At 31.2% G+C, this 57,671-nt stretch carries 65 protein-coding genes and 1 riboswitch (1 of these 66 running past the window's edge); of the genes, 8 read left to right on the forward strand and 57 right to left on the reverse strand.

The genetic code is table 11. From position 1 onward, the window contains the following. Positions 1 to 124 precede the first annotated feature (124 nt). The 37 genes from ord to KQI38_RS16095 all read right to left on the reverse strand — a co-directional run bounded on the left by ord (position 125) and on the right by KQI38_RS16095 (position 34,635). A complete protein-coding gene (gene ord / locus KQI38_RS15915; protein ID WP_094900777.1) occupies positions 125 to 1,174 on the reverse strand; it encodes a 2,4-diaminopentanoate dehydrogenase in 1,050 nt (349 codons plus the stop codon). 228 nt (positions 1,175 to 1,402) lie between these two features. Beyond that, positions 1,403 to 2,815 (reverse strand): sigma-54 interaction domain-containing protein, encoded by a 1,413-nt coding sequence (locus tag KQI38_RS15920; protein WP_216561168.1) that lies wholly within the window; start codon positions 2,813 to 2,815, stop codon positions 1,403 to 1,405. A 15-nt stretch (positions 2,816 to 2,830) separates the two neighbouring features. After that, complete coding sequence (pgeF, locus tag KQI38_RS15925) at positions 2,831 to 3,568, reverse strand: peptidoglycan editing factor PgeF (RefSeq protein ID WP_216561170.1); 738 nt, start codon at positions 3,566 to 3,568, stop codon at positions 2,831 to 2,833. 2 nt (positions 3,569 to 3,570) lie between these two features. After that, on the reverse strand, positions 3,571 to 4,041 hold the full coding sequence (gene nrdR, locus KQI38_RS15930) for a transcriptional regulator NrdR (RefSeq protein ID WP_094900771.1): 471 nt from the start codon (positions 4,039 to 4,041) through the stop codon (positions 3,571 to 3,573). 57 nt (positions 4,042 to 4,098) lie between these two features. Then, positions 4,099 to 4,353, reverse strand: coding sequence for a YlmC/YmxH family sporulation protein (locus tag KQI38_RS15935; RefSeq protein WP_094900769.1), 255 nt, complete (start codon positions 4,351 to 4,353; stop codon positions 4,099 to 4,101). 266 nt (positions 4,354 to 4,619) lie between these two features. Continuing rightward, complete coding sequence (gene sigG / locus KQI38_RS15940; RefSeq protein ID WP_094900767.1) at positions 4,620 to 5,393, reverse strand: RNA polymerase sporulation sigma factor SigG; 774 nt, start codon at positions 5,391 to 5,393, stop codon at positions 4,620 to 4,622. Between the two features lie 97 nt (positions 5,394 to 5,490). Next, positions 5,491 to 6,201 (reverse strand): RNA polymerase sporulation sigma factor SigE, encoded by a 711-nt coding sequence (gene sigE / locus KQI38_RS15945; RefSeq protein ID WP_216561317.1) that lies wholly within the window; start codon positions 6,199 to 6,201, stop codon positions 5,491 to 5,493. Then, the gene (locus KQI38_RS15950) at positions 6,191 to 7,114 is read right to left on the reverse strand and encodes a sigma-E processing peptidase SpoIIGA (protein ID WP_216561172.1); all 924 of its coding nucleotides are present in this window, start codon (positions 7,112 to 7,114) and stop codon (positions 6,191 to 6,193) included. Before KQI38_RS15950 ends, sigE begins: the two co-directional genes overlap by 11 nt. 130 nt (positions 7,115 to 7,244) lie before the next feature. Continuing rightward, the gene (gene ftsZ / locus KQI38_RS15955; RefSeq protein ID WP_216561174.1) at positions 7,245 to 8,342 is read right to left on the reverse strand and encodes a cell division protein FtsZ; all 1,098 of its coding nucleotides are present in this window, start codon (positions 8,340 to 8,342) and stop codon (positions 7,245 to 7,247) included. Positions 8,343 to 8,403: 61 nt separating this feature from the next. Further along, a complete protein-coding gene (locus tag KQI38_RS15960) occupies positions 8,404 to 8,757 on the reverse strand; it encodes a small basic family protein (RefSeq protein WP_374041673.1) in 354 nt (117 codons plus the stop codon). Then, positions 8,750 to 9,475: a DUF881 domain-containing protein gene (locus KQI38_RS15965; RefSeq protein ID WP_216561178.1), complete on the reverse strand. Its 726-nt coding sequence runs from the start codon at positions 9,473 to 9,475 to the stop codon at positions 8,750 to 8,752. Before KQI38_RS15965 ends, KQI38_RS15960 begins: the two co-directional genes overlap by 8 nt. A gap of 11 nt (positions 9,476 to 9,486) precedes the next feature. Next, positions 9,487 to 10,218 (reverse strand): DUF881 domain-containing protein, encoded by a 732-nt coding sequence (locus KQI38_RS15970; protein WP_216561180.1) that lies wholly within the window; start codon positions 10,216 to 10,218, stop codon positions 9,487 to 9,489. Between the two features lies 1 nt (position 10,219). Further along, positions 10,220 to 10,981 (reverse strand): cell division protein FtsQ/DivIB, encoded by a 762-nt coding sequence (locus KQI38_RS15975; RefSeq protein WP_216561182.1) that lies wholly within the window; start codon positions 10,979 to 10,981, stop codon positions 10,220 to 10,222. Positions 10,982 to 11,030: 49 nt separating this feature from the next. Further along, complete coding sequence (murA, locus tag KQI38_RS15980; RefSeq protein ID WP_338114480.1) at positions 11,031 to 12,284, reverse strand: UDP-N-acetylglucosamine 1-carboxyvinyltransferase; 1,254 nt, start codon at positions 12,282 to 12,284, stop codon at positions 11,031 to 11,033. Between the two features lie 77 nt (positions 12,285 to 12,361). Then, positions 12,362 to 13,465: an undecaprenyldiphospho-muramoylpentapeptide beta-N-acetylglucosaminyltransferase gene (gene murG / locus KQI38_RS15985; RefSeq protein ID WP_216561186.1), complete on the reverse strand. Its 1,104-nt coding sequence runs from the start codon at positions 13,463 to 13,465 to the stop codon at positions 12,362 to 12,364. Between the two features lie 5 nt (positions 13,466 to 13,470). Next, positions 13,471 to 14,598 (reverse strand): putative lipid II flippase FtsW, encoded by a 1,128-nt coding sequence (gene ftsW, locus KQI38_RS15990; RefSeq protein WP_094900749.1) that lies wholly within the window; start codon positions 14,596 to 14,598, stop codon positions 13,471 to 13,473. Between the two features lies 1 nt (position 14,599). After that, positions 14,600 to 15,949 (reverse strand): UDP-N-acetylmuramoyl-L-alanine--D-glutamate ligase, encoded by a 1,350-nt coding sequence (gene murD, locus KQI38_RS15995; protein ID WP_216561188.1) that lies wholly within the window; start codon positions 15,947 to 15,949, stop codon positions 14,600 to 14,602. 18 nt (positions 15,950 to 15,967) lie between these two features. Beyond that, positions 15,968 to 16,933, reverse strand: coding sequence for a phospho-N-acetylmuramoyl-pentapeptide-transferase (mraY, locus tag KQI38_RS16000; protein WP_216561190.1), 966 nt, complete (start codon positions 16,931 to 16,933; stop codon positions 15,968 to 15,970). A gap of 33 nt (positions 16,934 to 16,966) precedes the next feature. Beyond that, on the reverse strand, positions 16,967 to 18,427 hold the full coding sequence (locus KQI38_RS16005; RefSeq protein WP_216561192.1) for a UDP-N-acetylmuramoyl-L-alanyl-D-glutamate--2,6-diaminopimelate ligase: 1,461 nt from the start codon (positions 18,425 to 18,427) through the stop codon (positions 16,967 to 16,969). A gap of 82 nt (positions 18,428 to 18,509) precedes the next feature. Continuing rightward, positions 18,510 to 20,669: a PASTA domain-containing penicillin-binding protein gene (locus tag KQI38_RS16010; RefSeq protein ID WP_216561194.1), complete on the reverse strand. Its 2,160-nt coding sequence runs from the start codon at positions 20,667 to 20,669 to the stop codon at positions 18,510 to 18,512. A gap of 12 nt (positions 20,670 to 20,681) precedes the next feature. Continuing rightward, positions 20,682 to 21,143, reverse strand: a complete 462-nt coding sequence (locus tag KQI38_RS16015) for a hypothetical protein (protein ID WP_216561196.1) — start codon at positions 21,141 to 21,143, stop codon at positions 20,682 to 20,684. A 1-nt stretch (position 21,144) separates the two neighbouring features. Continuing rightward, on the reverse strand, positions 21,145 to 22,104 hold the full coding sequence (gene rsmH, locus KQI38_RS16020) for a 16S rRNA (cytosine(1402)-N(4))-methyltransferase RsmH (RefSeq protein ID WP_216561198.1): 960 nt from the start codon (positions 22,102 to 22,104) through the stop codon (positions 21,145 to 21,147). Positions 22,105 to 22,118: 14 nt separating this feature from the next. After that, positions 22,119 to 22,550: a division/cell wall cluster transcriptional repressor MraZ gene (gene mraZ / locus KQI38_RS16025; protein WP_094900815.1), complete on the reverse strand. Its 432-nt coding sequence runs from the start codon at positions 22,548 to 22,550 to the stop codon at positions 22,119 to 22,121. Positions 22,551 to 22,749: 199 nt separating this feature from the next. Beyond that, positions 22,750 to 23,490: a prolipoprotein diacylglyceryl transferase gene (gene lgt / locus KQI38_RS16030; RefSeq protein ID WP_216561200.1), complete on the reverse strand. Its 741-nt coding sequence runs from the start codon at positions 23,488 to 23,490 to the stop codon at positions 22,750 to 22,752. Positions 23,491 to 23,553: 63 nt separating this feature from the next. After that, complete coding sequence (yfmH, locus tag KQI38_RS16035) at positions 23,554 to 24,843, reverse strand: EF-P 5-aminopentanol modification-associated protein YfmH (RefSeq protein WP_201259779.1); 1,290 nt, start codon at positions 24,841 to 24,843, stop codon at positions 23,554 to 23,556. A 49-nt stretch (positions 24,844 to 24,892) separates the two neighbouring features. Continuing rightward, positions 24,893 to 26,164, reverse strand: coding sequence for an EF-P 5-aminopentanol modification-associated protein YfmF (yfmF, locus tag KQI38_RS16040; protein ID WP_094900735.1), 1,272 nt, complete (start codon positions 26,162 to 26,164; stop codon positions 24,893 to 24,895). Positions 26,165 to 26,289: 125 nt separating this feature from the next. Then, positions 26,290 to 26,742 carry a YhcN/YlaJ family sporulation lipoprotein gene (locus KQI38_RS16045; protein WP_158220084.1) on the reverse strand — a complete coding sequence of 151 codons (453 nt, stop codon included), beginning with the start codon at positions 26,740 to 26,742 and terminating at the stop codon, positions 26,290 to 26,292. A 73-nt stretch (positions 26,743 to 26,815) separates the two neighbouring features. Next, positions 26,816 to 27,466 carry a deoxyribose-phosphate aldolase gene (gene deoC, locus KQI38_RS16050; RefSeq protein ID WP_094900731.1) on the reverse strand — a complete coding sequence of 217 codons (651 nt, stop codon included), beginning with the start codon at positions 27,464 to 27,466 and terminating at the stop codon, positions 26,816 to 26,818. Between the two features lie 16 nt (positions 27,467 to 27,482). Further along, a complete protein-coding gene (pduL, locus tag KQI38_RS16055) occupies positions 27,483 to 28,055 on the reverse strand; it encodes a phosphate propanoyltransferase (RefSeq protein WP_216561202.1) in 573 nt (190 codons plus the stop codon). Positions 28,056 to 28,125: 70 nt separating this feature from the next. Then, a complete protein-coding gene (gene aroA / locus KQI38_RS16060) occupies positions 28,126 to 29,367 on the reverse strand; it encodes a 3-phosphoshikimate 1-carboxyvinyltransferase (RefSeq protein WP_246565891.1) in 1,242 nt (413 codons plus the stop codon). Between the two features lie 72 nt (positions 29,368 to 29,439). Beyond that, positions 29,440 to 30,474 (reverse strand): 3-dehydroquinate synthase, encoded by a 1,035-nt coding sequence (aroB, locus tag KQI38_RS16065; RefSeq protein WP_216561204.1) that lies wholly within the window; start codon positions 30,472 to 30,474, stop codon positions 29,440 to 29,442. Between the two features lie 4 nt (positions 30,475 to 30,478). Then, the gene (gene aroC / locus KQI38_RS16070; protein WP_246565892.1) at positions 30,479 to 31,603 is read right to left on the reverse strand and encodes a chorismate synthase; all 1,125 of its coding nucleotides are present in this window, start codon (positions 31,601 to 31,603) and stop codon (positions 30,479 to 30,481) included. A gap of 181 nt (positions 31,604 to 31,784) precedes the next feature. After that, on the reverse strand, positions 31,785 to 32,378 hold the full coding sequence (locus tag KQI38_RS16075) for a flavodoxin family protein (protein WP_216561206.1): 594 nt from the start codon (positions 32,376 to 32,378) through the stop codon (positions 31,785 to 31,787). A 9-nt stretch (positions 32,379 to 32,387) separates the two neighbouring features. Then, a complete protein-coding gene (locus KQI38_RS16080; protein WP_216561208.1) occupies positions 32,388 to 32,924 on the reverse strand; it encodes a folate family ECF transporter S component in 537 nt (178 codons plus the stop codon). 67 nt (positions 32,925 to 32,991) lie between these two features. Continuing rightward, a riboswitch (THF riboswitch) is annotated at positions 32,992 to 33,085 on the reverse strand. Between the two features lie 17 nt (positions 33,086 to 33,102). Continuing rightward, positions 33,103 to 33,720, reverse strand: coding sequence for a hypothetical protein (locus KQI38_RS16085; RefSeq protein WP_216561210.1), 618 nt, complete (start codon positions 33,718 to 33,720; stop codon positions 33,103 to 33,105). Then, complete coding sequence (locus tag KQI38_RS16090) at positions 33,683 to 34,363, reverse strand: TIGR01906 family membrane protein (RefSeq protein ID WP_216561212.1); 681 nt, start codon at positions 34,361 to 34,363, stop codon at positions 33,683 to 33,685. The genes KQI38_RS16085 and KQI38_RS16090 overlap by 38 nt, the downstream gene beginning before the upstream one ends. 98 nt (positions 34,364 to 34,461) lie before the next feature. Further along, positions 34,462 to 34,635 carry a hypothetical protein gene (locus tag KQI38_RS16095; protein WP_094900714.1) on the reverse strand — a complete coding sequence of 58 codons (174 nt, stop codon included), beginning with the start codon at positions 34,633 to 34,635 and terminating at the stop codon, positions 34,462 to 34,464. A 312-nt stretch (positions 34,636 to 34,947) separates the two neighbouring features. Here KQI38_RS16095 and KQI38_RS16100 point away from each other — a divergent pair, with 312 nt between their 5' ends. From KQI38_RS16100 to KQI38_RS16120, 5 genes are read left to right on the forward strand one after another with little or no spacing between them, the layout of a single operon-like run. Continuing rightward, the gene (locus KQI38_RS16100; RefSeq protein WP_216561214.1) at positions 34,948 to 37,293 is read left to right on the forward strand and encodes a xanthine dehydrogenase family protein molybdopterin-binding subunit; all 2,346 of its coding nucleotides are present in this window, start codon (positions 34,948 to 34,950) and stop codon (positions 37,291 to 37,293) included. Next, the gene (locus KQI38_RS16105; RefSeq protein WP_216561216.1) at positions 37,280 to 38,116 is read left to right on the forward strand and encodes an FAD binding domain-containing protein; all 837 of its coding nucleotides are present in this window, start codon (positions 37,280 to 37,282) and stop codon (positions 38,114 to 38,116) included. Before KQI38_RS16100 ends, KQI38_RS16105 begins: the two co-directional genes overlap by 14 nt. Further along, complete coding sequence (locus KQI38_RS16110; RefSeq protein WP_216561218.1) at positions 38,117 to 38,587, forward strand: (2Fe-2S)-binding protein; 471 nt, start codon at positions 38,117 to 38,119, stop codon at positions 38,585 to 38,587. A gap of 17 nt (positions 38,588 to 38,604) precedes the next feature. Next, entirely contained in the window at positions 38,605 to 39,180 is a 576-nt protein-coding gene (locus KQI38_RS16115; RefSeq protein ID WP_216561219.1) for a nucleotidyltransferase family protein, read from the forward strand. Further along, positions 39,173 to 39,898 (forward strand): zinc dependent phospholipase C family protein, encoded by a 726-nt coding sequence (locus KQI38_RS16120; protein WP_235601282.1) that lies wholly within the window; start codon positions 39,173 to 39,175, stop codon positions 39,896 to 39,898. Before KQI38_RS16115 ends, KQI38_RS16120 begins: the two co-directional genes overlap by 8 nt. A 124-nt stretch (positions 39,899 to 40,022) precedes the next feature. On the opposite strand, the gene KQI38_RS16125 is transcribed toward KQI38_RS16120, so the two are convergent. The 5 genes from KQI38_RS16125 to nadE all read right to left on the reverse strand — a co-directional run bounded on the left by KQI38_RS16125 (position 40,023) and on the right by nadE (position 43,673). Then, positions 40,023 to 40,295, reverse strand: coding sequence for a hypothetical protein (locus KQI38_RS16125; RefSeq protein ID WP_216561221.1), 273 nt, complete (start codon positions 40,293 to 40,295; stop codon positions 40,023 to 40,025). 444 nt (positions 40,296 to 40,739) lie between these two features. Continuing rightward, positions 40,740 to 41,465, reverse strand: a complete 726-nt coding sequence (locus KQI38_RS16130; RefSeq protein WP_216561223.1) for an MBL fold metallo-hydrolase — start codon at positions 41,463 to 41,465, stop codon at positions 40,740 to 40,742. 320 nt (positions 41,466 to 41,785) lie between these two features. After that, entirely contained in the window at positions 41,786 to 41,920 is a 135-nt protein-coding gene (locus KQI38_RS22425) for a hypothetical protein (RefSeq protein ID WP_276515596.1), read from the reverse strand. A 149-nt stretch (positions 41,921 to 42,069) separates the two neighbouring features. Beyond that, complete coding sequence (locus tag KQI38_RS16135; protein ID WP_216561225.1) at positions 42,070 to 42,807, reverse strand: YebC/PmpR family DNA-binding transcriptional regulator; 738 nt, start codon at positions 42,805 to 42,807, stop codon at positions 42,070 to 42,072. A gap of 146 nt (positions 42,808 to 42,953) precedes the next feature. Next, positions 42,954 to 43,673: an NAD(+) synthase gene (nadE, locus tag KQI38_RS16140; RefSeq protein WP_216561227.1), complete on the reverse strand. Its 720-nt coding sequence runs from the start codon at positions 43,671 to 43,673 to the stop codon at positions 42,954 to 42,956. A gap of 99 nt (positions 43,674 to 43,772) precedes the next feature. Here nadE and KQI38_RS16145 point away from each other — a divergent pair, with 99 nt between their 5' ends. Both KQI38_RS16145 and KQI38_RS16150 read left to right on the forward strand, forming a co-directional pair. Beyond that, complete coding sequence (locus tag KQI38_RS16145; RefSeq protein ID WP_094904265.1) at positions 43,773 to 44,132, forward strand: sulfite exporter TauE/SafE family protein; 360 nt, start codon at positions 43,773 to 43,775, stop codon at positions 44,130 to 44,132. Continuing rightward, a complete protein-coding gene (locus tag KQI38_RS16150) occupies positions 44,129 to 44,479 on the forward strand; it encodes a sulfite exporter TauE/SafE family protein (RefSeq protein WP_094904264.1) in 351 nt (116 codons plus the stop codon). The genes KQI38_RS16145 and KQI38_RS16150 overlap by 4 nt, the downstream gene beginning before the upstream one ends. 15 nt (positions 44,480 to 44,494) lie before the next feature. On the opposite strand, the gene KQI38_RS16155 is transcribed toward KQI38_RS16150, so the two are convergent. The 4 genes from KQI38_RS16155 to hflX all read right to left on the reverse strand — a co-directional run bounded on the left by KQI38_RS16155 (position 44,495) and on the right by hflX (position 47,419). Beyond that, positions 44,495 to 44,896 (reverse strand): CoA-binding protein, encoded by a 402-nt coding sequence (locus KQI38_RS16155; protein ID WP_094904263.1) that lies wholly within the window; start codon positions 44,894 to 44,896, stop codon positions 44,495 to 44,497. Positions 44,897 to 44,949: 53 nt separating this feature from the next. Further along, on the reverse strand, positions 44,950 to 45,597 hold the full coding sequence (locus KQI38_RS16160; RefSeq protein WP_216561229.1) for a YigZ family protein: 648 nt from the start codon (positions 45,595 to 45,597) through the stop codon (positions 44,950 to 44,952). 48 nt (positions 45,598 to 45,645) lie between these two features. Beyond that, on the reverse strand, positions 45,646 to 46,089 hold the full coding sequence (locus tag KQI38_RS16165) for an NUDIX hydrolase (RefSeq protein ID WP_094904261.1): 444 nt from the start codon (positions 46,087 to 46,089) through the stop codon (positions 45,646 to 45,648). A gap of 67 nt (positions 46,090 to 46,156) precedes the next feature. Then, a complete protein-coding gene (gene hflX / locus KQI38_RS16170; RefSeq protein ID WP_216561323.1) occupies positions 46,157 to 47,419 on the reverse strand; it encodes a GTPase HflX in 1,263 nt (420 codons plus the stop codon). A 263-nt stretch (positions 47,420 to 47,682) separates the two neighbouring features. On the opposite strand from hflX, the gene KQI38_RS16175 reads away from it, so the two are divergent. Next, positions 47,683 to 50,592: a penicillin-binding protein 1A gene (locus tag KQI38_RS16175; RefSeq protein ID WP_216561231.1), complete on the forward strand. Its 2,910-nt coding sequence runs from the start codon at positions 47,683 to 47,685 to the stop codon at positions 50,590 to 50,592. 9 nt (positions 50,593 to 50,601) lie between these two features. On the opposite strand, the gene spoVAE is transcribed toward KQI38_RS16175, so the two are convergent. The 11 genes from spoVAE to KQI38_RS16230 all read right to left on the reverse strand — a co-directional run. Then, positions 50,602 to 50,958, reverse strand: coding sequence for a stage V sporulation protein AE (spoVAE, locus tag KQI38_RS16180; protein WP_094904259.1), 357 nt, complete (start codon positions 50,956 to 50,958; stop codon positions 50,602 to 50,604). Positions 50,959 to 50,968: 10 nt separating this feature from the next. Continuing rightward, positions 50,969 to 51,988, reverse strand: a complete 1,020-nt coding sequence (spoVAD, locus tag KQI38_RS16185) for a stage V sporulation protein AD (RefSeq protein WP_216561233.1) — start codon at positions 51,986 to 51,988, stop codon at positions 50,969 to 50,971. Between the two features lie 4 nt (positions 51,989 to 51,992). After that, positions 51,993 to 52,442, reverse strand: coding sequence for a stage V sporulation protein AC (gene spoVAC, locus KQI38_RS16190; protein WP_094904257.1), 450 nt, complete (start codon positions 52,440 to 52,442; stop codon positions 51,993 to 51,995). Between the two features lie 14 nt (positions 52,443 to 52,456). Further along, on the reverse strand, positions 52,457 to 52,870 hold the full coding sequence (locus tag KQI38_RS16195; protein ID WP_216561235.1) for a stage V sporulation protein AB: 414 nt from the start codon (positions 52,868 to 52,870) through the stop codon (positions 52,457 to 52,459). 12 nt (positions 52,871 to 52,882) lie between these two features. After that, entirely contained in the window at positions 52,883 to 53,506 is a 624-nt protein-coding gene (locus KQI38_RS16200) for a stage V sporulation protein AA (protein ID WP_094904255.1), read from the reverse strand. Continuing rightward, on the reverse strand, positions 53,499 to 53,663 hold the full coding sequence (locus tag KQI38_RS16205) for a hypothetical protein (RefSeq protein ID WP_158220191.1): 165 nt from the start codon (positions 53,661 to 53,663) through the stop codon (positions 53,499 to 53,501). Before KQI38_RS16205 ends, KQI38_RS16200 begins: the two co-directional genes overlap by 8 nt. Positions 53,664 to 54,121: 458 nt before the next feature. Next, complete coding sequence (sigF, locus tag KQI38_RS16210) at positions 54,122 to 54,880, reverse strand: RNA polymerase sporulation sigma factor SigF (RefSeq protein WP_094904254.1); 759 nt, start codon at positions 54,878 to 54,880, stop codon at positions 54,122 to 54,124. Positions 54,881 to 54,885: 5 nt separating this feature from the next. Then, entirely contained in the window at positions 54,886 to 55,323 is a 438-nt protein-coding gene (gene spoIIAB / locus KQI38_RS16215; protein WP_094904253.1) for an anti-sigma F factor, read from the reverse strand. 14 nt (positions 55,324 to 55,337) lie between these two features. After that, positions 55,338 to 55,673, reverse strand: coding sequence for an anti-sigma F factor antagonist (gene spoIIAA / locus KQI38_RS16220; RefSeq protein ID WP_094904252.1), 336 nt, complete (start codon positions 55,671 to 55,673; stop codon positions 55,338 to 55,340). 121 nt (positions 55,674 to 55,794) lie between these two features. Further along, the gene (locus tag KQI38_RS16225) at positions 55,795 to 56,640 is read right to left on the reverse strand and encodes a bifunctional 5,10-methylenetetrahydrofolate dehydrogenase/5,10-methenyltetrahydrofolate cyclohydrolase (RefSeq protein ID WP_216561237.1); all 846 of its coding nucleotides are present in this window, start codon (positions 56,638 to 56,640) and stop codon (positions 55,795 to 55,797) included. A 165-nt stretch (positions 56,641 to 56,805) separates the two neighbouring features. Further along, positions 56,806 to 57,671 carry the 3' portion of a Na+/H+ antiporter NhaC family protein gene (locus KQI38_RS16230; protein WP_374041684.1) on the reverse strand. Its footprint extends 631 nt past the window's final position, so only the last 866 of its 1,497 coding nucleotides appear in the window; its start codon lies off the right edge, out of view; its stop codon occupies positions 56,806 to 56,808.

Genomic DNA, 57,671 nt, shown 5'->3' on the forward strand with positions numbered 1-57,671 from the left:
ACATTACCTTAGATTACTCATTAACCTTGTAAAAAAGACAGGAGAAACACCCATACTCTTTTGGGGGAATATCTCCTTATCTTTTAATTGTTAATTGTTCTTCGTTAATTGTTAATTGTTTTAATTAGTCTTCTATTAATTCTCTCATATCTCCCATAATAGCTCTTGGAACTGGTAAATCTATCATAGTTTTTAAACCTGGTCTTGCGTTGATTACGTTTGGAATCATATTAACTGTCATAGCTATAGTTCCAATACCTCCAGGTACTTCAGGAGTAATTTGCATATTGATATTTGGTGTACCTTTTATTGTTATATAATCTCCTGTTGTTCCACCTTCTAATTGTGGTTCAACTTGTTGTGGATGAAGCATTTCAATTTTTAGCTCTCCATCAACATAGCCAAATCCTTTCATGTTACATCCAGCTACATCTCCAGGTTGTACTTCTGCATATGGAGCTTTTCTAAATACTGATGAAACAATAGGTGCTCTATCTAATTTAATTTCATCACTTAATTTCCATCCTAAAGCATCCGCTATCATAGTAATTGATTCTGGGAATCCTACGTGTCCAGCTAAATCATTTTCTGCTACCCTTTTGTTAAATGTGTCTACAGTAATACCTACTCCTTGGCCGTGCATTACTGCTGGACCAAATGGTGAAAGATTATTGATTCTCTCAGCCTTAATGCTTTCTACATCTATACATGCTCCAGTAAGTGTAATTACTAGTAAGTCCATAATAAGTCCTGGGTTAATACCAGTACCTAATACAGTCACTCCATTTTCTTTAGCTATCTTATCTAATTCTTTAGCTAATTCTGGTTCTTGTGCTTGTGGATATGCCATTTCTTCTGCAGTAGATACTACATTGATTTTTCTTTCAAGGCAATATTTCATTTTGTCAAAAGAATCTCTTGTAAATGAATCAGTAGCAATTACTACGATGTCTGCAACACCTTCTTTTATTACATCTTCATAAGAACCTGTAAGTAAGTCTTTTCTATTTCCTCTTTCAATATCTAAGAAGTCGTACATAGATTTTCCTATCTTGTCCCCTCTTACAACTGCTCCAACTATATCTACACCTTTCTTGTTTAAAAGCATTTCTGCTATACCTTTACCCATTGCTCCTAAACCCCATACGATTACTCTTACATTATCTTTTCTCATGAAATAAACCTCCTTAATTAATTTTATTTATTGTATATGCAATGTCTTTGCTACACTTACTATATATGCAATATCTTTGCCAACTTTTTAAAGAATTATTATACTTATAGAAAATTGTCTATTTAGAGCGATTTATCACAAAAATAAAAGTATTTTCAAACAATTTTAAATTTTAAAATATATAAAAAAATGCAATAATATTTGCATCTAGATGCAAATATTATTGCATTAACTCTTATATTTTTTTAATTTATGCTGTAATGTCTGTCTTTTTATTCCCAATTCTTCTGCGGTTTTAGATATATTATATTGATTATTATTTAAAGCATTAAATATAATATCCTTCTCCATCTCTTCTAATATGTTAGGTAAAGTTTTATTTTTCTCCTGAAAGACAATAGCATTTTTCAAAGGCTTATCTTGCATTATATAGATGGAAGAAATAAAATCTTCCTTTTTCAATATCCTTTCTTCATCATCTACTATATTCATAGCTCCTTCTATAACATTGCCTAATTCTCTAACATTTCCAGGCCAAGTATATTCCATGAAAGAATTTATTACCTCTTCAGATATCTTCTCTATTTTCTTTCCTAAAAGAGAATTATATTTATTGACAAAATGATTTGATAATACTAAAATATCTTTTTTTCGTTCCTTTAATGATGGTATCTGTATAAAAATAACATTTAATCTGTAATATAAATCTTTTCTAATGGTTTCTTTCTTTAAGGTCTCTAAAGGTTCTTCATTTGTAGTAGCTATTATTCGTACGTCAATAGGTATATCTTTTGTCCCTCCTACACGTCTTATATATCCTTCTTGCAATACCCTTAAAAGCTTTGCTTGCAAAGGCAATGACATAGAATTAATCTCGTCTAACATTAGAGTTCCACCATTAGCTTGTTCAAAAATTCCCTCTCTTTCAACTGCTCCTGTAAATCCTCCTTTGTCAGTTCCAAATAATATTCCTTCTAATAGTGCCTCGGGTATAGCAGCACAATTTTGTGCTATAAAAGGTTTATTAGCTCTTATACCTCCATAATGGATACTCTGGGCAAACAGTTCTTTACCAGTACCTGTATCTCCATATATAAGCACACTGGAACTTGAATTACTAGCCTTTCTTGCTATTTTCTTAGCTAATGACATAGACGGATCTTCGCCTATAATATCATCAAAATTATATCTTTTTATCTTAGCTCTAAGACTTTTCTTTGATGATTTAGTTGATGATAGTTCATTTTGTAATTCTATTAATTGATCAGATAAGTTTTTAATATGTGTTATGTTATTAGCTATTTCAAGAGCTCCTATTATCTTCTCATCCGAATAAAGAGGTATAGTTGAATTTATAGTAGTTATCCTTTGTCCCTTAAAGTTTAAATAGGATTGCGTACTATTTAAAATAGCTTCTCCTGTATGAAGTACCTTTATTAAAGTAGATGTCTCTTCATTTAGACTAGGAAAGATATCTAAAATATCCTTTTCAATTACTTGATTTGTATCTAGCCCTTCTAGCTGAGCCATAACTTTATTATAGATTACAGTCCGTCTCTCATTATCTATGACGTGAATCCCTATATCTGCATGATGCAAAATATTTTGCATTATGATTTTGTTTAAGTCTATTTTCTTCATTCTATCATCCTTAGTTTAATGATTTAAGGTTATAGCTGCAATCATTCTATTTTTTGTTCCTTTTTCTTTTCTATAGGAATATAAATTATCTATATTACAAGATGTACATAATTTACTTAAGAAAGTTTTCTTTTCACTTACTCCTAGATTTATGAGATTCATCTTATTTACTTTCCATAAATCTAAGTACATCTTATGATCCCTATATATAATCATATCTATATAATCAGGATATTGTTTCTTAAAGAGTTTTTCTACATCAAGTCCTATTTCATAACAACAAGATCCGATAGATGGACCTATTGCAGCTGAAATATCTTCTATATTACATCCAAAATGTTCAATCATATTTTCTATTACTACTTTGACTATATTATTTAAAGTTCCCTTCCAGCCAGCATGGGCCAAGGCTATTACTTCTTTAATATTGTCATAAAAATAAATAGGTACACAATCAGCATGGTAAGTACAAAGTGCTATACCCTTTTTATTGGTTATAAATCCATCCTTCTCTTGGGTACTTACTTCAATAATATTTTGATCTTTTATAATCAGTACATCCGTTCCATGAACTTGTTTTGCTCTATAGATATTTTCTTCATGTATATTTAATACTTCAGATAAATTATTAAATAATTTGTCCTGCTCCCAGCCTATCCTCGTCGAAAAAATATGATTCATCTTTTCATCAAAGTTAAATCCCTCTATTTGATAATATAAAATATTATCTTTATATTTCTTTATAATTTCCATATTTATCTCCTATTTTCATTTCCTTCATCTAATATTTTTTTTAATTCTTCCATAAATGAATTTAAATCTTTAAACTGTCTATAAACAGATGCAAATCTTACATATGACACTTCATCAACATCTTTTAATTTATTCATTACCATTTCTCCAATTTCCTCAGATTTTATTTCTTTCTGCAAAGAATTATACAAGTTTTTTTCTATATCATCTACAATCCCTTCAATAGTGCCTACAGAAACAGGCCTCTTTTCACAAGCCTTTATTATTCCATTTAATAATTTATTTCTATTGTAAGATTGTCTATTGCCATCTTTCTTTACTACTATAAGAGGTATTTCTTCAATTTTTTCATAAGTGGTGAACCTCTTACCACATTCTATGCACTCTCTTCTTCTGCGAATTGCTTGTCCTTCATCGGTAGGTCTAGAATCTATTACCTTTGATTCAAAGTATGAACAAAATGGACATTTCATATTTTCACCTCTTCTAATATTCTACAACTTTATTATAGTATAATGAATACAAAATGTCTAACTAGATATTTCGTTCTTATAATCTACTAAAATAGTATCTGTACCTATTCTTACTATATCATTCCAATCAATAACTATTTCTGAATTCTTACCAAATAGACCCAATACTTTACCTACTCCTGCCCCTAATATTATTATTGCATCAATACGTCCATTTTCTAGATTTAATTCAAAATCATCAACATATCCCATTCTTTGACCAGTGTTTATATTTATTATTTCTTTTTCTCTTATTTCTGATAATTTAAACATAGTTCCACCTCTTCCTTAATATTTAACCTTTTACTATGTATATATAATAATAAAGATAAAATATGACTATAATTTGCTGAGATAAGACAAATCATAAAAAGATTCTATCAAAATATTGATAGAATCTTTTTTGCATCGTATTTAAGGTAAAAAATAAGACCTTTCTTTAAGTTATAAAAGCGATTCTCTAACTCTAAGTTGATGAAATATCAAACCTTCTGCTATCAGGTCCTATTTTTATGATTTATATATAGTTTATTATGGTGCTAGACATATTTTCTCATTTGTCTTAAAGCATTTTTCTCAAGCCTTGATACTTGTGCTTGCGAAATACCAATTTCTTCAGCTACCTCCATTTGAGTTTTTCCTTCGTAAAACCTTAAATTCAATATTTGTTTTTCCCTATTATTTAATTTACCCATGGCTTCCCTAAGTGCTATTTCCCTCAACCATATTTCATCTTCGGCCTTCTCATCCTTTACTTGATCCATAACAAATATGGCATCACCGCTATCATGAAATATTGGTTCAAATAGAGAAACTGGTTCCTGTATTGCCTCAAGAGCAAATACTACATCTTCTTTTGGTAAATTTAACTCTTCCGCTATCTCATATATAGTCGGCTCTTTAGAATTTTTATTAATTAATTGTTCTCTTGCATTCAAAGCCTTATATGCGATATCACGAAGTGATCTAGAAACTCTAATTGAATTGTTATCTCTTAAGTATCTTCTTATCTCTCCTATAATCATAGGCACAGCATAGGTAGAGAATCGTACATTTTGGCTTAAATCAAAATTATCTATGGCTTTTATTAAACCAATACAGCCTACCTGGAATAAATCATCAACATGTTCTCCTCTTCTATTAAATCTTTGGATAATGCTAAGTACTAGTCTTAAATTTCCCTGAATAAATTCTTCCCTTGCTTTTAAATCTCCTGCTTTTATTTTAATAAATAATTTTTGCATTTGCTCATTAGTTAGTACTGGAAGTTTTGAAGTATTTACTCCACATATCTCTACTTTAGATATATGCATTTATTTTCATCCTTTCATGCTGTATTGCCCCTTTCGTATAAAATTATTGCCTCTAATATTATTTTTATTCATAAAATAATATTAGAGGCTAACCAATTTACATCAACTTTACCATTTCTTTCCTAAGTCTTTTAATTATCCTTTTTTCTAGTCGTGATATATATGATTGAGAAATCCCTAACAAGTCAGCTACTTCCTTTTGGGTTTTTTCTTTTCCATTATAAAGACCAAATCTCATCTCTATTATAGCTTTTTCTCTGTTAGATAACCTATCTATTGCTTGTTTGAGAAGAGTTTTATCTACTTCCATCTCTATATCCTTAAATATTACATCTCCATCTGTACCAAGAATATCAGATAGTAAAAGTTCATTACCATCCCAATCAATATTTAAAGGTTCATCTAGAGATATTTCAGATTTCATTTTGCTAGTTCGCCTTAAATACATTAAGATTTCATTTTCTATGCACTTAGATGCATATGTCGCTAGCTTTATATTTTTATCTGGATCAAAAGTATTTACAGCTTTAATTAATCCTATTGTACCTATTGAAATAAGATCTTCAATCGATATCTTTGTATTTTCAAATTTTCTTGCTATATATACTACTAATCTCAAGTTTCTTTCAATAAGAATTCCTTTAACACTTTCATCTGTTTTAAGTAATGATAAATAATATTCTTCCTCTTCAGGTTTTAGTGGAGGAGGTAATACCTCTCCACTACCTATATAATAAACTCCTTTAACTAGATTTAACTTACTTAATACCTTATATAAAAGCTTATGTAATTTCATCTTAATTTTCATTAACACATAAATCCCCCCTGTTTAATATCCTTAAATTTAACAAACCACTATATTGATTATCCGCAGAAAGCCTACCATTGAATATGCCTATTAATAAATCATCATGGGTTGCGATAAAATCGCCATTTGAAATCGTTATATAATCTGGTTTAAATCCTATTAAAATTCCATTTTTTGAGCCAACTGATTTAAATGGGATAATTCGAATTGTGATTTCTTCTTTCAAAGCTTCCATCATCTTCTCAACAACAGTGAAATCATCTTCCTTATTTTCTTCAAAAGTTTCTCTTATGAATTTAGGCAGTAAATTATTTATAACCTCATACTCCACAACGAAAACTGGTAATTTAGATAATGGCTCAATTAATGAATTACCTGTATCTGTTAATGCTGTAAAAGATGATTTTTCATTATTTAAATGAACTGTTACACTTAACAGCTCTTTTTCTTTAGATAATTTTTCTTGATAATAATGTACCATATTCTTAATCATGATTCCTCCTAATACTACTCCTAATATTATATATTTTATAGGAAATCTACCTCCCAGATAATCAGGCTTAAATAATACATTATAATAATTATTAGTAAAATAATAAAAACCAATACTTGCTCCTGCAAAAATAAAAGATATAACATAAAAGGCAGATAATTGCTTTATATATAAAACTAGAGATTTAGAGTTGTATGCAAGTTTTACTATTATAAAAGATATTACTATTTTCATATAAAAGTTTGCAAGAAAACTTAAAGACGGAAAAAATAAAGCAAAAGGATATAAAGCAGTTATAGTAGAAGTAATAAAAATTCTGCCTTTAGTCGTTTTGGTCCTAGTAATTATCTTTGTACTTTGTAATATAGCGTAATTTATTATGAAATTTTCGATAAATAGATACTCTGCTATTATATACAAAGGAATACCTCCTTTGATTTATTTTATTCTCTAATTAAGATTATAGGACATAAAATGTAAAATTTTTGTCACTTTATGAGCAAATAAAAAAAACGTATCTCGTCAATAAGATACGTTTTTCTTGCTTTTATTATAATTCTTTTTTATCTCTTCTCCTAAGAAAAATTGGAATATCTAATTCTTCATTATCAAGAGTAGGTGCTGCCTCATTTCCCGCAGCTCTATTAGCATTAATATCATTTACTCCTGATTTTGTAGTATTTATATCTTTGGATAACATGTCAAATCCTGTAGCAATAACAGTTATTTTAATTTCATCCTTTAGGTTTTCATCTATTCCTGCACCAAATATTATATTTGCATCTTTATCTACAGATGCCCTAATTAGATCTGCAGCTTCATTAACTTCAAAAATACCTAAATCTTCCCCACCTGTAATATTCAATAATACAGATTTTGCTCCTTCTATAGAAGTTTCTAACAGAGGAGATTTTATTGCTTGCTTCGCAGCCTCTGTAGCTCTGTTATCACCTGAAGCCATGCCTATACCCATATGTGCAATACCTTTATCCTGCATTATTGTTTTAACATCTGCAAAGTCCAAATTTATAAGATTTGGAACTGCTATCAAATCTGATATCCCTTGGATACCTTCTTTAAGTACCTCGTCTGCCATCACAAATGCTTCAACCATAGTAGTCTTTTTATCTGAAACCTGAAGCAATCTATCATTTGGTATTGTAACTAAAGTATCTACTTTAGACTTTAATTCTTCTATTCCTTGCTCGGCATGTTTTAATCTTCTAGGCCCTTCAAATGTAAAGGGCTTTGTAACTACACCTACAGTAAGAATGCCTAATTCCTTAGCTATTTCTGCCACAATAGGCGCTGCTCCTGTTCCAGTCCCACCACCCATTCCTGCAGTTATAAATATCATATCAGCACCTTTAATAGCTTCCATTATATCATTTCTATTTTCTTCCGCAGCCTTTGCCCCAATATCTGGATTAGCACCAGCACCTAATCCTCTAGTCAATTTCTCTCCTAATTGAAGCTTTACCTCTGCCTTTGAAGAATATAAAGCTTGTCTATCTGTATTTAATGCTATAAAATCAATACCTCTAACTCCGTGTTCAACCATTCTATTAACTGCATTGTTTCCACCACCACCAACGCCAATAACTTTTATTTTAGCAAATTGATCTACATCAACATCAAAATCAAACATATTTTTTCCCCCTTATCTTATTGTAGATAATCTTATATTTAATATAGTTTCAATACATCAATTAATTAGATTCCTTCCTTTTGAATAGCAGAATCCTTCTAATTTGTGCAAAGTTTTCAAATAGTCGTCCTCCAAAAGTAAATATAGCTGCATAATATAGAGGAACTCCAAGTCTATCACCTAAATAAGCAAGAAACGCTGCTAAAGCTGCATTTCCAAAAAAACCTGAAATAAATATATTTATATTAAAGTTTTTTTCCAAATTAGACCTTATACCGCCAAACACCGAATCTAAACAAGCTAATATCGCTACTGATATATAAAGTGAGTAGGATGTATTATAAGTATATGGCAACATAAAGCCTATTATAGCCCCTATTAAAATTCCAATTAGTGCAAAAAACAAATTAATCACCCTCCCCTAATTTTTTGGCGTATTTAAAATTAAATGCTCTTGTAAAACCAGGAATTGTTATTGAATCCTGTATTTCTGGTTCGAAACCTATTTGATATACATTTTTTAATATATCACCATAAGTTCCAGGTGCATTGACAGCAGCATATAGTAGCTTTGGATCACCAATAGCTTTAATAACAAAAGGAGTCGCTGAACTTCTCCCATTTATTCTAATAGTAGGACCACCACATTTTATTTCTGATGTAGCAAGTACCCTTTCACCATTGATGCTTATAGCCTCTGCTCCTGCTATTCTCAAATCATTTATTATATTTAATATGTCTACATCATGGATAACATCATCATTAATATCAAATCCTACAACCGTTTCTTCTGGATTATCATACATAGTAATAACAACTCCTGGACCCTTCAGATCCGTTCGACCAGAATGTATTTTATTGTATTTAATTTGTTCTAATAGAATATCTATTATATTATCGTCACCTTTTGCAATGTTTTCCAGCAGCTCTAATTCCTCTTCTTTCATCTTAATTAGTTTATTTAATTCAGAAATTTCATTATTGATTGAGATGATTTCAGCTTTTGTTGCTTGTAATGATTTAAGAGTTACTGGAGCATACGTCTCAAGTTTCATTTTTATTTGAGTAGCTATAAAAATACCTATTATAATACTAAATAAGGTTAGGATGACTCTAGGATTATTGTTTTTCATAATAATCACCCCTATTGATTTATATTTTCTTCAACTGGACTTGAATATATAAATTCCTTGATTTTTCTATATTTTGGTATAGTAATATTAGATTCTTGGTTTACTTGAACAAGATAATCATAAGATCTTAAATGTGTAACTATTCCACCTTTAAGATTTAATGCTGATTCCAATGTCTCTGGCTTTCCAATGGCTTTAATAACAATTGGAACACTAGTAGATACTCCATTTATTTCAATATGATTTCCTGCCTTTTCTATTTCTGTAAAGGCTGTATACCTTTGATCATTAATAGATATAGCTTCAGCATCAGCTGCATTTAAAACAGATATTACTTGAAGTACTAATTCTAGTTCATCTATAATACTATATCCTTCACCAAATTCAAGATCTACAGGCGGATCATTTATCTCCATTACAATTCCAGGTCCTTCTAAGTCTAAATATCCTGCAAGCGTTCTATATTTCATTGTATCATTATATAGATTTTCTGCATACACATTTTTATCCACTTCACTCATTTCATATTGCTTTATTTTAGCTTCCAGTTCTTCAATTCTTTTGGTTTGGGATTCTCTTTCGTTTTGAGCCTTCTTAAGTTCCACAGCTAATTGCTGCGCCCTCTGTGTAGGTAAAACTCCTTCACCAACAGTTTTATTTATGGTTTTAAACTGGATGGATAAAATAACCCCCAAAAAAATCGATACTAATGTTAATGCAATATATTCCTTAGCTTTTTTCATTTTACCCCTCCCCTTCTTCATCAAGTACAACTATAGGATTATCTCCTCTATCCATTAAGATCATCTTACATGGTATTTGTTCTTTCTCAATATTTTCTAATATTTCATTTAAGTAGTTCAACTTATATTTTACATTATCAAGGGTACCAAAGGCAACAGAAATACCATCAATTAGTCTTATATTAACATTGTTATTATCTACCATGTTAATTTCTTTCATTTTTGGTAATAATCCAATAGCATGTCCTTCAGATATAAACTCAATATTATCCTTAGTTTCTGATTCTAAAAATATATTATCTCCTGGTTCCTTATCTTCTATTTTCAAACCTAACAATAGTGGTAATTTTTCATTTTGAATATCTACAATATCTAGTATATACCCCTCAATATCAAGCAATATAAAAGAGGAAATTTCTTTTATCTGTATTATTTCTTTACGTTCTATAATATCAATAATAATTCCTTTTGGAAGCTTTCTTTTTATCTTTACTTCCTTTATATATGGTAAATTCATTAAACCTCGTTTTCCCGACTTAGTACTTACTTTAAATATATTTTCTCCAATATTTATAGATGATGCACTAATTATATTATCTTTTGGGATTTTATTATTCCCTATTACTTTTATATTATCTATAACAAAAAAATCAGAATTAAGAGCTAGTGCAAATACTAATAAAATTAAAGATATTAATAATACAAATCGAAAAAAGAACCTTCTTCTTCTCATTTTTCTTTCCACACGGGAAATCTTTTTCATTGTCTTCACCCCTAGGCCTGTCCTTCTAAATAACTAGCAGCAAAAGCTGCTAATTACTCTTGATAATATCTGCACCTAATTTTTGTAACATTAAATGAAGATCTTCATATCCTCTCTCTATGTGATGAATATTATAAACTTCTGTAGTTCCTCTTGCAACAAGTCCTGCCAAAGTTAAAGCAGCTCCCCCCCTTAAATCCTTAGCTGTTGTCTTAGCACCTGTTAGTTCCTTTACTCCACTGATAACTGCAACTCTCCCAAAGGTTTTTATATTTGCCCCCATTCTAGTAAGCTCTTCAGCATGCTTAAATCTATTCTCAAATACTGTTTCAGAGATTATACTAGTTCCATTAGCTATTGATAAAAGAGCCATCATTTGAGCTTGCATATCGGTTGGAAATCCAGGATAAGGAAGGGTTTGTAACATTTCAATGGGGTTTATTCTCCTCGGTCCTGTCACCTTCATAGAAGTACCATTACTATATATCATAACACCTGCTTCCTTCATCTTTGCTATAATTCCAATAACATGGTCTACAATAACATTATTAATTATTATATCTCCTCCAGTTATTGCTGCCGCAGTCATAATTGTTCCCGTTACAATCCTATCAGATATTATGCTATGTGTTACATCTCTGAGATCTTTTACACCTTCTATTGTAATAACAGATGTCCCTGCTCCAGAAATTCTTGCCCCAGATTTATTTAAGTAATTCTGCAAATCAATTATTTCTGGCTCTCTAGCTGCATTTCTAATTATTGTCGTACCTTCTGCCGTCACTCCAGCTAAAATTATATTTTCCGTAGCTCCTACAGAAGGATAATCTAGTTGTATATCTGCACCTTTAAGCCCTTCTGCCTTACAGTACAAATGTCCATGAGACTCTTCGATTTCTGCCCCCATATTTCTTAAAGCTTTAAGGTGTAAATCTATAGGTCTCGGACCAATTTCACAACCACCTGGATAAGAAATAATAACCTCACCAGTTCTCGCCAACATAGCACCCATAAAGATAATGGATGATCTCATTTCTCTAACTAACTCTTCCGGAACTATTATTTGATTCAGTGGCTTAGAATCAATTACCATTGTACTCCCTGTTCCATCAACATCACAACCTAATGCTATCAGTATCTCTTTCATTATTTCAACATCTCTAAGATTAGGGATATTCGATATAATACTCTTATTTCCGCCTATAACTGTTGCTGCTAATATTGGTAACACAGCATTTTTAGCACCCGAAATTGAAATTTCACCTGTTAATCTATTCCCACCATTAATAATATACTTTTCCACCAAATCACCTCCATGTATGCTCATAATTAAGTATATATGACCATATTATGCATGGATGAAAATGGGGTTACATATTATTATTTGACAATTGTATTTATGAGTTCAACTATTCTTTCTGATGCATCAATTTTCCCAAGCTTTTTACTTTTACTTGCCATTTGTACTAATCTTTCTTTATCTTGAATTACACTATATATAATATCATTTAATGTATTCTCTTTTATATCCTTCTCAAGAACTAATATAGAAGCCCCCTTATTTTCAAAGGCTCTAGCATTAAATTCTTGATGATTCTCAGCGGTATATGATTTTGGTATCAAAATACTTGGAACTCCCACAGCGGAAATTTCAGCCAAAGTAATAGCTCCTGAGCTAGTAACCACAAGTGTTGCAATATTAATGGCTTCAGGTATTTGATATAAATAGGGAAATACTCTAATATTCTTATTTAAATTAATATTATCCTTTTTTAATCTGTCTATGAATTCATCATAAAATCTTTTACCTGTTACATGTATTATCTGTATATCTCCCTTTCCCATAGATTCCTTTATGAAATAATACATTGCGTCATTTAAAGTTTTTTGTCCTCCACTACCTCCGAAAGATAAAACAAAAGGAATATTTTTATCTATATCTAACACTTTATATGCTTCTTCTTTATTTATTTCAAGAATTTCTTTGCGAATTGGGTTTCCAGTATTTAAAACTCTATCAGGATATTTAAAATATTTTTTTGCTTCGTCAAAAGTTACAGCAACTTTATCAACATATCTTGATAATATTTTATTTGTAATACCAGGAAAAGCATTTTGTTCATGTATTAATGCAGGTATTTTTTTCTTTTTTGCCATATATACCACTGGTCCACATACATATCCGCCAGTACCTATTACTACATTTGGTCTAAAATCTTTTATTATTTTTTTTGCGTCATTGATTCCATGAATTAATTCCTTAATAGCTATAAGTGATTCTTTGTTTATTTTTCTAGGCATTCCCTTCACTCTTATAGTTCTAAATTGAAATCCTTCCTTTGGAACTAGCTCTGATTCTAAACCTTTTTCTGTTCCAACATAAAGAATTTCTGCATTTTTATCTTTACGTTTTATTTCTTTTGCAATGGCTAAAGCAGGATAGATATGCCCTCCAGTGCCTCCACCTGTAATCAAATACTTCATAATCTTCAGCTCCTATCTAAATTTGCATGCCTTGAAATGTTCAGTAATATTCCTATGGCAGACATATAAATCATCAAGGAAGTACCTCCATAAGAAACGAAAGGTAGCGTAATTCCTGTAGTAGGTATAGACGATGTTACTACTGCTATATGAATTAAAGATTGAACTGTCACTAAAGCTGTAATTCCTGATGCTAAGAAGCATCCAAAACTATCATCTATACTAAGTGCGATACGTATTCCCCTCCAAATAATTAACATCAATATTAGAATAACAGTTAAAGTACCTAGAAAACCTAATTCTTCCCCTATAATTGAAAATATAAAATCATTGTAGGACTCAGGTATATATGAAAACTTTTGTCTGCTTTTCCCTAATCCTAAACCAAATAATCCACCTGAACCTAGAGCATATAAAGATTGTACCGCTTGCCAGCCAATATCAAGTTTATAAGCAAAAGGATCTCTAAATGCAGTTATTCTATTTCGTCTATATGCATTATCTGGTCCTGATAATACTAAAAATCCCAGACCTACTGCCCCTACGCCCATAAAAATCAAATGATATAAATTCATCCCAGCTATAAAGAACATACTCATTAAAGTACCTGCTAAGGTAATAGTAGTGCCTAAATCTTTTTGCACATATATAAAACCACAGGATATACCTATAATGATTAAAGCAGGTATTGTTCCTTGTTTTAAAGTTCTTATATGTTCCTTCTTATTTGAAAGAAAGTTTGCAAAATAGATAATAGAACCAATTTTTATAGCATCAGAAGGCATAAAAGTTGTAAATCCCAAATTAATCCATCTTCTAGCACCTTTTGCTTCTTTTCCTAGTGGTGAAAATATTAAAGCACCAGAAATCAAAGCTAGTAAGTATACCCAAAATGAATACTTCTTCCAAATTTTATAATCAATATTCATACAAATTATCATTCCCACTAGGCCTACAGATGCAGCTATTATTTGTTTCTTTAAAAAGTGATAACCATCTCCAAAGTCCTGCATAGCCTCTGGCCAGGATGAACTAAATACCATGATTATACCAATAAATACTAAAATTAAAGCTCCCATAAGCAAACTAAAATCAACAGCTTTTTTCTTTTTCACTGATTTCCCTTTTGCCATTTTAATCCTCCTTTAGACCATAAACGGCATCCTTAAAATCTTGACCTCTTTCTTCAAAGTTACTGTACATATCCCAAGATGCACAAGCAGGAGATAATAAAATATTATCCTTCCTTTGACCAAGGTCATAGGCTAATTTAACTGCTTCATGCATATTTTCTACTAAATGTATATTATTAAATCCGCAAGTTAAAGCAGTTTCTTTAATTTTTTCCTTAGTTTCTCCTAAAAGTATTAGATCTTTAACCTTTCCATTAAAAGATTTAATTAATTCATCGAATTCAGATCCCTTATCATACCCACCTGCTATTAATATTATTGGACTATTTATAGCTTCTATTGCTTTAATAGTTGAATCAGGATTTGTTCCTTTAGAATCATTATAAAAAGACATTTCATCTATAGTCTCTACATATTCTATTCTATGTTCTAATCCTTTAAACTCTGATAAAACTTTTGCTATTATTTCTACGTCTATGCCCATAGCCCATCCTACTGCAATACTTGCTAGTGCATTTTCTAATATTATTTTAAGGTCTTTGTGTGGTAGGGCTTTTATAATGGTTTCTCCATCTTTTATAACTATATAGTCACCATCAATATATACACCATTATCTAATTTATGATTTACACTAAACCAAATAATATTTGAATTAACTTCCTCTTCCATTTCTCTAAGAGTCTTATCATCATAATTTAATACTGTATAATCAGATTCATCTTGATTTTTAAATATCTTTTTCTTAGCACTAATATAATTATTTAATGAACCATGCCAATTTAAGTGGTCTGGTGTAATATTAGTTATAAGGCTTACTCTTGGTTTAAAATATATAGTATTTTCTAATTGAAAGCTACTGGCTTCTATTACAAAAACATCTTCTTTTTCTGCATTCACCATATTCCATAGAATACCAACACCGATATTCCCTGCAACATATGTATTGTAATCAGCCTTCTTAAAAATTTCACCTATTAAAGCCGTAGTAGTTGTTTTTCCATTAGTACCTGTTATGGTTATTATCCTATCTGTAGGAGAAATCCTATATGCAAGTTCAATATCTGTTGTTATTTCAATATTTCTTAGCTGAGCCTTTAGTAAAATAGGAGCTGTTGGTGGAATACCAGGACTTTTAACTATTAAATCAATATCCTCTAAAGGTATATCATTAGTATTTAAATGTTTTTCAACATATATATCTTTAGTATTATCAAAAAAATCCTTCAATTCCTCTTTAGTTTTAGAATCAGATACTACAATATTTGCTCCCAATCTATGAAGAGCTTTTACAGTAGACAATCCAGAGACACCAAGTCCAAGAACTAAAACCCTTTTATTTTTCAAGTACATAAAACCAGCTCACTTTCCTTAAATTAAACTTAAAATTCCAATCAAACAAAGAATTACTGTGGCAGTCCAAAACACTGCTACTACTTTAGTTTCTTTCCAGCCTTTTTGCTCATAATGGTGATGTAGCGGTGCCATCAAAAATACTCTTTTCCCAGTTAATTTAAAAGATGCTACTTGTATAATTACCGATAAAGTCTCTATAAAATAAACTCCACCTACTATTGGTATTACAAGGGGAATATTTAATAGTATGGCTATGGCTGCGACTGCACCTCCTAAGGCTAATGATCCAGTATCTCCCATAAATACCTTCGCCGGATGTGCATTATGTATCAAAAATCCCAGACATGCTCCTGCCAATGCAGTTGAAAATATGGAGATGCTTCCCATACCCCAATTTAATGCAATAAGTCCAAAAAAGGATAATATTATTAATGTGACACCAGATGCTAATCCATCTAAGCCATCAGTTAAGTTTACTGCATTTACAGTAGCTACTACTACAAAAGCAATAAATGGAATATAAAGAGGACCTAAATCTAAATATTGATTGTTCAAGAAAGGTACAATCAGTTTAGTGCCTAAAATAGATGTAGATGATTGATAAACTGCCAGTACAGTAGCTAACATTACTTGCCCTATTAATTTTTGATAAGCTCGAAGTCCTAATGATCTTCTTTTAACTACTTTTATGTAGTCATCAATAAATCCAATTAAACCAAAACCAAAAGTAGATATTAACAGAATATACATATCCTTATTCATCATACCTGATGTCAATACTGTAATGACTAAAGCTATAAAAATAATAATTCCACCCATAGTAGGGGTTCCAGATTTTTTTAAATGGGTTTGTGGTCCATCATCTCTAACACTTTGCCCTATTTTCAGTCTTCTTAATAATGGAATCATTATTGGACCCAGAATAAGAGTAATCAAAAAAGAAATGGAAATTGTTCTAAAAATATCTATATATTCAATCATTTATTTTCTCCTCTCAAGTATCTAATCCAAGTCTTAATTATTCTTTGAATGTAAATAATCAAGAACAATTTGTCTTTCATCACAGGGATAAGTTTTTCCCTTAATAAGGGTATAAGTTTCATGCCCCTTTCCAGCTAGCAATATTATATCTTTAGGTCTAGCATTATCTATCGCATATTTTATGGCTTCTATTCTATCAACTATTTTTATATATTTTCCATTTGCTTTTCTTGTACCAACCAAAACATCTTCAATTATCATCTCTGGGTCCTCATACCTTGGATTATCTGATGTAACTATAAATAAATCTGCATGACGTCCTACAGTTTCTCCCATTTCTGGCCTTTTAGTCTTGTCTCTATTGCCACCTGCCCCGAATACAACTATTTTTCTACCTTCTGCAAATTCATCAATGACAGTAAGTACCTTATCTAGAGCATCTGCAGTATGGGCAAAATCAATAATAACCGTATAATCAGTATTTGTAGGCACAACCTCGAATCTTCCCTTTATCTCTTCAACTGCTTCTAGCCCCTTTTTAATAATTTCTAAAGGAATTTCATATGAATATGCACAAGCTGCTGCTGCCAATGCATTATATACACTAAACTCTCCTGGTACATTTAGAAGTACATTAGTTTTACCCTTAGGAGTATTTAAAGTAAATCTGACTTTAGATAATGTAAATTCTATATCAGATGCAAAAACATCTGACTTTTCCTTTATTCCATATGTTAGTAAAGGCACCCTTTCCCCTACTATTTCAACAATCTTCTTTCCATAATCGTCATCTATATTTATTATATTAGCTTTATCTGTTTTATAGAAAAGCTTTAATTTACTATTAAAATATTTTTCCATTGTTTCATGATAATCTAAATGATCTTTAGTAAGATTAGTAAATAATCCTATTTGAAAATCCATATACTCTACTCTTTTAAGTTCTAAAGAATGAGATGAAACTTCCATAATACAAGTATCTGTTTCTATATCTGCCATTTTCTTTAATAAATCATGAATAATTAAGGCATTTGGCGTAGTATTATCAATTTTTATATTTTCATCTCCAATAACTGCTCCAATAGTTCCAATAATCCCTACTTTTTTATTGTTTTCCTCTAATATGCTTTTAATAAAATAAGTGATAGATGTCTTGCCATTAGTTCCCGTTATACCTATCATCTGCAGATTCTTCCATGGCTCTTCATGAAAGATACCAGAAAATTTTGCCAGTGCATCTATTGAATTTTCCACCTTAATTACTGTAATATCCTCATCAATAGATACTTGCTTCTCTACTACTACTCCTACAGCTCCATTTTCTATTGCCTTGTCAATGTAATCATGTCCATCTACAGTAAATCCTTTTTCTGCAATAAATAGGTTCCCTTTTTGTATTTTCCTTGAATCATTTTCAACTCCAGTTATATTTATGTCTAGTTTTCCTTTAATTAACTCAAATTCATAGTCTCTTGTAATATACTTTAGATTCATAATGCACCTACTTTCTTTTATCCTATATGAAAATATTAACTAAAAGGCAACTTCATTTAAGTTGCCTCTAATTATATTACTCTTATGTCTCACCAAATTCAACCTCTATTTTTGTATTGATAGGTATCTCTTCACCAGGTATTGGATTTTGAGTCTTGGCTTTTCCTTCTCCCTTTAGCTCATAATTTAGATTTAACTCATCAAGAATTTTAATTACATCTTCCTTATCTTTTCCAATAAGATAAGGCATTATGATTCGTTTTCCTGCTTTTTCATTTACATATAAATCTACTATTGAGCCTTTTTGAACTTCTGTATTTGGTAATGGAAATTGATCTATTACAACTGAATCAGAGGTTAAGTTTAAATATTCAGTTGTATACTTTAGTCCTTTCTCAGTGAAAATCTTTCCTGCATCACCAATCTTCATATTTCTCGCATCTGGTACTATTACCTTTTCAATAATTTGCCCTTTCTCATCTTCTGTAAAAACTGGTGTAACTTCGAGATGGTTCAAAGTCTCTTCTAACACAGTCTTAGCTATAGGTGCTGCTATAGTTCCCCCATAATATTGCCCAACAGGTTCATCTACTACAACCAATATTGCCACTTGAGGGTTATCTGCTGGAGCTACACCAACAAAAGAGCCAATATACTTACCTGGTGCATATCTACCATCAATAATCTTCTGAGCAGTACCTGTTTTTCCACCTACTCTAAATCCTGGAATATATGCCTTAGTTCCTGTACCTTCACTAACTACATTTTCTAACATTTCCATTATAGTCTTAGAAGTTGATTCTGATATAACCTTTCTTTTTATTTCTGGCTCAAATGTTTCAACAATTTTTCCTTCATCATCTATTAACTCTTTTACAAGTCTAGGCTTCATTAAATTACCACCATTAGCAATGGAAGATACTGCATTAATTAACTGTAAAGGAGTAACTGCTATACCATGACCATAGGACATTGTAGCCAAATTTACTTCCTTTATGCTATCTGTACTAGCTGGTATAATGCCTCCCTGTTCTCCATTTAAATCTATATCTGTGGTTTCACCAAATCCAAAAGCTTTTATGTATTTATATAATAATTCTTTCCCTACTTTTCTACCTAAATCAACAAAAGCTACGTTACAGGAATTGTTCATTGCCTCTATAAATGTCTGATCTCCATGAGGATTATACCATCTAGCACATCTTAATAATACACCTTTTATATCTCTAACAAACCCATTACAATAAAAGTGAGAGTTTAGGTTAGCAATATTCTCTTCAATGGCAGCAGCTGCAGTAATTACCTTAAATGTTGATCCTGGTTCATAGGCATCATTGATAGCAAAATTTCTCCACATATCATACCAACGTTTTTGAAGCTCTTCCTGTGGCAATGCTTCCCATTCTTTTTTAGTTTCTTCATTTAATGGTATTCTTGGATTATTAGGATCATAATCCGGCTTAGAAGACATCGCTAAAACATCTCCTGTTTTTGGTTCCATCAATATAATAGAAACATTCTTAGCGCCTGTAACTATTGCAGCTTCTTCAGCTGCTTTATCTGCAAAATGTTGTATTGTCTCATCTATAGTTAAAACAACTGACAGCCCATCTGATGCTTCATATATCTTTTCACCATCAAAAGGTAATTGTCTACTTGCTGCATCTGTAGTTTTTACCCATTTTCCTGGTGTACCAGTCAAATATTTGTCATAAGTCCTTTCAATCCCATATAATCCATTATTGTCAATATCAGTAAAACCTAATACAAAAGAAGCAAAATTTCCATATGGATAATATCTTCTATTATCATCTACTATTTCTATACCAGGTAATTTTAATTTTCTCAACTCTGCAGCTTCTTCTCTAGTTATCCACTGTTTTAATTTTTCAGTTCCTATCTTTTTAGTAATCTTTGTATATACAACTTCCTCATCTAGGCCTAAAACTCTCGCCACTTCTTTTGCCGTTTTATGAGCATCTTTTATATCAGGCGGACTAGCCCATACTGTAGATGCTGTTATACTTACTGCTAACTTTTTGCCTTTCCTATCATAAATAACTCCACGTTTTGATTTTATAGTTATTCCTTTGGTCCACTGTTCTAATGCACCTTTCTTCAGTTCTTCACCTTTTACTATCTGTAAGTAACCTAATCTTCCAATCAAAAGTATAGAAACCATAACTACTACACCAAAAACAAATAATAATCTTTTCTTAGATGAATAACTGGGTTTTGCCAAAGCAACTACCTCCTAAAACAAGTTTGTAACCATGCTAAATACCTTTCTTATTTGCTTTCCAATACTACTTTTTTCCACATGTTCCACTTTATTGTCATTTATTGAAACGTATACTATCTGTCCCTCAGTTGGATAATTCATGCCTAATTTTGTAACTGCATCCTCTGCAATTTTTACTGAGGATTTTATTCCTTCAAGATCAGCTACTAAATCTAATTTTACCTTCTCAAGCTCTACTTTCTGCCTTTCTAAATTAGTTATTTCTTGTCTCACTGCTGTTATATTTGCATATCGAAATAATATAGATAAAGCTATCCCTAAGATTACCATAGGTATACTCATAATTGTCAGCTTTGCAAGGCTATTATTTTTCTTCTTCTTTTTTTCTTGTATTTTCCTTGTTTTCTTTCTTGGTTTCTCTTTGACTTCTAGTGCTTCTGTAGGGTAATAACTAAGCTCTTTCGCTACTAACAATTTATTCTCCCCCTTTTCTATTTAGAACATTAAGTTTCTCAGCTATCCTAAGCTTAGCTGATCTAGACCTAGGATTTATAGTTATTTCTTCTTCGCTTGGTATTATTGGTTTTCTAGTAATAATTTCTATCTCTCTAGTTTTCTGACATACACATTTTGGTAAATGTGGTGGACAAATACAGTCAAGATATAATTCCTTAAATCCTTCTTTTACAATTCTATCTTCTAAAGAATGAAAAGTAATAATAGCTAATCTACCATTTGGATTTAAAAGGTTCACCATCTTAGGAATTGATTCTATTAAAACATCTAGCTCTCTATTTACTTCTATGCGAATCGCTTGAAATGTTTTCTTAGCTGGGTGATGTCCATCTTTCCTTACTTCCTTTGGTATTGCTTTCTTAATAGCTGACACTAGCTGAAGTGTTGTGTCAATAGATTTTTCTTTCCTTTCTTCAACAATAAACTTAGCTATCCTTCTAGCCCATCTATCTTCACCGTAATTCCAGATGATTTTTTCCAATTCTTCTTCAGAATACTTATTTACTACATCCCAAGCAGAAAAAGAACTTGTCTCATCCATTCTCATATCTAATGGTGCATCTTTATTATGGGAAAACCCTCTGCTTTCTTCATCTAACTGATGTGATGACACACCTAAGTCTAAAAGAATTCCATCTACTTTTTCAATCCCTAAATCACTTAATACTTCATATATATTTTCATAGTTATTGTGAATTAATATTACCTTGTCACTATATTCTTTAAGTACTTCACTTGCTTTTTTTAATGCATTTAAATCTTGGTCTATTCCTATTAACTTTCCTGTAGTTAATCTCTTCACAATCTCAGCTGAATGGCCAGCACCTCCTAAAGTTCCATCTACATATATTCCATCTTCTTTTATATTTAATCCATCTAATATTTCCTTCAATAAAACTGATATATGCTCGAATTTCATACAATCTCCCCCAGTTATATCCCTAACTCAGCCATCTTCTCTGCTATACTATCATAAGATAAATTATCATCATCATTGTAAGCATCCCATTCTTCCTTGCTCCAAATCTCTATCCTAGTAGATACACCTATAACTACAGCATCTTTATCTAATCTGGAATGTTCCCTAAGATTAGCTGGTATAAGAACTCTCCCTTGCTTATCTAAAGCACCTTCACTAGCTCCTGCAAAGAAGAACCTAATGAATGCTCTCGCATCACGGTTGGTAAGTGGTAATGTTTTAAGTTTTTCTTCTAAAACAGCCCATTCATTTTTAGGATATACAAAGAGGCAATTATCAAGTCCTTTAGTCATAACAAATTCTTCCCCTAATTCTTCTCTGAATTTAGAAGGCATTATTATTCTTCCTTTAGTATCTAAAGTATGTTGATATTCACCAATAAACATACCAATCACTCACTTGCTGTATATTTCTTACCACTTTCCACCACTTTCTACCACTATATATACTATTCTACACTAAATTAAAAAATCCTTCCACCCTTTTTTGAAAAAAAACAATTTAGTACTTTAGTCATAGTTCTCTATTTTTCGACATTACAGGGTAAAATGACATAAAAAAACTGCTGGCATTTTTTACCAACAGTTAAAATTTATTCTTTATATTTTTTCTTATTCTATAAAATATATACATTGGAATAACAACTCCTATTACACTTACAAGCTGCGCAACCCTAATTGGTCCAAACATTAGGCTATCCGTTCTAAGTCCTTCTATAAAAAATCTAATAAATGAATATAAGGATAAATATAATAGAAAAACTTCTCCTTTAACTTTTTGTTTATTCTTTCCATACCATAGAAGGAACAAAAAAACTAAGAAATTCCAAATGGATTCATAAAGGAAAGTAGGATGTACCTTTACTCCATTTACCATAATTCCCCAAGGTAAATTTGTAGGACCACCATGGGCTTCTTGATTTATAAAATTTCCCCATCGCCCTATTGCCTGAGCTAGTATTAAGCTAGGAGCACATACATCTGCAATTGTCCAAAAATCTATTTTGCGAATTCTGGTAAAAATAATGGCTACAATAATAGCAGTGATTATGGCTCCATGTATTGCCAATCCCCCATTTCTAATATTTAATGCTTCTATAGGATTATACTTATACATATCCCAACTAAATACTACATAATACAATCTCGCACCTACTAAACATAAAGGAACTTCCCATATTAGGAAATCCATTAAAGTTTCTTCATCAAGTCCAACTCTTTTAGCTTCTTGAATAGCAAGTATAGTACCTATTAGTACCCCTGTAGCAATTAAAATACCATACCATCTAATTTCAAGTCCAAAAATCTGAAATGCAATTGGATCCATAATAAAACCACCTTTCAAAATACTTCATTGGACTAGTATATCACAAATTAAGATTGATTTCTATTATCTCAAGGGATTTATTATGGACAAGACAGAATTATCTTTTGTAAAATGATTGTTAAATCTCTCAACTATATCTTTATATTCAATAGATTCCAAGATATCTAAATAATCTATTAATAAGAAATCATCGAAATACAAAGAAATAAATGTATTTGCAATAAATTCAACAGAATTCAGCCCCATTAGGAACTCTCCCATACTTTTCTTCTTTATACGATTGAAATCCTCTTCTAATAAAATTGAAGTTATTTCTTTTTCAAAGAACAACATGATTCTATTATATACCTCTTTGGGATCCTTTGATTCACCTACAATCATAGAATGTCCATAGGATTTTTTCCCTGTATAATATGCTCCAAAACTACTATCAATAAGCCCTTCTTCATACATATCATTATAAAATACAGAGCTAGATCCAAATAACATATCAAGTATAAAATTTGTAATAAAATCTTTTCTAACTCGCTTTTCTCCCTCTAGCTCATTATTTGTATCCTTAAATCCAATATAAAACAAAGGGCTAGACGTCATCATGCTTTCTTCAATAAACTTTTCTCTTACTTCTTTAGGTTCCTCTGGAAAAACTCTATTGATTTTTTCTACTTCCTTATAATCCTTTCTCTCTGATTCATCTATTACTTTGATTATCTCATCAAAGGATAGATCGCCTACGATAAATATAACCATATTGGTTGGACTATAGAATGTGTCATAGCATTTATAAAGTAGTTCCTTGTTTATATTTTGGATACTTTCCACAGTTCCAGCTATATCTATTTTTACTGGATTCTCATTATACATTGCACCTAGGCAATTAAAAAATACCCTCCAACTTGGATTATCTCTATACATATTTATTTCTTGGGCAATAATTCCCTTTTCTTTTTCTACATTTTCATCAGTAAAATATGGATGCTGTACAAACTCTACTAATAGGGCCAGATTATCATAAAAGTTTTCAGTAGATGAAAACAAATATGCTGTTTGAGTAAAATTAGTATAAGCGTTAACATTTGCTCCTAATCTGGAGAATTTATCAAAAATATTTTGTTCAGGCTCTTCAAAAAGTTTATGTTCTAAAAAATGTGCAATGCCTTCAGGCACTTCTACTGTTTCTTTTTCTCCTATTGGTGTAAATACATTATCAATGCTACCATAATCAGTGGCAAATATTGCATATTGTTTTGTATATCCTTCCTTTGGCATAAAATAAACTTTTAAGCCAGATTTCATCTTTTTATAATAAAGTTTTTCTCTTATTTTTTCGTTTTCGTATATTTTGATATCCAACTTATATACCTCCTTCTATTTTTAGGCTGTTTTAGTATCTATGTCATTTCTAAGCTTTTGAATTTTTCATGAAGTATATAGTATCAAGAACAACCTTCGACATAGCTTCTGTTATCTCTTCTCTACTAACACTATCAATATCTCTTAAGATTTCTTCCAAAGATCTACTATCTTCAGATAATATTTGACTAAAGAAATATTCCGATATAAGAAAAATACTATCTCTAATAGATTCCGTTGAAGATTTTATGGATTTTTTTGATACCTCTATATCTTCGTCAGTAAAGTTTCCATGTTTCATTTCTTCTAACTGCTCTTTTACAATATCTATTGTTTTTTCAAAATTATTAAATTCAATACCACCATCTATTAACATAATGGATTTATATTTATAAATAGTAGAAGTAATATAATAAGCTAAACTTTCCTTTTCTCTTACATTTCTAAATAATTTAGAATTTGGCCCCCCACCTAGAATATCACTTGCTACTATAAGGCCATTATATAATCTATCCTCATAGGGAATTCCCGTTCTGTAACCCAGTACTAATTTCCCTTGAGTTACATCTAAATCTTCATGCACCATATTTTTAGTTTGAACTCCTGATATAATTTGTTCCCTTGGTATAGTGATAACGCTATCTCTTTCTACTTTTTCTATATTTTTAATATACTCTATTAATTTTTCATCATATTCCCCAACATAAAATATTTCTATAGGAGATGTATTAATTACATTTTGATAATGCTTATACAATATGCCTTCGTCTATATTTTCCAAATCATCTATATTACCTAACGGAAAAATACTAAACTTTTCATTTCTGCACATTTCTTCTATACATCTATCTAGGGCATAAGATCTTTTATCATTTATTCTTCCTTCAATTTTATGTCTCAAATTTTCTTTTTCTTGTTCAACATAATCTCTTCTAAAATATCCTTTTTCCAAAGCTGGATTATAAATAATAGATTTCAAGAGATTAATTACTTCATAAATATAATCTCCATCACCTACATAATCACCATTAACAGTCTCTACAGTAAATCTAAGAACATGCTTCTCGCCTCTTTTATTAATAGCTATACTTAGGCTTGCTCCATAGGTTTCTTCTAGCTTTCTTTGTATCTTTAAGTTTGTATCATATTCAGCTGTACCTCTCTTAAGGACTAAGGGCAGTAAAGCATTTTTGGTAACCTCCTCCTTAGACAAGGGTCTTAAAAAATAATAACTAAGTAAATTAGATTTAAATTTATCTGTTCTTATTAAGTTTAGATATATCCCATTTCCAATTTTGATTCTTTCTGATTTTAGTGTCAAATTGATTCCTCCTTCTCATATATTATTTTACTATACCCAAAATTAAATTTGTTACTTATATTAATATTATGTATTTAATAAAAAAATACAAAAAACCCAATCTTTCCAATTGGGTTTCAGATTTATTATTTGTTTTTTTCAATCATTTTACTAATTTCACCAACATGTTTATCATAGGGTGAACCATTCAATAGATCACTTATAATCTGTACAATCTGAAAAAAAGTCTTTTCATCATTAGATATTAATACTTCTTTAATCCCTGCATCCTTTTCCATGACTAAGCTATTAATTAAGTCTTTAGTATCTTCTGTAAGCACTGTATCATGTGCCATGATTACAGAAACCAGCGCTGTATCGTTGAAGATAATAGTTGCTGCATCATCTATACCAAAAAGTTCAACTACATAATCCGCCAAATCTTCTGACCTATCTATTATTATCTTATCTTCGATTGATACTTCTACTGCTGTATCCTCCGGCTCCTCTATCTCAACTATTTCTTCGTCTTTAACAGCCTTACAGCCAATTTGTAAAAACAACATTAAAGCTAATATAAATAATAAATATCTTTTCAATTTATCCCTCCTCTTATTATAGTTTTTCATAATTTTCAAATTTTATAACAAGAAAAGGAAAATATTTATTTTTTTAGATTTCTTTTGCTATTTTAACACCAGAGCTAGTTCCCAATCTAGTAGCACCTGCTTCTATCATTTTCTTTGCGGACTCCAAATCTCTAACTCCTCCAGATGCCTTAACTTCTAATTTATCTCCTACTACAGATTTCATCAACCTTACATCTTCTACAGTTGCACCGCCTGTGGAGAATCCCGTTGATGTTTTCACAAAATCAGCTCCTGCTTCCATAGAAAATTCACAGGCCTTAATTTTTTCTTCATCAGTAAGAAGGCATGTCTCTATTATTACTTTTACTATTGCTTTACCTCTAGATGATTCCACCACAGCTTTTATATCATCTTTAACAGTTTTATAATCTTTTATCTTTAAAGCTCCTATATTAATTACCATATCTATTTCATCAGCACCATTGTTTATTGCATCTATAGCTTCAAAAGCTTTAACCTCTTTTGTATTGGCACCTAATGGAAATCCTACAACAGTCGCCACTTTTACATTTGAATTCTTTAAAATATCCTTACAAAATTTTACATAATAAGGATTTACACATACAGCAGCAAAATTATTTTCCATTGCTTCTTTACATAAAGTTTCAATCATATCTTTTGTGGCTTCTGGCTTCAATACAGTATGATCTATCATTCCTAATATATTTACCATCATGTCACCTCCAAAGTTATTTGACTAACTCCACCAAATCCCCATTCTTTATTCCTGCTGCATTTCCTTCTTCTACATCAACATGCATTTCAAGAGCAAAATCTTCAGATACTCTAACTAATACATTATTAAATACTAAACCTCTTTCTCCACCTACTTTTATACTTACTATATCTTTATCTGCTACCCCAAATTCTTCTCCATCACTTGTGTGCATATGAATATGCCTTGCTGCTACTATGATGCCTTCTGATATTTCGACCTCACCCTTTGGACCAATAAGTTTTGCCCCTGGAGTACCTTTAATATCACCAGAATTTCTAACCATTGGTTTTACACCTAATGCAAAGGCATCTGATATTGATAACTCAAATTGAGTGTTTGATCTAACTGGTCCTAATATTCTTACGCCCTTTAATATGCCTTTCGGTCCTACAACGTCAACCTTTTCATCACAGGCATATTGCCCTGGTTGAGATAAGTCTTTCATCTTTGTCAATTGATATCCTTCTCCAAATAAAATATCTAAATCTTTCTGGCTTAAATGTATATGTTTATTTGATAAAGCTATTGGTAATTGTGTTCTCATTTTTCTTCATCCTCCTATAAATTATGTATCCTAGATTTATTATAAAACTTTGTCCCAAAAAAATCAAAGACTATTCCAATATCTCCCACATGGTCTCATAGAAATTAGGATATGATATATTTACACATTGAGTATCTATAATCTTCGATTCTCCTATTATATTTAAGGCTGCTATAGATAGAGCCATTGCAATTCTATGATCATTATAAGTATTCACATTGGTCGGATTTAAAGATTTTTTCCCATTTACTATTAATCCATCTGACAACGCTTCAATGTCAGCACCCATTTTCCTCAGCTCATTAACCATAGCCTTTATCCTATCAGTTTCTTTATATTTAAGCTCTTCTGCATTTCTAATTATTGTAGTACCTTCTGCAAAGGCAGCAGCTACAGCTATTATAGGAATCTCATCAATTAACCTTCCTATAATGTTTTCATCTAATTTAATTCCTTTCAATGGAGAGTAGGAAACATGTATATCTCCAATAGGCTCATTATTTATAGTTCTTATATTTTCTATCCTGAGATTTCCTCCCATGGCCTTTATTACATCAATAATCCCTGATCTCGTAGGATTAATTCCCACATCTTTAATGACAATAGAGGAATCTTTAATTATACTAGCTCCTACTATAAAAAATGATGCAGAGGAAATATCTCCAGGAACATAAATTTCCTTGCCTTTAAACTCCCCTTGCCCAAAATATTCAAGCATTCTTTCGGTATGATCTCTAGTTGTTTTTTTCTCTATAACTTTAGTCTTTCCTTTGCTGTAAATAGAAGCAAGGAGAATAGAAGACTTCACTTGAGCACTAGCAATAGGTAACTCATATTCAATTCCCTGCAATCCATCTGAAGGATAGATCCTAAGTGGGGGATATTTATTTTCTTCCCCTTTAATATTTACCCCCATTTTGGTTAAGGGAATAATAATTCTATCCATTGGTCGTTTACTTAAAGAATCATCTCCTATAAGAGTTGAAGAAAATTTTTGCCCCCCTAGTATTCCAGCTAACAACCTCATTGTAGTACCTGAATTGCCACAATCTAGAGGTTTATTAGGTTTTTCTAGGCTATATATCCCCTTGCCTTGAATTCTCACCCTATTCTCTTTTCCATCGATATCTATTTTAATACCCATTTCTCTAAAACATTCAATTGTTCTTAAAGTATCTTCAGATAATAAAACATTTTCAATAGTCGTTTCTCCTTTAGAAATGGAGCCAAGCATTACCGCCCTATGAGAAATAGATTTATCACCTGGTATTTTTATTTCACCTCTTAAAGCTTTTATTCCTTCTATCTTCAAAATCTACACCCTTTCAACTATAAAAAATTTATTTTCAACTGGTTTTATAACTCATAGGAAAATTCTCATAAATTATTCCTTTTTATAATCATTTAATATTGCTTTTATAATAAGTTCTTCTTCTACATCATAAAATATATTTACTTTACCCCTTCCTACAGGTAAAATAAAGGAAATCTTCCCATATTTATTTTTCTTATCGTTCTTCATATATTCTAAAAGAATATTTATTTCATCATTACTAAAGATTATTTGTTCCACTAAAGGACTCAATACTTTTATGATTTCATTATAATATTCCTTATCTATAAGATTTCTTTCATAGGCAATATTGCTTTCATACATCATACCAAGTATAACTGCCTCACCATGATTATATTTTGTATATCCAAAAAAAGATTCTATACTATGACCAACAGTATGTCCAAAGTTTAGGTTTTGCCTAATACCAGCATCTAATTTATCTTTCTCTACCATAGACAATTTTATTTTTATAGATTTTTCTATAATAAATGAGAGTACCTTCATATCTCTACTATAAACTTTATTCATATTTCTCTCTATATATTTAAAAAAATTATAATCCTGGATTAAGCCATATTTAATTATTTCTCCAAGTCCACAGGTGATTTCTTTTTCTGGCAATGTATGAATAAAGGAAGTACAAATTAAAGTTATTAAAGGAAAATGGAAAGAACCTATTATATTTTTATGGCCAGAAAAATCTATTCCCGTCTTACCTCCTATACTGCTATCAACTTGAGATAATAAAGTTGTAGGAATCTGAACATATTCAATCCCTCTTTTGTATGTCGCAGCAGCAAAACCTGCTAAATCCCCTACCACTCCACCACCTAGACAAAGAATCCTACCTTTTCTATCAATATTCCTTTGGATTAATAAACTATATATATTGGATAATTCCTCTAGGTTTTTGCTGGCTTCCCCTGAAGGAATTATATATATTTCTTCTCTCCCCTTTAATAAATTCTCTAATTCTTCTTTATATATATTATATACATTCTCATCGGTTACAAGAATAAAATTATCATCAATCAAATATTGATATAATTCTTCCCATATATTATCTACCTGTTTCCACACCATTTCATTACCTGCTTTCTAAATATTTAAGATAATTATTATAATTTATCTTAATCTCCTCTAAAAAATCTCCTCCAAATTTTTTAATTAATTCGTCTGCTAATATATATGCTACCATGGACTCGGCAACTATACTAGCAGAAGGAACTGCACATGTATCTGACCTTTCAAATTGTGCAATTGCTTTCTCTTTAGTCAGCATATCCACAGTCTCTAAAGGTCTCTTAAGAGTAGGTATTGGCTTCATAGCTGCCCTTATAACTATATCTTCTCCGTTTGATATACCAGCTTCTATTCCCCCCGCATTATTTGTTCTTCTCTTATACCTATTATCATCGTAGAGAATTTCATCATGAAATTTGGACCCTAAGGCTGATGCTGCAATACCCCCTAATCCAAATTCAATACCTTTTATCCCCTGTATACTTATACATGCTGCTGCCAGTCTTCCATCTAGTTTTGTATCCCAATTAGCATGACTACCTAATCCTATAGGAATATTACTGGCTATAATTTCTATAATCCCACCTAATGTGTCTCCATCTTCTTTTGCTTCTTGGATTTTATTTATCATTTTCTTCTCAGAACATTTATCAATTACTCTAATACTTGACTGATCAACTCCAGTAAGCTCCCTAATTTCCAAGCCATTGTAATAATCAATATTTGAATTTACACCACCTATATTTATAACATGACTGTAAATATTTATATTAAATTCTTTTAATAGGAGTTTACAGATACTGCCTAAGGCTACACGCATAGCTGTTTCTCTTGCCGATGCTCTCTCTAGAATATTCCTGCCACCCTTTTGATTATATTTTAATGCACCTGCTAAATCTCCATGACCTGGCCTTGGTTTGGTAACCTCTACCAACTCAATATTTGTACCTCTATTTTTAATGGATATAGTAATAGGACTTCCCGTGGTAAAATTTTTACTTACACCTGATAATATATTTACTTCATCACTCTCTATTTGCATTCTAGCTGATCTACCAAACCCCATCTGCCTCCTTTTCAAGTCTTTATTTATATAATCTATATCCAGATATAGATTAGCAGGTATTCCATCAATTATGCCTACAAGAGATTCACCATGGGATTCGCCAGCCGTTAAAAATCTTATCATTTTTTACACCTCCTTATATAAGAAAAGCTTTTAATGTCATATTAGAGAATGCTTTTATTGACCAATGCATAAGCGATTTGCCCGGAATCAAAAATTTAAGTGATCTGCTTAAAATTCATTATGGTCAAGTTCTTGATATGAAACATTAAAGTAGAACTTTCCTATTCGTTATAAAAAACTTCTACCTGTGAAGGTAGAAGTCTTTTATGTTCCAAATATTTTTGCCTATTTCATATAATTCTTCCTTAACATCTAATCTTTTATCTACAGGCTCCTCATCTGTATTAGATATAAAATAGTTTCCTTTGTAATTAGCATTTATAGCCTTAAAAAAATAGTCCATCACAGCTATAGAGCCATTAAACTGATTATATGCAAAGGGAGCTCCGCCTGTAGCTAAAAACACACCTGTCCTCTCTTCATTTCGCTTGTACTGCTTACCTAAAGAGTATTTTAAGGACCAATATTTTTGGCATCTATCTATCATATTTTTTGTCACCCCATTTACTGAGTTAAAATAAATAGGTGCTGCTAATATTATTATATCACTATTATCAAAGCCTTCATAAATAGAACTCATATCGTCTTTACTTACACAGGCTTCTATCTTTCCGCAATAATCGCATCCAGTACAAGGATTTATTTTTTTATCAATTAAATATATTTTGTTAATTTCATAATCATTTTCTCTAATTCCATCTAATAAAAATTCTAATAAGTTATCTGTATTTTTTCCTTTCCTAGGACTACCAACTAAAGCTAATACTTTTTTCATTTAAACCTCCTAGAATGCTACAATGTTTTTAAGATATTTTATCAAGTAAGTGATAATCATACTTTGAATTGGTATATTAACTAAAGCTGTTAGAATTCTACTTGGTAGTATCACAATAATACCTTTGTTATATAACTGAGATAGCCAGTAAGTATTTAAACCCAAAGATATTATTATATAACATGTGCTAACCATAGCAAAAACTCTTAGTATCGAGAATGGATTGCTCTTTGTATCTTTTCTTCTGAAATAGAGAACATAAAGCCCTGGTATTATACCCCATAACATAGAACTTAAAGTGAATCCAAAATGAGGTGGTCCTTGAGGATTAACCATAATACCTATTAGATCTGCAGCTGCTCCAGATATTCCCCCAACTATTGGTCCAAATAACATTCCACTCAACATTATTGGTAACTCTCCAAAGCCTATTCTCAAAGTCGGAAGCACCATAATAGATGCAAATCTTGTCAATGCAATTGACAACGCCACTAGAAAAGCTGATTGTGTTAGTATCCTTGTGTCTATTCTTTTACCATTTTTCATTTGTATCCTCCTTTCTCTTGTTAGTGACAGCAACTGTCACACTAAAGATGAGAGGATTCTTTAATGGTCCAGCGGACGCGGTAAAGAATCGCAGAATTTAATCCTTCGTTTAAGGGCAACTTCCCATCCCTTAACACTTAACGCTCTTTACCTACTCTGTCTTACTAACTACACATTATTATACATCATTATCTCTGCTAAGTAAATCTTTATTGTCCTTCTTCCTAATATACTCAGTTAAATTATAAGATCCTATAAAACTTGCCATAAGAAAAGAAATTACACCCATTACTTTATAATATGTTGGGTAAGTAGAAAAATAAGCAGTGATATAAAACACAATAAATAAAAAATATAATTTAAATATTTTATCTTTACTTAGAAAATTGAAGCTTGATTTTAACTCTGATTTTTTTTCATAATATCTATTTATAATATAGTCCTCTATATCCTCGTCAGCTGACAATACTTTTTCTTCTTCAAGTTTTATTTTATACTCATTTTTAAATTCTTCTATTTTTTTACGCCTAATTTCTAGGCTTATTTTTTTTATATATATACCCATAAACATTGCAATAACAAATGATAATATTAAAGAAATGATAAAATTATTTATTAATCTATTTAGTATTAAAACTAAAAGGATTAAAATGCCTACTCCTAAAGATATTTTATCCATAATGTCTGCCCGAGTAGTTTTACCTTTTTTTATCTGCTTAGTATAAAAATTATTTAATACTCTCTGTTCTTCCTTATCTTTACGATTCTCTTTTAAATAACTTAAATCCTTTTTCATTTTTCTCTCTCCCTTTCTTAGTTGCAGCATATCCTATACCTTGTATTGTTGCCACAAAACCTAAAAAAGATAACCCTATACTAGTTGCTATAGAACTAAAAAATTCTTCAGGTAACATTTGTATTAGCAAATCAGTTTGAGGATCTAATAACCAAAGATCATTCGTAAAAAATATATAATGAAAATAAGTAAAGTACTTAGTGAAATCAAAGTATATCATGATCCCGAGAATACCAATAAAAATCAAATTAACAAAAAGACCTTTATAAATCCACTTTCCTACTAATTTTGTCTCTCCTATCAATACAAAATAAATTATTAGTCCAATGGATAATATAATAGCTATATATTTTAATATAAATCCATATTTAAATAAGACTTGCACATCTCTCATATGTAGTATTTCTCGTTGATTAAAATTAGGCTCTAGGATTTCATCTCCAGCCTTTCCCCTTAAATAAATGAATATATCATTAGTTATACTTTCAAGTTGAAAATATTCTTTTCCGGTAACTTGTAGAATATCATGTGCAAAATAAGCCCTCCTATAATGTTTTATATCAAATATATGCTGCTCTGCTGCTATTAAAAGACATGATAAAGATAGAGAAATAACTAATAAAATCAGTAGTATCTTTTTCAATTCCATTCCTCCTGCATAATATGTTTTATATATAATATCATATTTTTATTACAAATAAAAAGGATTGAAGAAAATATAATCCCTCAATCCTCCTAAAATTATGACATCGCCTTTTCCAATTTATCTAAATATTTTATTGGAAAAACCCTGAGTAGCTCTTTATATTGTTCCACTGATAAGCCTTGAACAGTTGTATATATTTCAATTTTTGTATCCAAGTCTGCAGCTATAAACCTTTCTTTTATCTCTTGGAAAGTTTCATTTGTTTCCATACATTTACCTCCTTTTCATAATTCTATGCTTATATAGTTCTATACTTATTATGTTTAATACTTATTCTTTTATACGAATATCTAGTTATTCAATTGCATTTTTTATAACCCATTAGGAAAGCTTCAACTTGTCTCTGATTCTTTGAAAAGAGCTTAACCTCAATAAATTTAAAAGAAGTTACTAAATTAATGTTTTAATAAAAACTTTTTATTTTCAAGGGTAGTTGAAATCATAGACTTTTGAATACTTTAACTTTACATGGCAATAATATTTTAGTAATAATAATTTTACATAAGTAGGAGGAAAGTTCTATGCCCAATATGAAAAGGATCGGAGTCAGCACCATACGAAAAGAAGCTTGGGATAAAGTTACAGGTACTGGAAAGTACAATGGCGACACCTTAACTCCTGAAACTTTACATGGAAGAATATTAACAAGCACTCATGCCCATGCCATTATAAAATCCATCAATATTGAAGAAGCTTTAAAGTCAAAAGGTGTTCAAGCCATAATTACTGGTGATTATACACCTGTATTAGTTGGATCTATTATCAATGATAGACCACCTATTGCAAAGGATAAAGTTAGATATTTTGGTGAGCCTGTGGCAATAGTTGTAGCAAATAGCGAACAAGAAGCTGCGAAAGCTCTAAAACTTATTAAAATAGAATATGAACCACTACCTATAGTTAATTCCATATCTGATGCCTTAAAGCCAAATGCTCCTCTTGTACATGAAAATCTAGGATATTATTATTGTCCTGATACTCGAGTATATCCTGTATCTCATACAAATATAGCAGATCATGTGAAGATAAGAAAAGGCAATATGGAGGTTGCTTGGGGAGAGTCTGATATTGTTATTGAATCTGAATTTTTCCTTCCACAGTCAGACCACTTAGCTATGGAAACTAGAAATTCTAATGCTCAGATATTACCAAATGGAAATACAATTATACACACATCAACACAAGGTCCCTTTGCAGTTAAAGAAGAAATAAGTACTCAATATCAAAGCTCTGAGGGTAATGTTATAGTTCGTGTTCCATTAGTAGGAGGTGGATTTGGCGGGAAGGCTAGTGTACAAATGGAATTTCTTGCATATCTTGCCTCTTCCGCAGTTGGCGGTAGAATGGTTAGAATGGCAAGCCCTAGGGAAGAAGATATATCCACTTGGCCATCTAATATTGGAACTAAAGCTAAGCTTAAATTAGGGGCAACAAATGATGGTAAAATTAAGGCATTAGAATGTCTATACTATGTTGATTGTGGGGCATATACTGGGACTGGTCCTCGTATGGCAAAATCCATGGCCACTAACTGTTCTGGTCCATACAATATTGAAAATATTCATTGTGATTCTTATAGTATCTATACTAACCACTGTTATGTTACATCATATCGTGGTTTCGGCCATGTACAGCTTACTTTTCCCATTGAAAGAATCATTGATAAACTAGCATTAGCACTGAACATGGATCCCTTTGATATCAGAATGAAAAATGCAATAACAGAAGGAGATACCTCACCTACACAAGCCAAGATAACACTTAGCAATGTGGGAAATCTCAAAGCTTGCCTTAACAAATTAAAAGAGAGTATTAATTGGGAAGAAGGTCAATTGATAAAAACTGAAAAAAATACCATTATAGCTAAAGGTATTTCATGCTTCTGGAAATCTCCTAATTCTCCTACTAATGCTACTTCTGGTGCCGTGCTTACATTGAATGCCGACGGTAGTATTAATCTAAACTTTGGGGCTACCGAAATTGGACCTGGTATGAAGACGACTTTAGCTCAAATACTTGCAGAGAAAATGAAAATGGACATAAATGATATTCACGTCTATATGGATGTAGATACTCAGATAAGCCCTAAGCATTGGAAAACTGTTGCAAGCATGACAACATTTATGGTTGGAAATGCTGTTATAAATGCCGCAGATGATTTGATAAGACAATTGAAGGAAGTAGGTGCTGCGGCTTTAAAATGCTCTCCTGATGATTTAGACATAGAGGAACAAAAAGTATATTCAAAAGATGATCCTACTAAATTCATTGGATTTAAGAATTTAGTACATGGCTACAAATATCCTAATGGTGAATCCATATATGGTCAGATGATTGGAAAAGGCAATTATATTATGAAACAGTTAACCAAATTAGATAAAGAAACTGGCATAGGTAAACCAGCTGTCTCTTGGTCTGTAGGTGCTCAAGCAGTGGAAATAGAATACAATCCTAAAAATTATTCCTATAGATTGCGAAAGGCCGCTACAGTCATAGATATAGGTAAGGCAATCAATCCTAAGGCTGCAAAGGGAGTAATCATGGGTGGCATGAGTATGGGATTAGGTTTAGCAACTAGAGAGGAGTTTGTCTACAATTCTATGGGCATATTAGAAAATACTTCCTTAAGAACTTATAAACTATTAAGATTTGGAGAAAATCCAGAATATATAGTTGATTTCGTGGAGACACCCGATACAAATGCTCCCTTCGGTATAAGAGGCATAGCAGAACATGGCATACTTGGAATGCCTTCTGCTTTTGCCAATGCACTATCCTTAGCAGCAGAAGCTGAATTTGATACTTTACCTATCTCACCAGAATCCATATGGAAGACTAAGACTGGAGGTAAATATGATACCATTTGATTTTGAATATTATAAGCCAACTACAGTTGAAGAGGCCATAGAACTATTTAATAATCTTATATCCCTTGGCAAAAAGCCCATATATTATGGAGGCGGAACAGAATTTATATCTATGGCGAGGATGTTTAATAGATATGCTGATGCAGTGATAGATATTAAAGGTATTCCAGAATGTAATACATTTGAACTCAAAAACGGTAATTTAATAATTGGCTCTGCTGTAACCTTGACCAATATTGCAGAAAAGAATTATTTTCCGCTTCTTAGCTTAGCAGTTAAAAGAATAGCAGACCATACAATACAGGACAAAATTACATTAGGTGGAAATTTACTGGGCACCATTATATACAAGGAAGCTATTTTACCTCTCTTACTATCTAATAGTAGAGTAGTCATTCAAGGAAATGTATGTAAAAAGACTGTTCAAATAATGGATTTGTTCGATAAAAAACTTCAGCTTTCAGAAGATGAAATTCTAGTTGAAGTAATAATAGATGCAAGATTCCTTTCTCTGCCTTATAGTCATGTGAAAAGAACTAAAAACGAAAAAATAGATTATCCATTAATCACAATGTCCGCATTAAATGATAATGGTAAGGTTCTCGTTGCCTTTAGTGGCTTATGCGAATACCCTGTTAGATCATTGGAAATTGAACGAATCCTAAATGATACTTCAATATCTAGGGATGAAAAAATTAAAAAGTCAATTGAGAATATACCTGGTAAGATACTGAATGATATTAGTGGTTCTTCAGAATATAGAAAATTCATACTGCATGACATGCTATCTGAGTTATTTGATAAATTTAAGGAGGTAGGCTAAATGCTAGAGATACTGAATCCTACTGTTTTAACTTTAAATATAAATGGAGAGGATAGAGAGGTGCTTACGAAGCCTTCTGATACCTTACTGTATACTCTTAGAGCTAAACTAGGTCTTACAGGAACAAAGCCTGGATGTGAAAATGGAGATTGTGGAGCATGTACAGTTCTAGTAGATGATTGGCCTATAAAATCCTGTCTAATGCTCACAGTAGAGGCTATAGGAAAAAAAGTTCTGACTATAGAGGGATTAAAGGACGCACCAATCCAAAAAGCTTTCGTCGAAAACTTTGCTTTTCAGTGTGGCTATTGCACTTCTGGATTTTTAATGGTTTGTCATTCACTATCTAAAATCCACCCTGATGCTAATGATACAGTAATACAAGAATGGCTTCAATCAAACTTATGTAGATGTACAGGATATGCAGAAATTGAAGATGCTATAAAATCTATACTAACTGGTAGAGTTTAGTAATAAAGGAGATAAATATGAATGTTGAAGGAATAGTACTAGCAGCTGGATTATCATCAAGGGTTGGTATAAATAAATTACTATTGGATATTGATGGGAAAACTGTAATAGAACAATGCATTCTTGGAATGTATGATGTATGTTCAAGGATCATAGTTATAGGTGGCCATAAAGTAGAAGATATAAAAAAAATATTATCCAAATATCCCAAGGTTGAGCTAATATATAATCCAGATTATCTAGATGGAATGTTTAGTTCAGTAAAAAAAGGAATATATAATATCAAAGGAGAAAAGTTTTTTCTAACTCCTGGTGATTATCCTATTATTAATAAAAAAACATATAAGGATATGCTAAATATAGATGAGGATATAGTCATTCCAGTCTATAATGGAAAAAGAGGTCATCCATTACTAATGAAATCTTATTTAGTCAATAAACTGCTTAGTAATAATTCCTATAAGACTTTACGAGACTTCATTTCTATTAATAAAACCGCTTTTCTTAATGTTAATGATCTTGGAATATTAATGGATATCGATACCATTGAAGATTATAGTGAAATTAGTAAATTATACATGGTAGGTGATTAAAATAGATTTCATAGAAACAACATATGATTATATTTTGAAAACAGTTTTTGGTATTGCGAATCCCATAAAAAAATCAATTATGAAAACTCATTGTAAAGTTCATAAGTTTATTAATATCCATGCTTTAAATATTCTCAAAAATGACAAATACTTAGCAGAGTATAATTTCTTTAGCAGCTTTATTCTGGACATGAATCAAGGTGCTGTATGGGCAGATCAAGATTTCAAAAGCTCTAACCATTTCTACAATCCTTATAAAAAAAGAGGATTATATGGAAGAAGGTCCGCCATGGACTTAGGTATAGACTATTATCAAGAAGCCCTATCTTTATGGGCTAAGGGAGAATTTAATAAATCATTATTTTATCTAGGGGCTACTTTGCATATTATTCAAGATATGACCATCCCTCAGCACGCTAATATTCGTTTATTAGATGATCACCATCAGTATGAATCATATGTTAAACATACCTATGAATATATTAAAGAATTTCAAGTTGATAAGGGAACATATCTTCTAGATTCTATTGAAGATTACATAAGATTTAATTCAAGAGTAGCTCTTAAAATCTATAGAAGATTTAAAAAAATTCCCGATGATGAAAGTCGCTTCTATCGAATTAGTAGATGTGGTCTTCCATTAGCAGAAAGAACTACTGCTGGAGCGATGATTATATTTTATAACGATATTTTCTCAAATGAAAAATTTAAAAATTAAAAAGTAGAAATAAAAGAAGTTTAATTTACTATCTCGTTCACATGGAGATAAGAAATGTTTTAAAACTTCAAAATATTTATTAAGGTAAAAATATAAGATGTAAAATGGCTAGCCATTTTACATCTTATATTAATCTTAGTATCTGTTGTATAATAACATTAACTATCCCATATTCTACTATTGTTACTATAATACAAATAGCAATAAAAAAGCCTAATTTAAATTCTCCAAATTGATCTTTCCAATATTCTCTCCTAAATAATGATATAATATCTGGCGTAAATGAATACCTTAAAGATTCATTAAAATCATCAAGATCAGTAAAAATAAACTTAAATATAAATTTGTATACAGTAAAAATATTAATTATTATTAAGGCAACTATGATAATTCCCATGATTCCACCTCTCTTTATTATCCCTCTCTAAATTATATTCTGTGTTTCATTAAAGCCCCCTTCTATTTTACAGAAAATTCAAAGAAATTCTCTTCATTGCATTTATTTTCCTCTAGTATTTTCCATGTATAATATTCCTTATGTAATATTGTTAATAGAGATTATAACAGATTTTATCATTAAATAAAATCTATACTCTGCTTTTATTTTTATTCATTATTAACTCTGTTATATTAGGTCTGCTCGTAGATGTTAACTAATATTATCGAATATTTAAAACAATTATGAATAGGTTAAATTGCATAAAAGATCCCTCAAATTTAAATCTGAGGGAAATTAAAACTCAATCAATATCTATTTCTTATTTATCATATCCTTACACTTCACATAGCTTCAGAGAATAAAATATATGCCATTATTAGATAAAATGCTTATAATATAAAGCTATCCCAATTTAGATAATTCTTCTCTTAAATATGCAATTACCTCATCTTTATTCTGTGGTTCATCATGTCCTAAAACATAGGTATCAAAATCAATTTCTTCTAATAAAGCAATCAATTTAACAAGTTTTTTCTTATCATATTTTCCATTATTATTGTAGTAATCCGCACAATCAGCATCTCCAATAAAAACTGTTCTTTCCTCAGGTACATATGCTAAAACAGAATCACTGGAATGGGTTGCTTCAATTTCCCTCAATTCACAATGGACACCACCTAAATCCAGAATAATCTGACCATGGAATTCTATATCTGCCTTAACTACTTTTATTTCATTTCTATCATAATATTCCAATCTAATGCAGCGATCACACGTTTCAATATCATCACCACTTTGCAGACGCCTTGACATATCTTCATCTGCCCATTTCCATTTTTCTACTTCGCCCAGTTTTAAGTTTGTCAAAGAACCAGCTATTGTTTTTCCTGTTACTACATGCATTCCAAAAGTATGATCCCAGTGCCAATGTGTAATTGCAGTGTAGTCTGGTAGCTTTAATCCTGCTTCTTCAATTGCACAATAAAATTTCTTAACATGCTTCTCTGAATTGCCTGCATCTACTACTAAGGAATATTTATCTCCTTTTACATATCCAAGTACGGGTCTGTCAGTTTCCTGTTCAGAAGGTAAATAGTAAATTCTATCTGATATTTTCTTTAATACCATCATTAACTCCACCTTTCCAGCAATAGTTCTTCATTTGATACATTATTATAGCATAAAGGCATAATTATAACCATAAATACTATCTATAGATGGCTATGTTACCTTGAGACGCTTAGAGAGACTCGAAATCCCAGAAACTTGTTTGGAAGTTATGAAAATTAAAGATTAAGATCCTGAACTATAAAAGCATTTTCTAAGGCCTTTATAGCCGATTTGGTATCCATATTTTTGAATATAAAGTATCTATAGAAGCTAGGCAACACAGATTATCTTTAATTATATGAATATAGTTAAATATGTTTTCTAGTCAACTTTTCTAACTATGTAATGCTAAATCCGTCTTTAAGAAACTTAAATAGCCTTAAGTTACTATTTCTATAACCCTTGATGGTTCTAGGAGATAACCCTCTCATTTTACAATCATAAATAAACTCTTTTAATACATCTTCTAACAATATAAAAATACCCTCCTCATATGTTGTTATCCATATAAAAAGGGCATTTGGAATGTCGGTAATTCAATTATGGCTTTTTAAGTCGTATATCACAACCCAAAGGGTTTTCTACTGACTTTTCATAAGTTCAAGCCCTACAACCATTAAGATTACTCTTCCTCTGGCATCTCCCAGTTATGGTATACTTCTTGAACATCGTCGTTATCTTCAAGCATATCTATTAGTTTTTGCATATTCTTGATATCATCTGGATTAGTTAAAGCTACTGTATTTTGTGGTATATAAGTAAGTTCAGCTACAGCAAATTCGTATCCTGCCTCTTTTAGTCCATCTTTTACCGTATTAAAATCTTCTGGACTAGTGATAACTTCAAATCCTTCGTCTTCTGATATAAAATCTTCAGCACCTAAGTCGATTGCAAGCATAGTTAATTCGTCTTCATCTATAGAATCGGTTCTTTCTATCGCTAACATACCTTTTTTATCAAACATAAAAGTAACGCAACCTGATTGCCCCATATTTCCGCCACCTTTGTCAAAGGCATGCCTTACATCTGGTGCTGTTCTATTTCTATTATCTGTTAGGCACTCCGCAAATACTGCTATCCCGCCTGGACCATAGCCTTCATAGATAATTTCTTCAAAATTATCTGCTCCTAACTCTCCTGAACCTTTTTTAATTGCTCTTTCTATATTGTCATTTGGCATATTTTCTGCCTTCGCTTTATCTATGGCCGCTTTTAATGCTGGGTTATAATCTGGATCCGATCCACCTTCTTTTGCTGCCACCATAATATATCTACCTAATTTTGTAAAGATTTTTGCTCTTTTGGCATCTTCTTTACCTTTTTTATTCTTAATGTTATTCCATTTAGAATGTCCTGCCATAAAATTTCACTCCCTTTATAGTATTGCCCTATCTATTCTAGCATAATATTATGCTTATTGCATTATATTTATTAATTTTTTATCATTTACAAGGTATAGGCAGCCAAACTAGCCCTGCTGTAGTGAATATGCAGGTTTACCTTCTGCTACTTTCTAAATATTGGTGGATAAACTCTTTTGTGTTCACTAATAGTATTCATTCTTTTAATTTTCTCTACTATTTCCTTTGGTCCTTCACCAGTTTTAATATAATTGTCTAGTATATTATACGAAAATCCCATTTCACTTTCATCAGTTTGATTAGCCCATAATCCCGCAGTTGGCGGCTTCTCTATTATAATATCAGGTATACCTAAAACTTTAGCTAATTCTCTGATTTCAGATTTTACAAAGGAAGCTAAAGGTAATAAGTCAACTCCACTATCTCCGTGTTTAGTAAAGTATCCTACAGTAAATTCAGATTTGTTACTTGAACCTACTACTAAATAATTATTATTTTGGGCAAAGTAATATAAGGTCGTCATTCTAAGTCTTGGTTTTAAATTAGATATAGCCATCTTATTCTTATTTTCTACTGTCATAGAATTAAGTAATACATCAAAAGAATTAGATAAATCAACCCTTGCAGTCTTTAAGTTTAGTTTTTCAGCTACCAGCACACCATGTTCTTCATCTATAGGATCACTATGACAAGGCATGATAATTCCTAATGAATTATCAGGAAATGCCTTTTTAGCTATTCCAGCTATAACAGCTGAATCTATCCCTCCACTTAATCCAAAAACTAATCCCTCTGCCTTTGCTTCCTTTACCTTTTCTTTCAACCACTCTACTAACTTATCTACAGTTAAATTTATATTTTCCATTTTTTCCCCTCCAAATAATTAGTAAAATTTCATCATATGTATATCTTCTCTATAATTGGTGAGATTAATCATAATGATTATAACATAAAGGAGTAGTTTATGGATAAAAATAAGATGAAATTAATATCTATAGGTTTAGTGACTGGACTAATCAATGGCTTATTTGGTTCTGGAGGTGGAACCATTGTAGTACCTGCATTAGTATTTTTACTTGGAATAGATGATTATAAGGCACATGCCACAGCAATATCTATAATTCTACCATTATCAATTATATCCACTATAATATATTTTGCAAATAGCTCTATTCCATTTAAAGTAGTTATCCCTGTAACAATTGGTGGCATGGTAGGATCTTATATTGGTGCAAAAACTTTAAATAAAATTCCTATCAATATATTAAGAAAAATATTCGGCAGTGTAATTATTTATACTGCTATAAGGATGATTTGGAAATGATTCTAACTTTAATTGGCTTTTTATCAGGTATAATTAGTGGAATGGGTATAGGTGGAGGCACAATCCTTATACCTTCTTTGGTTATATTCAACAACATGAGGCAGCAATATGCTCAAGGAGTTAATTTAATAGTATTTCTTCCTGTAGCTATTATCGCCTTAATCACTCACTATAAAAAAGGAAATATCGATTTCTCATTCGCTAAATTGATTATCCTAGGAGGTATAGCCGGAGCTATTATAGGCTCAATTTTGGCTATGAAGATTGAACCGTCAAAATTAAAAAAATTTTTTGGAGTTTTTTTACTAATAGTAGGTACTTATGAGTTAATTAAAAAGAAAGAATAGGTCAAAATTCTAGACCTATTCTTCTCTTCTTAAAGTAGCATAAACACAGTCATCATACAATATTTTCAGTTCTAACTCTCTTGCTTTATTTAAAACTTCGTCGTTATATGTGCCTGGCTGAAACCATATATATTCAATTCCTGCAGCCTTTGCTTCATCTAATGTTTGTATAGCTATCTTTGGTGGTACAACCATGTCAAGAACATCAATTTTCTTTGGCAGCTCCTTAACTGAATGATAGATTGTATCTCCTTCAATCTCTTCATAATTTGGATTTACTCCATAGGTTTCATATTTATGTTCCTTTAATTTTTTCCATATTTTATAGCCATATTTATCCTTATTTGCCGTTACACCTGCTACTACCCATACTTTTTTACTAAGCATTTCTTCTTTTATTTGAGACATATTATTCATTTTATCACCATCCCATATAAGATTATACCCTGATTACTCTTTATTAACCTAATTTAAATAAATCTTTTTCCGTCTTTTATAGGTATATATTCTTCATCTAGAGTTTCTAATATGATATTTCCATTTGCTATATCTGTCATTGTCTTCTGAAAACTTCCAATCTTCGCATCTTCTATGTAAACAAAAATATTAACTGCATCATCAAATACTGACTCATCTACTATATATCCTTCATTCATAAGATAATTTTCTATTCTTCCATATAAAGTATAGTCAATTCTAATTTTTATTCTACTATGAAGAACCATGTCTACTATCATCCCTGCGTCTAGACCTATCTTTGCACCTTTTGTATAAGCTCGAATAAGTCCACCTGTACCTAATTTAATTCCGCCAAAATACCTAGTTACAACAACTACTACATTTCTTAAATTCTCCTTCTTTATAACTTCTAAGACAGGTATTCCTGCAGTACCAGAAGGTTCCCCATCATCACTAAACCTCTGGGTATTGCTGTCTTTACCAAGAACATAAGCGTATACATTATGAGTAGCATCTCTATGTTTTGTTTTTATCTTTTCTATAAATCCTAGGGCTTCTTCTTCAGTTTCTATGGGCATAGCATAACCAATAAATCTAGATTTGTTGATGATTGTTTCTTCTTCTCCATAAGTATATATAGTTCTATAAATCTTATCCATAAAATCTTCCTCTCACTAAAAAAATAAGGAGATATAATCTCCTATTCTTTAAGCATAGTTTAGTTTTTGTTCGTAATCCTTGAATTCTAAATATCTTTTATAGGCTAAACTAACTAAAGATTTATCTTGACTATAAGTGATCATATCAATAGCCTTTTCTATCGGATAGAATCCTCCCTCTTTAAAACCTTCCTCTAAATTTATGGAGTGCTCTTCATTCTTTGACTCCATTATATACCATATAATTTTATTACAAACTGCTTGATGTCTTGTAAATGAATAAAACTCATAAGCAGTTTCTCCAGCAGAGGAAACAATCTTAGGCTTATTTACACCTGTCTCATATTCAACTCTATTTATAGCTGTTTCTGGAGGTAATTGCTCACCTCTAATTTTTCCTTTTGGCAATACCCATTCATCCTTGTCATTTTTTAATATAAACACTTTGCTGTCTTTAAATACAACTCCACCAGCACAGTTCCTTATTATCATTAGTACCAACTCCCTTTCTTATTTTATATATAATATTAATTTTCTTATAATATTTCAATATAATTTCTTAATTAATTATATATTCCTTATATTTTTCTAAATCAATTTGATTAATAGTTAATTTTAATACTGTACCATCTTCTACATACTCTAAATTATCCACTTGATAACTATCGCAAAAATAATTTACTATGCCTTGTTTACTATAAGGTATTTTTAGGGTGACTAATCTATATTGCTGAGGTAATAGGTTTTCAATGTTTCTTAGAAGTGTATCTATATTTTCCCCATTTTTAGCTGAAATAAATAATTTATTATCCACATATTTATTATCATAAAATAAATTATGAATATCTACTTTATCCATCTTATTAAAGACTGTAATTATAGGTTTATCTAGTACTTCTAATTCCCTTAATATATTATAAGTAGTTTGAATCTGTATATCTAAATCTTTATTTGAAGCATCTACAATATGAAGCAATAAATCTGCATACTTCACTTCTTCTAGAGTTCCTTTAAATGCTTCAATTAGCCTAGTCGGGAGTTTGGATACAAATCCTACAGTATCTGTTAACAAGAATACTTGCCCATTAGGAAGTTTTCCCCGCCTCAAAGATGTATCTAAAGTTGCAAACAGCATATCTTTTACAAAAACCTCTTTTGATTCTTCATATTCATCATTAAATTGAATTAATTTATTCAATAAAGTTGATTTTCCAGCATTAGTATAACCTACTAATGCAACAATTGGAAGATTTGAGCCTTCTCTCTTCTTTCTTTTTACTTCTCTATTTTGCTCTACTTCCTTCAACTGTTTTTCTATATTATCTACTTCTCTCAATATATGTCTTCTATCAGTTTCTAATTTCTGTTCTCCTGGCCCTCTTGTACCAATACCTCCTCCCTCTCTAGATAGGTAATCTCTGAATCCTATTAATCTAGGAAGTCGATATTTAAGTTGAGCTAATTTTACTTGCAATTTACCCTCTTTTGAATTTGCTCTATTAGCAAAGATGTCTAAAATCAGATTGGTTCTATCAACGATTTTCCTATCAATAATTTTTTCTAGATTCCTTAATTGTGCACCTGATAATTCATCATTGAAAACTACAGTTGTAATATCAAGTTCTTCACAATAGTTTTTGATCTCCTCTGCTTTTCCTGTCCCTATAAAGTAGGCTGCATTTATACTTTCTTTCTTTTGTATTACCCTAGAAACTACTACTCCTCCAGCAGCTTTTACTAATTCTTCCAATTCATCTAAAGAGTTTTCAATATCAATTGTATCAGTATCAAGTTCTACTCCAATTATAAGAACTCTCTCCATATTTGCTATTTCTTGGCTCAATTTATCAACTCCCGAAAAATCATTATAATTATATTCTTATTTTTATTATATCACTATTTTAATATTTTATCTAACAATATGTGTATGAATCCAGCTATAGAGGACACAATTCATATAATATAATTTTAAATTATTTCGTAACCATATTGTAATCATGATTTAAACCATCTAATATTAACATTATAATATTTCTGTGGTATAATTAACTAGTTAAGCCTTTTCTCAATTAAGGAGGTAATTTTATGGATAATAACAATAATAATGATAATAAGAAAAAGAAAAAAAAGAAAGGATCTACTAAAAGAACTGTTTTTAAGTCTTTAAAGATATTTTTAGTTGTATTTTTAATGTTATCAGTTATAGCAGGCGGAATAGTAATTGGTATAGTTCTATCTATTTTGAAAGATGTTCCAACAATAGATCCTTCAAAGATTAATGCATCTTTAGATCTAACATCAACTATATATGATGCAAATGGAGAGCTTGTCGAAAAAATTCAGGCACCTGAATTTAGAACTATGGTGAAGCTAAATCAAATGCCACAACATCTTAAAGATGCATTTATTGCAATAGAAGATGAAAGATTTAAAGATCATATAGGTGTAGACCCTAAAGGTATTATATCTTCTGCCATAGATAATTTAAAAGCTGGTGCTGCTATCAGAGGCGCAAGTACAATTACACAGCAATTGGCAAGGAATGTTTATCTAACACTAGAGAAAAGTTGGGATAGAAAAATTAAAGAGGCTTATCTAGCTCTTCAAATTGACAAGGCTCTAACAAAGGATCAAATACTTGAGGCCTATTTAAATAGGAATAATTTGGGACAAGGCGCTTATGGAGTTCAGGAAGCTGCACAAACTTACTTTTCAAAGAATGTTGAAGACCTTACTATTGCAGAATCTGCATTATTTGCAGGCATAGTAAAATCTCCGACTAAATATGCACCTTATCGTACTGTAAGTCCTGAGAATTTCGATAGTACAAAGCATTATGAAGTTGGGAGATTAGAAATACTAGGAGAAAAGTATATAGCAATATATAACGAAGAGGCTGTAAAAAGACAAAAAATTGTACTAAAGAAAATGTTAGATTTAAATAAAATCACAGAATCAGAATATCAAGAAGCATTAAATGAAAATATCAAGGAAAACCTAAAACCCGGTCAAAAGAAGATTGAAGGAATTTCTTCCTATTTTACAGATTATGTTAAAACTCAGGCAGTTGATGCCTTAGTAAAGAGGTTAGGATATACAAAAGAACAAGCTCAAGATGAATTGTTTACAGGCGGACTAAAAATCTATTCAACTATGGATGTAAAACTTCAAAGAGAACTTGAAGATGTATATAATAATTTTACTGAGATATTAGTCGGCAATCCTGAAAAGAAAAAAGGTCCTATATTAGTGGATTGGAGATTAAATAAGGCTAAAGATGTTATTGATGAAAAAGGTAATATCATCTACTATAGTCAAGCCAACTTATTTAATGAAAATTTTGAATTAGTATTGGAAAAGGGTACTTATGAGTTTAGAGATAATAACCTATTTATTAAAAACAAGAAACTTACTCCATATCCAAAACATATAGATGTTGCAGACTATTATACTATCGATGATAGAAAAAATTTAGTAAGTCATAGTGTTGGTTCTATCACAATACCAGCAGAGAATTATAATGTTTCTGACAGTAAAGAAATTAAAATAGGCAGTGCATATTTAAATAATAACAAAGACTTTTATAGAGTTGATGAAAATGGAAACTTATTAATCAGTGAAAAATATTTCTTTAGATCTAAGGATGGTATTGTACAACCTCAATCAGCTACTGTTGTTATGGACTATTGGACAGGACAAATCAAAGCTTTAGTTGGAGGTAGAGATATTGAGGGTGCTAGAATCTTAAACAGAGCTACTGCATCTCAGAGACAGCCTGGTTCTGCTATTAAACCAATAGCTGTTTATTTACCAGCATTAGATAACGGCTATACAGCTGCAACTCCAATAGATGATATTCCTTTCTATTATAAGGGACAATTATGGCCTAAAAACTGGTATAAAGGATATAAAGGTATCCATACTTTAAGACGTTCAGTTGAGCAATCGGTTAACGTAAACTCTGTAAAGACTGTAGAATCAATAGGTATACAAACTTCTATGGCTTATTTAGAAAAACTAGGTATTATTAGTAAAACTGATCCTGAAAATGATAGTTTCGTTACGGCTAAAGAAAATAGAGTTAGAAATGATGAAACCTTATCTGCACTAGGATTAGGTGGTATGACAAAAGGTATAACTCCTCTAGAATTAACTGCTGCTTATGGAGCTATAGCCAATGGCGGTGTATATATAGAACCTATAGCTTTTACTAAAATAGAAGATAAAAATGGCAATATACTAATTGATAATACGCCAAAAGAAACTATGGTAGTATCCCCTCAAGTAGCATATATAATGTCAGATATTTTGAGAACTACTGTATCAGATGGCCTTGCAGGAAGAGCTAAGATTTCTAAGATGGCAGTAGCAGGTAAGACCGGTACAACAACAGATCAGGCGGATATTTGGTTTGCTGGATTTACTCCATATTATGTTTCTGCTACATGGATAGGAAATGATTCACCTAAAATTACCCTAACGAATAATAGTGGTACAGCTGCCCAATTATGGCAACATATAATGACTAGAATGCATGAAGGTCTAGAAAGTAAAACATCTTTTGAGAAACCTAGTGGTATAGTATCTGCAAGGATATGTACCAAATCTGGTAAACTAGCCACAGAACTTTGCACCCACGATCCTGGGGGCAGTGCTGTTAGATCTGAGATATTTGTAAAGGGTACTGAACCTAAGGATTACTGCGATGTTCATGTTGAGGTCACTATAGATAAAACTAATGGAAAAATTGCTAATGAATATTGTCCTGAAGAAAACAAAGTTAATAAAGTATTTGTAGAGCGTACTCCGCCATATTTCCCATCAGAACATAATGGTATAGTACCTTCAGACTTCCAGTATACTGCACCAACAGAAATTTGTGATGAGCATAACCAAAGCACAGTTATACCACCAGATCCTATTGAAGATGATGATTTTTATTTCCCACCACTTCCATGGGATAATGAAGATAATGATGACGAAAATGAAAACTAAGGCTAAGCCTTAGTTTTTCGTTTTTGGATTAAAAATTACCGCCATTATATAGCCAAATAAAATTGCAGCAGCTACTCCACCTGCTGTGGCCTGTAATCCCCCTGTAAATGCCCCTATTATTCCCTTTGTTTTTGCTCCTTCTATTGCTCCTTGAGCTAATGCATTTCCAAATCCAATTATTGGTACAGTAGCTCCTGCTCCTCCAAATTTAACAAGGGGTTCATATAGTCCAATTCCTCCTAATATAACTCCAGCAGTAAGAAATGAAACTAATATATGAGCGGGAGTTAATTTAGTATTATCTAATATAATTTGACCGACTACACATATTAACCCTCCAACTATAAAAGCTTTGACATATTCCATTTAATCACTCCTAACCTTTACTTACATCTATTGTAACTGCATGGGCTATTCCTGGAATAGATTCGCCCTGTTGATTTATAATCGTTGAATGAAGGGCTCCAGTAGCCATAATTAATATTCTCCTGAAATTCCCTTTCATCATTTCCTTGTAAATATATCCATTCAATACCACTGCAGAACATCCACATCCAGATCCCCCTGCATGGGTATCTTGAGCATCACCATCAAATATTTCTACACCACAATCTGTATACATACTAGATAAATCATATCCCTCTTTTTTCATTAAGTCTAATACTATAGATTTTCCAACCTTACCTAAATCTCCAGATATTATAAGATCATAACTAGAGGGAGAATATCCTGTATCCTTAAAATGAGTGATTAATGTATCAACTGCTGCTGGCGCCATGGCTGCACCCATATTTGTTGCATCCTTAATACCCATATCAATTATTTTACCTGTAGTTGCATAAGTTATATAAGGTCCGTTGCCTTGTGATGAAAGTACAGTAGCTCCAGAACCAGTAACAGTCCATTGTGCTCCAAAGTTTCTTTGAGATCCATATTCTAATGGAAATCTAAATTGTCTTTCGGCAGAGCTAAAATGACTAGACGTAGCACACACTACTTTGTCTGCAAACCCTCCATCTATAAGCATCGCTCCTAAAGATAAAGATTCTGTCATAGTAGAACAAGCACCATAGAGACCATAATATGGTATACTTAAAGACCTTGCCGTGTAAGTGGAAGAAATTATTTGATTTAACAAATCTCCTGATAGCAAGTAGTCTATGTCATTATTAGTTAGATTTCCATTTGTTAGCGCTGCTTTTATTGCTTCTTCTTGTATTTTAGCTTCAGATTTTTCAAATGATTCTTGCCCCCACATATCATCTTCTAATATCATATCAAAATACTTCTTAAGAGGTCCTTCACCTTCTTTTGGTCCCACTATTGTATAAGTACTTACTATTGAAGGTGGATTCTGAAATTTGACTGTCTGTGAACCAAATTTTTTTATTGCCATACTTTTATCTCCCCTTAGTAAATAATAAATGTAATACACCTACAATTACGGAACTTCCTACTCCATATACCAGTACAGGACCCGCTATAATAAACATCTTTGATGCTACTCCAAAAATAAAACCTTCTGTCTTAAATTCCATTGCTGGGGATACCATTGCATTAGAAAATCCTGTAATAGGAATAGCTGCTCCCGCTCCACCGATTTGCCCTATTTTATCATATACTCCAAGCCCAGTAAGAAAGGCACCAATAAATACTAGGATAATGGATGTAGCCGAAGCAACAGCTTTCTCATCAAGCCCTTTTTTCATTAACCAGCTTCTTATAAGCTGTCCTATAGTACATATTGCTCCTCCTACTAAAAAGGCTAATATAATATTTTTCATATAAGTAGGCTTTGGAACCTTTTTTTCTGAATATTTTTGATAATCTTTTTTATTCATATTCTCCATTTATTTCATCTCCTCTACTTATTAAATAACCAAAAATATAATGAACCTGCTACCTTTCCACCCATCAAAGCCCATATAACATATCTTAAATTATCCTTTATTTTTAATTTTTTTGATAATACTGGGATTACATTCAATACCTCAGCTAAAGCAGAAGATAGTAATCCGATAAAGATTCCATATAACAAGCTAATGAGTATAACAATGATTTTATATAAACTCATATGAAAATTTGAAAAATATATTATAACAAATAGTACAAATGATAAAGTTATGGTAAATTGATAAACTTTAACCTGTTTACTTGTTTTAGTGATTTGAACTAATCTTGGAACTATTTGAAGTATAGTAATAAAAGCTGCTGCTGCACTACCAACTGTCAATCCTCCTCCAAAAGCGATTATTATAAGTAATAGTTTTACTACCATATTGCACCTCTTTTATGGTTCTTCTTTCTTTTTAGTTTCATTCAGTATATGTTTTTCCATGTCCTCATCATATAAGAATAACTCTATCTCCATAGGCCCCGGCTCCTTTTTTCTTCTTTCACTAAAACTGAAAACCCTCGTAAAGAACAATAATACTCCTACCCCTATTCCAATTGAATACGGAATAGTCATAAGTAAAGGAGTGCTCTTTTTTACTCCGGTAAAAGTAAAATATAGTTTTTCCAAGGATTCTTTGGCGTTCACATCAACATGAAAATTTACTATAGCTATACTTGCACCAAAGAATAAAATTAAACATACTAAAGTTACTTTAATAAATTCAAAAAATGGTCGTTCCTTTTGTTGAGATTTATATTCTATTAATATCTCAACCTCACCCAGTAAGCTTAAGTCAATACTAGGAAACTCCTTTAATACCTTTTCCGCTATATCTGTTGCAGTTAAGTAATCCCAATCCTCTTTCCCCTTCTTTGTATGAACTATGATATTTTCAGTAGCTTTCTTTATATATGGATTTGAACAATATACTTCTCCTAAATCCTTAATCAATATATCTTTCTCAGGCTCAATGGCAGCTTTTTTATTTATAATTATATATACTTGCTCTTTATCCATATATCTTACTCCACTCTAAATTATTATCTACAAATTGCGCTTTTTTTGGTACTTCTTTATTAGTTATTTCTTCTTTATACCATAAGAGCCCTCCTGCAAGAATTAGAAAAATCATTAGAGCAATAATTATCTTTTTATAATTTAATTTACATGCCATCTAATCACCCCATTCTAAGATTATTATCTGCTGTATTTCTTTTTTCATACAAAAAATTATCTAATAGGTAAATTTTACAATTAATATCTCTCAATCCGAAAGATTCAAAATTATGCGAATGAATTATTGATTTAATTATGCAAAGTAATAAATATAATGAAGTTTATTTTTCATAAATTTGTGATAATCTATAAATTATAGTAATATTGTGCTATAAATGTATATATAAAGCAGTTATACTTATTAAAAGCACTATCTTTTATTTGCAATACAAATAAATTAATAAATGCAGCAAGTCAGAAAATAAAAAAAACCAGAAAATTAATCCTAGCTTATTTGAGTTACTATCTTTTATAATATTTACACTTTATTTGTTTATACTCCTTATTTATTTCTCTACTTAAATATATATTCCTTTTCTAATATAGCTTTTATTATATAAAGCAAAAAGGCATATATCATGCCTTTGCTAAACTCTTTCTCATCTCTTCTATTATCTTTTTCTCTATTCTTGAAACTTGAACCTGAGATATACCTAATTGATTTGCTACTTCAGTTTGAGTTTTGTCCTTAAAATATCTTAAAATAATAACTTGCCTGTCCCTAGGCTTTAAACTTGCTAACATATCTTTTAATACTATGTTATCAACTAAATCTCTATCATCCTCTGATTCATTGCTGATTTTATCTATTAGATATAGTGGAGATCCATCATTCTGATGTACAACATCATAAAGATACTCTGGATGATATGAAGCCTCTAGTGCCATTACTATATCTTCTTTATCCATTTGTATTTCATCGGATATCTCTTGAATAGTAGGTTCTCTTCCAAGTTCCATAAATAGCTTTTCTTCTGCTCCCTTGGCTTTTGCAGCTGTTTGTTTTAGCGACCTACTTACCTTCACTAAACCATCATCTCTTAAAAATCTCTTAATTTCCCCTATTATCATAGGTACTGCATAAGTTGAAAATCTAACATCAAAGGTCGTATCAAATTTATCAATGGCTTTCAATAAACCTATACTACCTATTTGAAATAAATCATCTACTTCATATCCTCTATTCATAAATCCCCTTAACACTGATCTAATAAGCCCTAGATTAGAGGATACTAATATATCCTTGGCTTCCATACTACCATTCTGTGCATCTTTAATAAGCTCCATGGTCTCCTCATGGGATAATAAAGCCTTATTTTCGCTGCTTGCATTCATATTATCTACTCCTTATCCAAAAGGCTTTTAAATCTTTTCGTCATACGTACTATTGTACCTTTCCCTTTAATACTTTCTATCTCAAGACTATCCATGAAAGTTTCCATAACTGTAAAACCCATACCTGACCTTTCTAGATTTGGCTTAGATGTGTAAAATGGCTCGCGAGCTTTGTCTATGTCAACAATTCCCATCCCCTTATCTTCAATAATTATTTCGATTTCATTGCCTTCAATTCTTGACTCAACAATTACTATACCTTCTCCATATTCATAACCATGTATGATAGCATTTGTGACGGCTTCTGATACAGCAGTTTTAATATCTGATAGTTCTTCTAATGTAGGATCCAGCTGAGATGCAAATGCCGCCACTACAACTCTTGCAAAGGATTCGTTGTTTGATTTACTCAAGAACTCTAATTTCATATAATTCTTTTCCACTATTTTCATCTCCTTTATAAGTTTTCAGCTGCTTCTTCAATTGTTGGATATACATTAATTATCTTGAGCAATCCAGACATTCTAAGCATCTTGTCCACATATGCATTATCACTTACTATAGCTACCATACCGCTTTTATCAATACAATTTCTATACCTTCCCATAATAAGCCCAATGCCTGAGCTGTCCATAAAAGTCAGCCCCCTTAAATCTAATATTATGTTTTTAATTCTCTGATCAAAATATTGTTGATCTATCTTTTCCCTTACATTTTCGGTAGTATGATGATCTAACTCGCCTTTAAATTGTACCAACAGATTGTTTTTATGTTTTTCTACTGATAGATACAAAATATCCCCTCCTGTCTATTTTCATATCTATATATTCTATATATGTACCCAATTCTCCTTCAAAGAATATTGACTATTTTTGTTGTTAAATGAAAAAAAGAGTCTAAAAAGACTCTTTTCATTACATTTTTTTGCAAGCTTCTACTACATGGGATAGAAGAAGTGATGTAGTTACTGCACCAACGCCACCAGGAACAGGTGTAATCATAGAAACCATTTCAGACACCTTTGGATAATCAATATCCCCACTTAATTTTCCTTCATTATCTAAGCTAACTCCTACGTCTATGCACACTGAGTTCTCATTAAAATATTTTTCATCAAAGAATTTTGCTTTACCCAGTGCTGTAACTACTACATCAGCTTTACTAGTTATTTCATGTAAATTTTTAGTTCTAGAATGGCAAATAGTAACAGTAGCATTTTTCTCAAGCAGCATCATTGCTAAAGGTTTACCAAGTACCATAGATCTATTAACAACAACCACATTTTTACCTTCTAGAGTTACATTGTTATATAGGAGTATTTCCATAGCTGCCTTTGGAGTACAAGGTGTAAATCCAGTCATATTTCCTTCAAATATCTTAGCCAAATTTAATGGATGCATACAATCTACGTCTTTCAAAGGAGATAAAGCTTCTCTTATTTTAGCTTCATCAATATGTTTTGGTAAAGGTCTAAATACAAGTACTCCTGATATGGAATTGTCCTGATTTAATTCTTCCATCAATGCTATTAACTCTTCAGTAGTCATATCTACATTTCTTTCAAAAACTTTAGAGCTTATTCCGATTGCATCACAATTTTTAATTATACTTTTTTCATAAGAAACATCATCAGGGTTATTTCCCAATCTAACAATACCTAAAGTAGGTATTTTTCCTATTTTAGCAAGTTCTTCAATGTCCTTTTTCATCTTTTCCTTAATTTGAGCTGCAACAACATTTCCTTTTAAAATTTCCGCCATCTAACAACACCTCTTTCATCTATTGTCTACAATTAAATTGTAGTGACAATTCAAATTATAACATATTCACTTTTTAATTCAAGAATCCCCTATAAAAAACACACCTCCAAATGCTAGTTTTGCATCTAGCATTTGGAGTGCATGTCAGTTTTAGTTGCTTTTCAATTATTCAGCTTTTGATGATTTTTTAATATTTTTCTTTAACTGAACTTTTGGCTCAGACGGAATACCAAATAAAGGAATAAGTCTATCCAATCCAGTTATAGTTAATAATAAAATTGAAACTACAGCTACAATTGCCATAAAATTATATTTAATTATATCAAATTCCACAAATTCGTGAAGTGGATATATAGCTGTAGCAATCCCTGTGAAGAATGCAATATAAACATGCCATGGAATAAGTTGAGAACCAAATACCCCTAAAGCATCAGAGAATGTTGCATTTCTTAAACGAAGCTTGTACATGTCTTCTTCACTAGCCTCTACGTTTTCATCTGTTAAATCTTTGATTATTGGTCCAATAGTTACTATTTGAGCCATTTCATCTGCCAAAGCAGCATTACCTATAATAGATAGAAGCCCATTAGCAAACATTAATTGTCTAACATTTCTTACCATTCTTGAAACTAAATCAGAAATTGGTTTGAATGCATTCATCTTATTCATTATTCCACCAAATGCACCAACCCACATCATCATAACTATAACCCATGAACCAGCACCTTCAAACCCCGTATAGATAAGATCTAAAAATGCAGTAGTTGATTCAACAGTACCTGCTAATAGACCTAATATATAAGAAGAAATAAGTCCAAGACCTAAACAGGCTAAAGTAGGTATCCCCTTAATAGCAACTCCTAATACTAATATAAGAGGGATAATCATATAGAATGGGACTCCTTCTTTTACCTGATTTAATAAATCCACTGCTGCTGGCCTTTCTTCAGCTAAAGTTGTCCATACTTCCTCTGGAATTTGGTTTATAGCATCAGATGCACTACCAACTTCACCCGGTAATCCTAAACTCA

This window comes from Tissierella carlieri (genome assembly GCF_018917285.1).
Taxonomy (GTDB): domain Bacteria; phylum Bacillota; class Clostridia; order Tissierellales; family Tissierellaceae; genus Tissierella; species Tissierella carlieri.

Bases quoted from the DNA above. Each gene is read 5' to 3' on its own strand.
- ord (WP_094900777.1), bottom strand. From the start codon at position 1,174: ATGAGAAAAGATAATGTAAGAGTAATCGTATGGGGTTTAGGAGCAATG.
- KQI38_RS15920 (WP_216561168.1), bottom strand. From the start codon at position 2,815: ATGAAGAAAATAGACTTAAACAAAATCATAATGCAAAATATTTTGCAT.
- pgeF (WP_216561170.1), bottom strand. From the start codon at position 3,568: ATGGAAATTATAAAGAAATATAAAGATAATATTTTATATTATCAAATA.
- nrdR (WP_094900771.1), bottom strand. From the start codon at position 4,041: ATGAAATGTCCATTTTGTTCATACTTTGAATCAAAGGTAATAGATTCT.
- KQI38_RS15935 (WP_094900769.1), bottom strand. From the start codon at position 4,353: ATGTTTAAATTATCAGAAATAAGAGAAAAAGAAATAATAAATATAAAC.
- sigG (WP_094900767.1), bottom strand. From the start codon at position 5,393: ATGCATATATCTAAAGTAGAGATATGTGGAGTAAATACTTCAAAACTT.
- sigE (WP_216561317.1), bottom strand. From the start codon at position 6,201: ATGAAAATTAAGATGAAATTACATAAGCTTTTATATAAGGTATTAAGT.
- ftsZ (WP_216561174.1), bottom strand. From the start codon at position 8,342: ATGTTTGATTTTGATGTTGATGTAGATCAATTTGCTAAAATAAAAGTT.
- KQI38_RS15965 (WP_216561178.1), bottom strand. From the start codon at position 9,475: ATGAAAAACAATAATCCTAGAGTCATCCTAACCTTATTTAGTATTATA.
- KQI38_RS15970 (WP_216561180.1), bottom strand. From the start codon at position 10,218: ATGAAAAAAGCTAAGGAATATATTGCATTAACATTAGTATCGATTTTT.
- KQI38_RS15975 (WP_216561182.1), bottom strand. From the start codon at position 10,981: ATGAAAAAGATTTCCCGTGTGGAAAGAAAAATGAGAAGAAGAAGGTTC.
- murG (WP_216561186.1), bottom strand. From the start codon at position 13,465: ATGAAGTATTTGATTACAGGTGGAGGCACTGGAGGGCATATCTATCCT.
- ftsW (WP_094900749.1), bottom strand. From the start codon at position 14,598: ATGGCAAAAGGGAAATCAGTGAAAAAGAAAAAAGCTGTTGATTTTAGT.
- murD (WP_216561188.1), bottom strand. From the start codon at position 15,949: ATGTACTTGAAAAATAAAAGGGTTTTAGTTCTTGGACTTGGTGTCTCT.
- mraY (WP_216561190.1), bottom strand. From the start codon at position 16,933: ATGATTGAATATATAGATATTTTTAGAACAATTTCCATTTCTTTTTTG.
- KQI38_RS16005 (WP_216561192.1), bottom strand. From the start codon at position 18,427: ATGAATCTAAAGTATATTACAAGAGACTATGAATTTGAGTTAATTAAA.
- rsmH (WP_216561198.1), bottom strand. From the start codon at position 22,104: ATGAAATTCGAGCATATATCAGTTTTATTGAAGGAAATATTAGATGGA.
- mraZ (WP_094900815.1), bottom strand. From the start codon at position 22,550: ATGTTTATTGGTGAATATCAACATACTTTAGATACTAAAGGAAGAATA.
- lgt (WP_216561200.1), bottom strand. From the start codon at position 23,490: ATGGATCCAATTGCATTTCAGATTTTTGGACTTGAAATTAGATGGTAT.
- deoC (WP_094900731.1), bottom strand. From the start codon at position 27,466: ATGGTAAATATATTAGGAATGATAGATCATACTGTATTGAAGCCAGAA.
- pduL (WP_216561202.1), bottom strand. From the start codon at position 28,055: ATGAGAACACAATTACCAATAGCTTTATCAAATAAACATATACATTTA.
- aroB (WP_216561204.1), bottom strand. From the start codon at position 30,474: ATGGTGTGGAAACAGGTAGATAATATATGGGAAGAATTATATCAATAT.
- aroC (WP_246565892.1), bottom strand. From the start codon at position 31,603: ATGATAAGATTTTTAACGGCTGGCGAATCCCATGGTGAATCTCTTGTA.
- KQI38_RS16075 (WP_216561206.1), bottom strand. From the start codon at position 32,378: ATGAAAAAAGTATTAGCTTTAGTTGGTAGTCCTAGGAAAGGAAAAAAT.
- KQI38_RS16080 (WP_216561208.1), bottom strand. From the start codon at position 32,924: ATGAAAAATGGTAAAAGAATAGACACAAGGATACTAACACAATCAGCT.
- KQI38_RS16085 (WP_216561210.1), bottom strand. From the start codon at position 33,720: ATGAAAAAGGATTTAAGTTATTTAAAAGAGAATCGTAAAGATAAGGAA.
- KQI38_RS16095 (WP_094900714.1), bottom strand. From the start codon at position 34,635: ATGGAAACAAATGAAACTTTCCAAGAGATAAAAGAAAGGTTTATAGCT.
- KQI38_RS16100 (WP_216561214.1), top strand. From the start codon at position 34,948: ATGCCCAATATGAAAAGGATCGGAGTCAGCACCATACGAAAAGAAGCT.
- KQI38_RS16105 (WP_216561216.1), top strand. From the start codon at position 37,280: ATGATACCATTTGATTTTGAATATTATAAGCCAACTACAGTTGAAGAG.
- KQI38_RS16110 (WP_216561218.1), top strand. From the start codon at position 38,117: ATGCTAGAGATACTGAATCCTACTGTTTTAACTTTAAATATAAATGGA.
- KQI38_RS16115 (WP_216561219.1), top strand. From the start codon at position 38,605: ATGAATGTTGAAGGAATAGTACTAGCAGCTGGATTATCATCAAGGGTT.
- KQI38_RS16125 (WP_216561221.1), bottom strand. From the start codon at position 40,295: ATGGGAATTATCATAGTTGCCTTAATAATAATTAATATTTTTACTGTA.
- KQI38_RS16130 (WP_216561223.1), bottom strand. From the start codon at position 41,465: ATGGTATTAAAGAAAATATCAGATAGAATTTACTATTTACCTTCTGAA.
- KQI38_RS16135 (WP_216561225.1), bottom strand. From the start codon at position 42,807: ATGGCAGGACATTCTAAATGGAATAACATTAAGAATAAAAAAGGTAAA.
- nadE (WP_216561227.1), bottom strand. From the start codon at position 43,673: ATGGAAAATATAAATTTAACTGTAGATAAGTTAGTAGAGTGGTTGAAA.
- KQI38_RS16145 (WP_094904265.1), top strand. From the start codon at position 43,773: ATGGATAAAAATAAGATGAAATTAATATCTATAGGTTTAGTGACTGGA.
- KQI38_RS16150 (WP_094904264.1), top strand. From the start codon at position 44,129: ATGATTCTAACTTTAATTGGCTTTTTATCAGGTATAATTAGTGGAATG.
- KQI38_RS16155 (WP_094904263.1), bottom strand. From the start codon at position 44,896: ATGAATAATATGTCTCAAATAAAAGAAGAAATGCTTAGTAAAAAAGTA.
- KQI38_RS16160 (WP_216561229.1), bottom strand. From the start codon at position 45,597: ATGGATAAGATTTATAGAACTATATATACTTATGGAGAAGAAGAAACA.
- KQI38_RS16165 (WP_094904261.1), bottom strand. From the start codon at position 46,089: ATGATAATAAGGAACTGTGCTGGTGGAGTTGTATTTAAAGACAGCAAA.
- hflX (WP_216561323.1), bottom strand. From the start codon at position 47,419: ATGGAGAGAGTTCTTATAATTGGAGTAGAACTTGATACTGATACAATT.
- KQI38_RS16175 (WP_216561231.1), top strand. From the start codon at position 47,683: ATGGATAATAACAATAATAATGATAATAAGAAAAAGAAAAAAAAGAAA.
- spoVAE (WP_094904259.1), bottom strand. From the start codon at position 50,958: ATGGAATATGTCAAAGCTTTTATAGTTGGAGGGTTAATATGTGTAGTC.
- spoVAD (WP_216561233.1), bottom strand. From the start codon at position 51,988: ATGGCAATAAAAAAATTTGGTTCACAGACAGTCAAATTTCAGAATCCA.
- spoVAC (WP_094904257.1), bottom strand. From the start codon at position 52,442: ATGGAGAATATGAATAAAAAAGATTATCAAAAATATTCAGAAAAAAAG.
- KQI38_RS16195 (WP_216561235.1), bottom strand. From the start codon at position 52,870: ATGGTAGTAAAACTATTACTTATAATAATCGCTTTTGGAGGAGGATTG.
- KQI38_RS16200 (WP_094904255.1), bottom strand. From the start codon at position 53,506: ATGGATAAAGAGCAAGTATATATAATTATAAATAAAAAAGCTGCCATT.
- KQI38_RS16205 (WP_158220191.1), bottom strand. From the start codon at position 53,663: ATGGCATGTAAATTAAATTATAAAAAGATAATTATTGCTCTAATGATT.
- sigF (WP_094904254.1), bottom strand. From the start codon at position 54,880: ATGAATGCAAGCAGCGAAAATAAGGCTTTATTATCCCATGAGGAGACC.
- KQI38_RS16225 (WP_216561237.1), bottom strand. From the start codon at position 56,640: ATGGCGGAAATTTTAAAAGGAAATGTTGTTGCAGCTCAAATTAAGGAA.